Annotated in this window: 51 protein-coding genes and 1 other annotated feature; of the genes, 35 read left to right on the forward strand and 16 right to left on the reverse strand. The window is 40.5% G+C overall.

All coding sequences use genetic code 11. The annotated features are described in order from the left end of the window. The first annotated feature begins 344 nt into the window (after positions 1-344). Positions 345-527 carry a sporulation protein Cse60 gene (locus HRJ06_RS04070; protein WP_174729344.1) on the forward strand — a complete coding sequence of 61 codons (183 nt, stop codon included), beginning with the start codon at positions 345-347 and terminating at the stop codon, positions 525-527. A 307-nt stretch (positions 528-834) separates the two neighbouring features. On the opposite strand, the gene HRJ06_RS04075 is transcribed toward HRJ06_RS04070, so the two are convergent. Further along, entirely contained in the window at positions 835-2,109 is a 1,275-nt protein-coding gene (locus tag HRJ06_RS04075) for a BaiN/RdsA family NAD(P)/FAD-dependent oxidoreductase (RefSeq protein WP_174729347.1), read from the reverse strand. A gap of 352 nt (positions 2,110-2,461) precedes the next feature. Between HRJ06_RS04075 and HRJ06_RS04080 the strand changes: the two genes are divergently transcribed. Beyond that, complete coding sequence (locus tag HRJ06_RS04080) at positions 2,462-4,129, forward strand: putative polysaccharide biosynthesis protein (RefSeq protein ID WP_174729349.1); 1,668 nt, start codon at positions 2,462-2,464, stop codon at positions 4,127-4,129. Between the two features lie 36 nt (positions 4,130-4,165). Here HRJ06_RS04080 and HRJ06_RS04085 read toward each other — a convergent pair whose 3' ends face one another. After that, positions 4,166-4,462, reverse strand: a complete 297-nt coding sequence (locus HRJ06_RS04085; RefSeq protein ID WP_174729352.1) for a hypothetical protein — start codon at positions 4,460-4,462, stop codon at positions 4,166-4,168. A 174-nt stretch (positions 4,463-4,636) separates the two neighbouring features. On the opposite strand from HRJ06_RS04085, the gene HRJ06_RS04090 reads away from it, so the two are divergent. Then, on the forward strand, positions 4,637-5,368 hold the full coding sequence (locus HRJ06_RS04090; RefSeq protein WP_174729355.1) for a pseudouridine synthase: 732 nt from the start codon (positions 4,637-4,639) through the stop codon (positions 5,366-5,368). 96 nt (positions 5,369-5,464) lie between these two features. Here HRJ06_RS04090 and HRJ06_RS04095 read toward each other — a convergent pair whose 3' ends face one another. Next, positions 5,465-5,686, reverse strand: a complete 222-nt coding sequence (locus tag HRJ06_RS04095) for a DeoR family transcriptional regulator (protein ID WP_174729358.1) — start codon at positions 5,684-5,686, stop codon at positions 5,465-5,467. A gap of 564 nt (positions 5,687-6,250) precedes the next feature. Between HRJ06_RS04095 and pepV the strand changes: the two genes are divergently transcribed. Together pepV and dat are read left to right on the forward strand one after the other, a co-directional pair. Further along, positions 6,251-7,666: a dipeptidase PepV gene (pepV, locus tag HRJ06_RS04100; protein ID WP_174729361.1), complete on the forward strand. Its 1,416-nt coding sequence runs from the start codon at positions 6,251-6,253 to the stop codon at positions 7,664-7,666. A 15-nt stretch (positions 7,667-7,681) separates the two neighbouring features. Then, positions 7,682-8,536 (forward strand): D-amino-acid transaminase, encoded by an 855-nt coding sequence (gene dat, locus HRJ06_RS04105; RefSeq protein ID WP_174729364.1) that lies wholly within the window; start codon positions 7,682-7,684, stop codon positions 8,534-8,536. A gap of 84 nt (positions 8,537-8,620) precedes the next feature. On the opposite strand, the gene cysK is transcribed toward dat, so the two are convergent. Beyond that, positions 8,621-9,553, reverse strand: a complete 933-nt coding sequence (cysK, locus tag HRJ06_RS04110; RefSeq protein WP_174729367.1) for a cysteine synthase A — start codon at positions 9,551-9,553, stop codon at positions 8,621-8,623. A 217-nt stretch (positions 9,554-9,770) separates the two neighbouring features. On the opposite strand from cysK, the gene thpR reads away from it, so the two are divergent. The 4 genes from thpR to HRJ06_RS04130 all read left to right on the forward strand — a co-directional run bounded on the left by thpR (position 9,771) and on the right by HRJ06_RS04130 (position 14,799). Further along, on the forward strand, positions 9,771-10,343 hold the full coding sequence (thpR, locus tag HRJ06_RS04115) for an RNA 2',3'-cyclic phosphodiesterase (RefSeq protein WP_174729370.1): 573 nt from the start codon (positions 9,771-9,773) through the stop codon (positions 10,341-10,343). Positions 10,344-10,368: 25 nt separating this feature from the next. Further along, a complete protein-coding gene (locus tag HRJ06_RS04120; protein ID WP_174729373.1) occupies positions 10,369-11,343 on the forward strand; it encodes a nuclease-related domain-containing protein in 975 nt (324 codons plus the stop codon). Between the two features lie 215 nt (positions 11,344-11,558). Further along, a complete protein-coding gene (pulA, locus tag HRJ06_RS04125) occupies positions 11,559-13,709 on the forward strand; it encodes a type I pullulanase (RefSeq protein ID WP_174729376.1) in 2,151 nt (716 codons plus the stop codon). 316 nt (positions 13,710-14,025) lie between these two features. After that, entirely contained in the window at positions 14,026-14,799 is a 774-nt protein-coding gene (locus HRJ06_RS04130; protein ID WP_174729379.1) for a phosphotransferase family protein, read from the forward strand. Positions 14,800-14,802: 3 nt separating this feature from the next. Here the strand turns inward: HRJ06_RS04130 and HRJ06_RS04135 are convergent, their stop codons facing one another. Continuing rightward, the gene (locus tag HRJ06_RS04135; protein ID WP_174729382.1) at positions 14,803-15,081 is read right to left on the reverse strand and encodes a YtzH-like family protein; all 279 of its coding nucleotides are present in this window, start codon (positions 15,079-15,081) and stop codon (positions 14,803-14,805) included. Positions 15,082-15,251: 170 nt separating this feature from the next. On the opposite strand from HRJ06_RS04135, the gene trmB reads away from it, so the two are divergent. Both trmB and HRJ06_RS04145 read left to right on the forward strand, forming a co-directional pair. Next, the gene (trmB, locus tag HRJ06_RS04140; RefSeq protein WP_174729384.1) at positions 15,252-15,899 is read left to right on the forward strand and encodes a tRNA (guanosine(46)-N7)-methyltransferase TrmB; all 648 of its coding nucleotides are present in this window, start codon (positions 15,252-15,254) and stop codon (positions 15,897-15,899) included. Positions 15,900-16,061: 162 nt separating this feature from the next. Beyond that, the gene (locus HRJ06_RS04145; protein WP_174729387.1) at positions 16,062-16,904 is read left to right on the forward strand and encodes a YtnP family quorum-quenching lactonase; all 843 of its coding nucleotides are present in this window, start codon (positions 16,062-16,064) and stop codon (positions 16,902-16,904) included. A 105-nt stretch (positions 16,905-17,009) separates the two neighbouring features. On the opposite strand, the gene HRJ06_RS04150 is transcribed toward HRJ06_RS04145, so the two are convergent. Next, on the reverse strand, positions 17,010-17,321 hold the full coding sequence (locus HRJ06_RS04150; protein WP_174729390.1) for a PepSY domain-containing protein: 312 nt from the start codon (positions 17,319-17,321) through the stop codon (positions 17,010-17,012). A gap of 252 nt (positions 17,322-17,573) precedes the next feature. Between HRJ06_RS04150 and HRJ06_RS04155 the strand changes: the two genes are divergently transcribed. Then, entirely contained in the window at positions 17,574-18,647 is a 1,074-nt protein-coding gene (locus tag HRJ06_RS04155) for a M42 family metallopeptidase (RefSeq protein WP_174729393.1), read from the forward strand. 193 nt (positions 18,648-18,840) lie between these two features. Continuing rightward, positions 18,841-19,368: a DUF84 family protein gene (locus tag HRJ06_RS04160; protein WP_174729395.1), complete on the forward strand. Its 528-nt coding sequence runs from the start codon at positions 18,841-18,843 to the stop codon at positions 19,366-19,368. A 600-nt stretch (positions 19,369-19,968) separates the two neighbouring features. On the opposite strand, the gene HRJ06_RS04165 is transcribed toward HRJ06_RS04160, so the two are convergent. Next, a complete protein-coding gene (locus tag HRJ06_RS04165; RefSeq protein WP_174729398.1) occupies positions 19,969-20,415 on the reverse strand; it encodes a YtoQ family protein in 447 nt (148 codons plus the stop codon). A 154-nt stretch (positions 20,416-20,569) separates the two neighbouring features. Here HRJ06_RS04165 and HRJ06_RS04170 point away from each other — a divergent pair, with 154 nt between their 5' ends. From HRJ06_RS04170 to murC, 7 genes are all read left to right on the forward strand, one after another. Then, the gene (locus tag HRJ06_RS04170) at positions 20,570-21,088 is read left to right on the forward strand and encodes a hypothetical protein (RefSeq protein WP_174729401.1); all 519 of its coding nucleotides are present in this window, start codon (positions 20,570-20,572) and stop codon (positions 21,086-21,088) included. A gap of 196 nt (positions 21,089-21,284) precedes the next feature. Beyond that, positions 21,285-22,307: a PTS sugar transporter subunit IIC gene (locus HRJ06_RS04175; RefSeq protein ID WP_174729403.1), complete on the forward strand. Its 1,023-nt coding sequence runs from the start codon at positions 21,285-21,287 to the stop codon at positions 22,305-22,307. Further along, positions 22,304-22,615, forward strand: coding sequence for a thioredoxin domain-containing protein (locus tag HRJ06_RS04180; RefSeq protein WP_174729406.1), 312 nt, complete (start codon positions 22,304-22,306; stop codon positions 22,613-22,615). Before HRJ06_RS04175 ends, HRJ06_RS04180 begins: the two co-directional genes overlap by 4 nt. A gap of 92 nt (positions 22,616-22,707) precedes the next feature. Then, positions 22,708-23,505 carry a DUF1444 domain-containing protein gene (locus HRJ06_RS04185; protein WP_174729409.1) on the forward strand — a complete coding sequence of 266 codons (798 nt, stop codon included), beginning with the start codon at positions 22,708-22,710 and terminating at the stop codon, positions 23,503-23,505. 215 nt (positions 23,506-23,720) lie between these two features. Then, entirely contained in the window at positions 23,721-26,330 is a 2,610-nt protein-coding gene (locus HRJ06_RS04190; protein ID WP_242035138.1) for a DNA translocase FtsK, read from the forward strand. A 109-nt stretch (positions 26,331-26,439) separates the two neighbouring features. Further along, a complete protein-coding gene (locus HRJ06_RS04195; protein ID WP_174729412.1) occupies positions 26,440-27,111 on the forward strand; it encodes a hypothetical protein in 672 nt (223 codons plus the stop codon). 157 nt (positions 27,112-27,268) lie between these two features. After that, a complete protein-coding gene (gene murC, locus HRJ06_RS04200) occupies positions 27,269-28,570 on the forward strand; it encodes a UDP-N-acetylmuramate--L-alanine ligase (RefSeq protein WP_174729415.1) in 1,302 nt (433 codons plus the stop codon). 66 nt (positions 28,571-28,636) lie between these two features. Here the strand turns inward: murC and HRJ06_RS04205 are convergent, their stop codons facing one another. Beyond that, positions 28,637-29,752, reverse strand: a complete 1,116-nt coding sequence (locus HRJ06_RS04205) for an aminopeptidase (RefSeq protein ID WP_174729419.1) — start codon at positions 29,750-29,752, stop codon at positions 28,637-28,639. A 221-nt stretch (positions 29,753-29,973) separates the two neighbouring features. Between HRJ06_RS04205 and HRJ06_RS04210 the strand changes: the two genes are divergently transcribed. From HRJ06_RS04210 to ccpA, 5 genes are all read left to right on the forward strand, one after another. Beyond that, positions 29,974-30,462, forward strand: a complete 489-nt coding sequence (locus tag HRJ06_RS04210) for a DUF948 domain-containing protein (protein WP_174729421.1) — start codon at positions 29,974-29,976, stop codon at positions 30,460-30,462. Further along, entirely contained in the window at positions 30,463-30,951 is a 489-nt protein-coding gene (locus tag HRJ06_RS04215; protein ID WP_174729422.1) for a YtxH domain-containing protein, read from the forward strand. 86 nt (positions 30,952-31,037) lie between these two features. Then, positions 31,038-31,376 carry a bacillithiol system redox-active protein YtxJ gene (gene ytxJ, locus HRJ06_RS04220; RefSeq protein WP_338421050.1) on the forward strand — a complete coding sequence of 113 codons (339 nt, stop codon included), beginning with the start codon at positions 31,038-31,040 and terminating at the stop codon, positions 31,374-31,376. A gap of 359 nt (positions 31,377-31,735) precedes the next feature. Beyond that, on the forward strand, positions 31,736-32,812 hold the full coding sequence (locus HRJ06_RS04225; RefSeq protein ID WP_174729426.1) for a bifunctional 3-deoxy-7-phosphoheptulonate synthase/chorismate mutase: 1,077 nt from the start codon (positions 31,736-31,738) through the stop codon (positions 32,810-32,812). 505 nt (positions 32,813-33,317) lie between these two features. Next, the gene (gene ccpA, locus HRJ06_RS04230) at positions 33,318-34,322 is read left to right on the forward strand and encodes a catabolite control protein A (protein WP_174729428.1); all 1,005 of its coding nucleotides are present in this window, start codon (positions 33,318-33,320) and stop codon (positions 34,320-34,322) included. A 214-nt stretch (positions 34,323-34,536) separates the two neighbouring features. Here the strand turns inward: ccpA and HRJ06_RS04235 are convergent, their stop codons facing one another. The 3 genes from HRJ06_RS04235 to HRJ06_RS04245 form a co-directional block, all read right to left on the reverse strand. Next, positions 34,537-35,709 carry an acetoin utilization protein AcuC gene (locus tag HRJ06_RS04235; RefSeq protein WP_174729430.1) on the reverse strand — a complete coding sequence of 391 codons (1,173 nt, stop codon included), beginning with the start codon at positions 35,707-35,709 and terminating at the stop codon, positions 34,537-34,539. After that, positions 35,702-36,352, reverse strand: coding sequence for an acetoin utilization AcuB family protein (locus HRJ06_RS04240; protein ID WP_174729432.1), 651 nt, complete (start codon positions 36,350-36,352; stop codon positions 35,702-35,704). Before HRJ06_RS04240 ends, HRJ06_RS04235 begins: the two co-directional genes overlap by 8 nt. Before the next feature lie 81 nt (positions 36,353-36,433). Continuing rightward, positions 36,434-37,066 carry a GNAT family N-acetyltransferase gene (locus tag HRJ06_RS04245; protein ID WP_174729434.1) on the reverse strand — a complete coding sequence of 211 codons (633 nt, stop codon included), beginning with the start codon at positions 37,064-37,066 and terminating at the stop codon, positions 36,434-36,436. A 223-nt stretch (positions 37,067-37,289) separates the two neighbouring features. On the opposite strand from HRJ06_RS04245, the gene acsA reads away from it, so the two are divergent. Beyond that, positions 37,290-39,008, forward strand: a complete 1,719-nt coding sequence (gene acsA / locus HRJ06_RS04250; protein ID WP_174729436.1) for an acetate--CoA ligase — start codon at positions 37,290-37,292, stop codon at positions 39,006-39,008. Positions 39,009-39,321: 313 nt separating this feature from the next. Here acsA and HRJ06_RS04255 read toward each other — a convergent pair whose 3' ends face one another. After that, entirely contained in the window at positions 39,322-42,234 is a 2,913-nt protein-coding gene (locus tag HRJ06_RS04255; protein ID WP_174729439.1) for a transglycosylase domain-containing protein, read from the reverse strand. Positions 42,235-42,375: 141 nt separating this feature from the next. Continuing rightward, positions 42,376-42,588: a binding site (T-box leader), on the forward strand. Between the two features lie 48 nt (positions 42,589-42,636). Here HRJ06_RS04255 and tyrS point away from each other — a divergent pair. Both tyrS and HRJ06_RS04265 read left to right on the forward strand, forming a co-directional pair. Further along, the gene (tyrS, locus tag HRJ06_RS04260) at positions 42,637-43,896 is read left to right on the forward strand and encodes a tyrosine--tRNA ligase (protein WP_174729441.1); all 1,260 of its coding nucleotides are present in this window, start codon (positions 42,637-42,639) and stop codon (positions 43,894-43,896) included. A gap of 147 nt (positions 43,897-44,043) precedes the next feature. Then, positions 44,044-44,232, forward strand: a complete 189-nt coding sequence (locus HRJ06_RS04265) for a DUF6954 family protein (protein ID WP_174729442.1) — start codon at positions 44,044-44,046, stop codon at positions 44,230-44,232. 59 nt (positions 44,233-44,291) lie between these two features. On the opposite strand, the gene rpsD is transcribed toward HRJ06_RS04265, so the two are convergent. Next, a complete protein-coding gene (gene rpsD, locus HRJ06_RS04270) occupies positions 44,292-44,894 on the reverse strand; it encodes a 30S ribosomal protein S4 (protein WP_174729444.1) in 603 nt (200 codons plus the stop codon). 490 nt (positions 44,895-45,384) lie between these two features. On the opposite strand from rpsD, the gene HRJ06_RS04275 reads away from it, so the two are divergent. Together HRJ06_RS04275 and megL are read left to right on the forward strand one after the other, a co-directional pair. Beyond that, positions 45,385-47,283, forward strand: a complete 1,899-nt coding sequence (locus HRJ06_RS04275; RefSeq protein WP_174729446.1) for a diguanylate cyclase — start codon at positions 45,385-45,387, stop codon at positions 47,281-47,283. A 266-nt stretch (positions 47,284-47,549) separates the two neighbouring features. Next, positions 47,550-48,734: a methionine gamma-lyase gene (gene megL / locus HRJ06_RS04280; protein WP_174729448.1), complete on the forward strand. Its 1,185-nt coding sequence runs from the start codon at positions 47,550-47,552 to the stop codon at positions 48,732-48,734. Positions 48,735-48,818: 84 nt separating this feature from the next. Here the strand turns inward: megL and HRJ06_RS04285 are convergent, their stop codons facing one another. Continuing rightward, the gene (locus tag HRJ06_RS04285) at positions 48,819-49,304 is read right to left on the reverse strand and encodes a GAF domain-containing protein (RefSeq protein WP_174729450.1); all 486 of its coding nucleotides are present in this window, start codon (positions 49,302-49,304) and stop codon (positions 48,819-48,821) included. Positions 49,305-49,459: 155 nt separating this feature from the next. Here HRJ06_RS04285 and refZ point away from each other — a divergent pair, with 155 nt between their 5' ends. Next, a complete protein-coding gene (gene refZ / locus HRJ06_RS04290) occupies positions 49,460-50,107 on the forward strand; it encodes a forespore capture DNA-binding protein RefZ (RefSeq protein WP_174729453.1) in 648 nt (215 codons plus the stop codon). Between the two features lie 298 nt (positions 50,108-50,405). Here refZ and hisJ read toward each other — a convergent pair whose 3' ends face one another. Then, entirely contained in the window at positions 50,406-51,200 is a 795-nt protein-coding gene (hisJ, locus tag HRJ06_RS04295; protein WP_174729455.1) for a histidinol-phosphatase HisJ, read from the reverse strand. Positions 51,201-51,412: 212 nt separating this feature from the next. Here hisJ and ezrA point away from each other — a divergent pair, with 212 nt between their 5' ends. After that, positions 51,413-53,104 carry a septation ring formation regulator EzrA gene (gene ezrA, locus HRJ06_RS04300; protein WP_174729459.1) on the forward strand — a complete coding sequence of 564 codons (1,692 nt, stop codon included), beginning with the start codon at positions 51,413-51,415 and terminating at the stop codon, positions 53,102-53,104. Between the two features lie 263 nt (positions 53,105-53,367). Here the strand turns inward: ezrA and brnQ are convergent, their stop codons facing one another. After that, positions 53,368-54,684 (reverse strand): branched-chain amino acid transport system II carrier protein, encoded by a 1,317-nt coding sequence (gene brnQ / locus HRJ06_RS04305; RefSeq protein ID WP_174729461.1) that lies wholly within the window; start codon positions 54,682-54,684, stop codon positions 53,368-53,370. 242 nt (positions 54,685-54,926) lie between these two features. On the opposite strand from brnQ, the gene HRJ06_RS04310 reads away from it, so the two are divergent. The 3 genes from HRJ06_RS04310 (at position 54,927) to HRJ06_RS04320 (ending at position 57,573) form a co-directional block, all read left to right on the forward strand. Further along, positions 54,927-56,069 (forward strand): cysteine desulfurase family protein, encoded by a 1,143-nt coding sequence (locus HRJ06_RS04310; protein WP_174729462.1) that lies wholly within the window; start codon positions 54,927-54,929, stop codon positions 56,067-56,069. Further along, positions 56,070-57,278 (forward strand): tRNA uracil 4-sulfurtransferase ThiI, encoded by a 1,209-nt coding sequence (thiI, locus tag HRJ06_RS04315; RefSeq protein WP_174729465.1) that lies wholly within the window; start codon positions 56,070-56,072, stop codon positions 57,276-57,278. It begins immediately after the preceding gene. Between the two features lie 85 nt (positions 57,279-57,363). After that, complete coding sequence (locus tag HRJ06_RS04320) at positions 57,364-57,573, forward strand: alpha/beta-type small acid-soluble spore protein (protein ID WP_174729468.1); 210 nt, start codon at positions 57,364-57,366, stop codon at positions 57,571-57,573. The last annotated feature ends 98 nt before the right edge of the window (positions 57,574-57,671 follow it).

The following is a 57,671-nucleotide window of genomic DNA, read 5'->3' on the forward strand; positions in this document are numbered from 1 at the left end:
CTTCTACCACTAACTTGGATACATATTCTTTGTACTCTTGTGAAAAGTGCTTCCCCATCTTGAACACGTCCTTTTAAATGATATTTATATTATAAATAAAATCTCATTTTCACGTGTCCACTTTTTAGACTAACTTTAAATCTCCGCTTATTTTATAGATCATTGGTAACTGAGCATTACAATTAGCGTTTGAATTCTCATGTTTAATTCCTTATTAAAGAAGCTCCAGTCCTTGTTTAGATGCAAGGCTTTTGTACCGATTTCGCTGGCTTTATAATTTTAAATAATTATAATTTTCAGCAACTTTGTCAATGATGATATAAAAAGGCAAAGGGAGAGCGAATATGATTCAAGTAAGGGTTTTTGACCATGAGCATGAAAAGGATTTGGAAATGGAGATGAACCGTTTCTTAGAGAAGCTGGATGAAAATAAACTGCTTGATATTAAATACAATGTAGCCGCTATCCATGAGGAAGAGGAAGAACAAATTTACTGCTTCTCCGCTATGGTTGTTTATCGGTCGTAAAACTATTCCCAAAAAAGAAGCTGACTTAATAACCTAACAAGCTCGAGTTCAGATTAAAAAATGCACCCGAAGTTAGAGTAAGCTAACTTTTTGGGTGCATTTTTATGAATTAGGAAAAAACAGGCGCGATATTTTTATCTAGCCCGGGCTCCGCTCCAGCTGATGAAGTCAAAAACGGATCAGGCTCTGATCGTACTACTCAAGCCGCCGTTTCACTTTTGTGCTTACTTATTTATTGTAACTTTGTTTGTGTAAGAAAGGTTCTGCTCGGCACCCGAAAAACAAATAATAACCTGCTTCTATTTGTTCAATTTTCCTTCTTTAATGCATATTCACCGGCATTCAGTCCAGCAAGGCGGCCAGTGACAAATGCAGAGGTTATATTATATCCGCCTGTATAGCCGTGAACATCGAGTATCTCGCCACAGAAAAAGAGCCCCTTCATTTGTCTCGAAGCCATCGTTTGAGGTTCTACTTCTTTTACAGAAACACCTCCGCCAGTCACAAACGCTTTATCGATCGAGAGTGTCCCGTTCACTTCAATTTCGAAGCGTTTGCAATCCTTAACAAAATCCCTGATTTTCTCGTGCGCCAGCTGTCCACCCTGAGTAGCCGGATTAATTCCATTTCGTTCAAGTAAAAATAACAGGTATCTTTCAGGAAGCACACCTTTTAATAAATTTTTCACGGATTTTTTTGGATCACTTTTAAAGCTGCTGCTGATTTCCTGGAATAAGGCTTCCTCTTTTATGTCAGGGAGTGCATCAAGGCTCATTACAACCTTACGGAGATTCCATTTCTTCATTGCCTTTACAACAAACTGGCTGCATCTGAGCACGGCAGGTCCGCTTAAACCGAAATGCGTAAAAATCATATCCATTTTATGAGTGATAAGTGGCTTGCCTTTAGGGTTTAACACACTTAAAGCAACATCTCTCAATGAGAGGCCTTGTAATGTCTTATCTTTTATAAAAGGCTCTGATGATGTTACGGGCACTTCAGTAGGAAACAAATCAGTAATTGTATGGCCTGCCTTTTCAGCCCAAGCATAGCCATCTCCAGTTGAACCAGTATGGGGAACGGATTTTCCGCCAACCGCAATAATAATACTTTTTGAGTGATACAACTGGTTGTTTTCAAGTTCAACGGATTCAGCTTGTCCATCAGCATAGTGAACTGTTCGGACAGGGCTGTTTGTTTTAATGTCGACATTAAGCGCACTTAGCCTGTTTAGCAGAGCGTCCACAACGGATTGAGCCTTGTCGGTAACAGGAAACATCCGGCCATGGTCTTCCTCCTTAAGCTGAATGCCAAGCTTTTCAAAAAACTGAATTATATCCTCATTGCTGAAAATCGACATACCACTGAATAAAAACCGTCCATTTCCGGGTATATGCTTAATGATTTCTTCTACTGGGAGGCGGTTTGTAACATTGCACCTTCCGCCACCCGAAATGGCAAGCTTTCTTCCAAGCTTGCTGCCTTTATCAATCAAAAGGACCTTAGCACCTTGCTCACCAGCAGCAATTGCTGCCATTAAGCCGGAAGGTCCTCCGCCAATCACAATAACATCGTATTGCATAAATTCACCAACTTTATTTTCTGAAAAACATTGTTATTTTTCGATTGTATTATTTTACTTCAATAAAAACGATTGAATACTCTATTATAAAACATTTCCATTCCGGTGTTAATTAAAACAGCGGGAATTGGCAATTAGTCCGAAAGAAAGGTAAACTACAAATAATCCAAAATTATTTACATTAAGTATAAATATAAAGGGTATATACTCTTTATGATAAAATACATTTTCGTAGAAGAAAATAAATTCATAGAAGTGTAATTGTTCAATAAAGACTTGGTGTGCCGTAGATATAGTACATAAGTAAGTCAATGACGGTGCGGTTATACTTTTTAGTGTGGGAAGGATTTTTATGTCATCTAAGCTCTTAAGAGGGACGTTCATTTTAACGCTCGGAACGTTTATTTCGAAGTTTCTCGGCCTTTTTTATGTTATTCCGTTTTACGCGATTGTTAAAGACCATGGAACAGCACTTTATAACTTTTCCTACGTGCCATACACGATTTTTATTAGTATAGCCACCGCTGGAGTACCGCTGGCAGTCTCAAAGTTTATTTCAAAATATAATGCCCTTGGCGAATATAAAATAGGGAGGAAGCTGTTTAAATCTGGCCTCGCCGTTATGCTTGCGAGCGGTATCCTGTCATTTCTGGTCCTATACTTTTCTGCGCCGCTGCTTGCAGATATCATGATCGATGACCAGCAAGTAGCCAAGGTCGAAAGTGGCGAAAACGTAAAAGCTACGCCAGAGGGGGAGGAAGTGACTGAAGCTGATGTCACAACTGTCATAAGGGCAGTCAGCTTTGCCTTGATTATTGTGCCCTTCATGAGTTTGATTCGAGGTTTTTTTCAAGGGCACCAGTCAATGGGTCCCTCAGCCGTCTCGCAGGTGGTTGAACAAGTTGTTCGGATTGTATTCCTCCTTGCGGGTGCGTATATTGTTTACAATATCCTTGGAGGCAGTCTAGTAGCAGCTGTAAGCGTAGCAACGTTTGCGGCCTTTGTAGGCGCACTAGGGAGCCTTGCAGTATTAATATGGTATTGGTATAAGCGAAAGCCGCATCTAGACAAGCTGCTGGAGCAGGATAAAGGGACAATGGATATTTCTTTGCGGGAAATGTATAAGGAGATCATAATTTATGCTGCTCCATTTATCTTTGTAGGGATAGCCAATCCTCTGTTCCAGTTTATTGATCAGCTGACATTTACGAATGCAATGATGTCTATTGGTCATTTAAAAGAGGAAGCAGTAGCCGCATTCTCTGTATTAAATTTCCAAACTCACAAGCTTGTCATTATCCCAGTTTCACTTGCAACTGCTTTTTCGTTAACACTTGTGCCTAGCATAACGAAGGCATTTGTTGAAAACGACAGAAAAAGCCTAAATCGGCAGCTGGACCAGACTTTTCAGGTGCTTTTGTACTTAACGGTTCCAGCTGTCGTAGGACTCTCACTGTTGGCCGAACCGATCTTCACCGTGTTTTATGAAAATAAGCCGCTAGGTACGGAGGTACTCCAGACGTATGCTCCGGTTGCTATTTTATTTTCCTTATTTGCCGTAACAGCGGCGATCTTACAGGGAATTAATGAACAGCGGTTTACAATTTTAAGCTTGCTCGTAGGCCTTTTAGTAAAATTAACCCTTAACATTCCGCTCATTAAGCTTTACGAAACGCAGGGGGCTGTACTGGCAACGGCACTTGGCTACACGGCAGCGATTTTAATAAATATGTATGTGATAAGAAAGTATGCAAAATATCCGATGCGATTTGTGATAAGAAGAATTTTTCTGATTGGCTTATTTTCAGCTGCTATGTTTATAGGGACATATATTGTGTACCAAGGCGTGCTGCTTATTCTTTCTCCGGAAGCAAAACTGCAGGCACTCGTAATTACCGCAATTTGTGCAGTGGCCGGGGCAGCCATCTATTTCTACTTAGGCTATCGCTCAAACCTGATCAACTTATTATTTGGAGAGAGGGTTAATCGCCTTCTCAGAAAACTTCGATTACCATTTTAAAAAGGCCTCCGCTTTAAATAAGCGGAGACCTTTTTCTTAATAATAAGGTGTATCTTCCGTTCTGAAACCGAGTCTGCGCTCAATACGGTCTACACGGCGCTCTAACTGCTGGAATTGCCGGTTTAATCTCTCGAGCTGTCGTTCTACTCGGTCTAGACGCCGGTCAACTCCTCCACCAGGGAAGCCCCCACCAGGGAAGCCGCCACCAGGGAAGCCGTCACCAGGGAAGCCGTCACCAGGAAACCCGCCACCAGGGAAGCCCCCGCCAGGGAACCCGAAGCCTTGGCCTTGTTGACCTTGTTGACCTTGTTGACCTTGTTGACGATAATGCATAATATCATCTCCTTACTTAAGCATGATATTAGTCTATGCGCCAAGGGGATTACTGGGTGGGCACCAGCCCAGGGAAGAAAAATTTATAAGAAGGCATCAAAATAAAGTCATTGATTACTGTCCAGGTCCGGTACCTAGCCAGTTTTCTCCAAGAGCTAAGGGAGGAAATATTTCATGCGTATTGATAAAATGCTGGCCAATCTTGGTTTTGGCAGCAGAAAAGAAGTTAAAAAGCTCTTAAAAGATGGGGCTGTTATTGTTAATAGCAAAGTAATTAAAGATTCTAAATATCAAATTAACCCTGAAACAGATACTGTGCTCTTACATGGTGAAGAAGTTGAATACAGGGATAAAATTTATTTTATGATGAATAAGCCGCCGGGTGTCATCTCGGCAACCGAGGATGTTAGGGAAAAAACCGTAATTGACCTGCTTGAGGTGGAGGATGCTGTACTTGAACCCTTTCCTGTAGGCAGGCTGGATAAGGACACTGAAGGACTGCTATTGATTACAAATGACGGTCAGCTTGCCCATAAGCTTTTATCTCCCAAAAAACATGTGCCAAAAACATATTTTGCTGTTATTGAGGGACAAGTAACCGATGAGGATGTAAGAGTATTTGAAAAAGGGGTGACACTTGATGATGGATATGAGACGAAGCCTGGCAAACTTACTATTTTAAGTTCCGGAAAGCGGTCCGAGATTGAGCTTACGATTACAGAGGGGAAATTTCATCAAGTGAAAAGGATGTTTCAGGCAGTCAGCAAACAGGTTGTGTTTCTTAAGCGGCTTACTATGGGACCATTGAGGCTAGATGACACGCTTGAGCTTGGTGAATATCGAGAGCTCGCAGATGACGAAGTGGAGCAGTTGAGAAGCTATGAGGTCAAGGAGGATCAGAATTAGAAAAACGGCCAGACCCTGGCCGCTTTTGGTTCATTATTAAACAATAACTTTATCGCATTAGAATCGTCAGTTACCGTGGCATCCGCTAACCATCTATTACGAAGTCAACTTGACCTTTTTATGCGTAGTTGTCCATTTACCGCGGCTGGGACTTTTAACTAAGTCGTTATAAGCCAAGACATTTAAATCTCTCTGGATGGTGCGAGGAGTTATACCAAATTCCTCTACAAGATCTTGTGTAGTTACAGTACCATTCTTTCGAATGTACATGTAGATGGATTTGATTCGGTTTATCATCCGGTTAGTTGAAGGCTTCACGAAAACCACTCCCTATCCTTTTTTAAAACCTTTGGCATTCCAGCGACCGACAGCCGATTGAAGATAAACTCTTCAATTATGTAAATTTTCTTCTTTCCAGACAACCCCTTTGTAAATTTATACCCCTAATTTACTGCTTTAAAAAGTAGGGGAGAGCGCTTTTGAATAAAAGTCTTTGAATTGTCTTACATTTTACCGTTATTTTAAAAAAATTTCTACTTAATTAATTAAATTTACTAAAAATTCTCAGGTTTGTTCCTAAAACCACCTCATTAATTTTCTTTTTTATACAATATGGCAAATGATAAGGTAATTATGACAATTAGATTGAATATTTTAAAGATTAACATAATTTATCGGGTTATTGAGGTCCATTTTTGGATAAAAGTTAGAAGCTTAGCAGTATAACTTCAAAAAAGTTTGACATACACTAATAAACTGTTGTGAAAAGCTTTATTATTAGGGTAGATAACAATAAATGTCCTAAATTATTTTTAGGATAAAATAATTTAATAGAGATAGGTTTGAGTCATTACATATTTTAGATTTTATGGAGGATCTATTATGACATCAGTTAATTGGACAGAGGAAGTATCAAAGCGCAAATCTCATTTGATCAGTGATACCCAAAGACTTCTGCAAATTAAAAGTGTTTTAGAGGAGGATACTGCAACAAAGGATGCACCGCTTGGACAGGGAATTAAAGAAGCATTGGATTTCATGCTGACCATGGGCGAACAGGATGGTTTTCAGCCCAAAAATACTGGTAATCTTGCTGGGCATCTGGAATTTGGATCGGGAGACGAAATTGTCGGGGTTTTATGCCATATTGATGTTGTTCCTGAAGGGGATGGCTGGTCAAGTGATCCCTATGGAGCTGAAATTCGGGATGGCAAGATCTTTGCCAGGGGAGCAATCGACGATAAAGGTCCAACAATGGCTGCCTACTATGCAATGAAAATCGTCAAAGAGCTGAAGCTTCCTCTTAAAAAGAGAGTCAGAATGATTATTGGGACAGATGAAGAAAGCAACTGGCGTTGTGTGGACCATTACTTTAAAACTGAAGAAATGCCGTCTATGGGTTTTGCCCCAGATGCTGATTTTCCAATTATTAATGCTGAAAAAGGAATTGCTGACTACGACCTAGTCCAAACTCCTAAGGGATATGAGAATAAAGAGACTCTTATAGAAGTAAACGAGTTTACATCAGGCAGAAGATACAATATGGTTCCTGACTTTGCGCGAGTATCACTTGTAGTCAATCAAGAGCAAAATGAAGTTTTACAGCGTTTTATCCTTTATAAAAAAAAGCATGAGCTTGAGGCAAAATACCATGTTGAAAATGGAGAATTGATCATTGAAGTTGAAGGTGTTTCTGCCCATGGAATGGAACCCGACAACGGCAAAAATGCAGGACTTCTGCTGGCAGGTTTTATAGCAGAACTGGGATTAGATGCTCAAGCTCGCCAATTTTTTGAGTTTGTCACACGATACTTTGGAAAAGAATCACGAGGTGCGGAGTTAGGGATCGTTTACTCAGACGAAATTACCGGGGAACTGACCATTAATGTCGGAAAGCTGGCTTATTCAAAACCCCAAGGCGGCCGTTTAGGATTAAATATGCGCTATCCGGTGACGACCAATCTAAACAGAACGATGGAAACTCTAAAAGAGAAAGTGGAGTCAGAAGGATTTGCAATTGATCAGTTTGATGATTCTCCACCTCATCATGTTGATGAAAAGGACTTCTTGATTCAAACGCTGAAAAAGGTTTATGAGGAACAAACAGGAACGCAAGCGAAGCTATTAGCGATTGGCGGGGGAACTTACGCCCGTTCCCTGAAATCCGGGGTCGCGTTTGGCTCGCTATTTCCTGGAAGACCTGATGTCGCTCATCAAAAAGATGAGTATATATTCCTTGAGGATCTCTTCAGAGCTACTGCAATATATGCACAGGCAATATATGAATTGGCAAAATAAATAAGGGGGAGCATGATGGACTTTATAATAATTAATGGGGAAATAGCCAAGAGGTCATCTGCAAGAATTGATATTGAAGATAGGGGCTATCAATTTGGTGACGGTGTATATGAGGTAGTGCGGGTTTATAATGGGAAAATGTATACAGCGGATGAGCATTTGCAGCGTCTTCATCAAAGTGCTGAAAAAATAGGCATGAAAATTGACCTGTCAGCGGCCAGTCTGAAGGAGATGATGGGAGAATTAATAGAAAAAAACACTTTACAGACTGGGATCGTTTACATCCAATTTACCAGAGGAACAGCTCCCCGCAATCATAATTTTCCTGCCTCAAATGTGCCGCTGACTTTTGTTGCATATACAAAGGAATTAGCACGGCCGGCGGAAAACATGAGCAGAGGTGTTGAGGCGATTACGGAAGAGGATATTAGATGGCTCCGCTGTGATATCAAAAGTTTAAATCTGCTTGGGAACTTGCTTGCAAAACAGAAAGCAGCAGAAGCTGGGTGCTTTGAAGCAATTCTGCACAGGGGAGAAACGGTGACGGAAGGCAGTCATACAAATGTAGCCATTGTGAAAAACGGTATAATTTATACGCACCCTGCTACTAATCTGATTTTGAACGGCATAACAAGGCAAAAGGCGCTTGAGCTATGCTCGTTTAACGGGATGCAGGCCGAAGAAGAAGCCTTTTCATTAACTGATTTAGCAGAAGCGGATGAAGTGTTTATGATGGGAACGACCACGGAAATCATGCCAATTGTAAAAATTAACGGTCAGCCCGTTGCAGACGGACTGCCAGGCATTGTAACGCTAAAACTTCAGAAGCTCTTAGGGGATGCGATTATTAAAAAATGTGGTGTAATATAAAAAAACTGGCCCTGCAGCTTTAGTATGCTGGGCCAGTTTTTTTAGTTGTTAAGGAAACTGCCAAAGTTCCAGATTGCGGATCAGTTATTCAAACTGGAAAAGATCGCTTGATAAATAACGTTCCCCTGTGTCACATGCAATACAGATGACAATTTCATCAGGTTTCAGACGCTTTGCAACCTGGATGGCTGCATAGCAGGCTGCACCAGAAGAAGGCCCTACTAAAATGCCTTCCTCCCTTGCAAGACGCCGGGTGATATCATAAGCTTCTTCATCCTTAATTTGATGAATTTCTCCATAAACATTTTGATTCAAAATCTCAGGGATGAACCCAGGACTTGTGCCAACAAGTTTGTGCTTGCCTGGTTTTCCACCGGACAATACTGGCGATCCAGCCGGTTCAACCACATGAATTTCGATATCAGGGTATGTCTCTTTTAAAACTTCACCAGTACCTGTAATTGTTCCGCCTGTTCCGGAAGTGGCAACAAAGGCGCCTAAGGGCTTGTTAAGCTCCTTTACAGCTTCAATAATCTCTAGTGCTGTCGTTTTCCTGTGTGCATCAGGGTTCGCATCATTTTCAAACTGCATGGGAATAAAGCTATTAGGAATTTCTGCAGCAAGCTCCTTCGCTTTTTTGATAGCTCCGGGCATTTTCTCATCGCCAGGTGTTAAAACGACCTCGGCACCGTAGGCTTTTAAAAGATTTATTCTTTCAGCTGTCATCGTGTCAGGCATGACCAAGATAGCCCGGTATCCTCGTGCTGCAGCATTCATGGCCAAACCAATGCCTGTATTGCCGCTAGTAGGCTCAATGATGGTGGAATCACTTGTTATTTTCCCTGATTGCTCTGCCATTTCAATCATATTGAAAGCAGCCCGGTCCTTAACGCTTCTGCTTGGATTGAAGAATTCAAGTTTAAGATAAACAGAAGCCCCGCCTTCAGGTGCAAGCCGGTTAAGCTTAACGATCGGAGTTTCTCCAATCAATGCGGCGATGTTATTTACAGTTTTCATTCGTATCTTCCTTTCTTGCCACTTTGTCAGTATAGGATAAAGCAGGATATGCCTTGTTTAAACTTTATAAGTTGTTGGTCTTATAATACATAATCCACCATCGGCAATCAAACTATAAGAAATGGACCAAAGATAATAAATAATGTGAATAAAATGGTAAACAGTCCCTTGAGTTTTGATACAATAAAGACGTGGGCATAACAGGAGATGAAACAGAGTGCACCATAAAAATCACTATTTCATTGCATTAGCTATTCCCTTTCCTATGAAAACTGAGATTATGGAGAAGATTCACCCATTAAAAGAAGAATTCAGATTCCAACGATGGGTTCATCCACAGGATTTGCATATTACCTTGGCGTTTTTAGGAGATGCTTCTGAACAAAAACTTAAGCTTGTAAGCGAAAATACGATAGATGAAATAGACGAGTTTTCTTCGTTTTCAGTGAGTATAGATCATCTTGGTGTTTTCGGAAATAGCTCATCTCCAAGAATTTTCTGGGCAGGTATGCTGAAAAGTATAGCTCTTTATGAATTAAGGGAACGTGTTTATACTGCTGCTTCTAAAGCTAATTTTGAACTGGAATCAAGACCGTTTAATCCCCATGTGACTCTTGCGAGAAAGTGGGAAAAGAGCAGAATGTTCGATTCGTCTTTGCTTGAGGATAATAACCCATTTAATAAAGAACCACTAACATTTGTGGCAAGAGAAGTAGTTTTATACAAGACTCATTTGGGGAAAGAGCCAAAATATGAAGCCATTGCATCAATCCCTTTAATGGATAAATGAATGAATAGATAAGGCAGGGATATAAATGGGACAGTTAATTAAGCTGCAGGATTATGTATCCCGCTATGAACAAGATATTTATGCCTATCCCACCAGGTTTGTCAGGTTAAAAAAGGATCAATGGGAAGGGATGAAGGACCATTGGTCACAAGGACCGGTCTCCAAGGTTTCAGATGAAGACAACAACATAAATAGACGTTCAGAAAAGGTACCACTGTTTGAGAAGTTAAAGGAACTAATTTCCTTTAAGACAAAAGGAAGAGAGGATTCCAAGACAGAAGATATACCTCCGTCGGCTTCCAGCCTAGATCCAATTATTCCTGCTAGTATCGACTCGATAGAAAAGTTAAAGAAATACTTTCTCGACCAGCTGCTGCCCTTTCAGCTAAAATGGGCAAGTTCAACGCTGACTGAAAAATCTTTTCTCGATAGGTCCTATTTAAATGATGAGCGGCTGAAGTTTTTGCTTCAGCGCTTACCTGATACGTTTCTTATTTTATATAAGCCTATTTTTTTATTGAAAAATGCTTCTGTTGAAACAGACGTAATTCTTATTACGCCTACTGGAATTTGGTCCCTGGCATTCTTAGAGACAGAGCAAGATACAGTCTTTATCGGATCAAAAGAGCGATTCTGGGTAAAAAGGACAGGAGAGATTGAGGGAAAACTATTAAACCCGCTGATTGGCTTAAACAGGACTGACCAAATTGTCCGTAAGCTTTTTCAAGTCGCGGAAATAGATTTGCCTGTTCACAAAGCTTTAATTACTATGGATGGTTATATCGACTTTCCGTCCCGTCCGTATGATACTAATTTCGTTGAAAAGCGTGATTTTGATGAGTGGTTTAAATCTTTACGGTCGCTTAAATCTCCTCTTAAACATATGCAGTTGAAAGCAGCACTAGCTTTATTGCAGCATTGCCGGACACAAAGTGTAAGAAGGCCTGAATGGGAGATTCATAATGAGTCAGAAAGATGGAGTCAAGTAGAGGATAAATAAAATAAGGGGTTATGCTCTATTTGTTAATTCAAAAACAAGGATGAGTGGCGAGACGAGTTTTTTAATAAAAGGCTGTGTCAAAGAACCGTGTTAATAGTTGCTACTCTGTAAAGTGTAGCGGAAGTCAAGCCCCAGTCTAACAGAGCTTAAAAATAAAGCGCACACTAGAGTCCCTCTAAAGAAAGATGGAACTTCAAGTTGAGGAGGTGGTTTAAATGGCTGAAATGAATCGGCAATTTGAAGCCTATTTGGATGAAATGAAAATAATTGTCGTGCTTATTCCATACTCCTATCATCAGGGATCTTCCACGTTTTTTTATTTGGAAGAAGATCAAAAAAAGGTCCCCTTAACCATTAAACATTCAATTCAAATTGATCATTATGTAAAATATGTTTGTGAGTTAGAACAAGAGTTTAATATCGGGCAATTAGGGTGGATCATTGATGAGCACGGCGGCAAAACAGATCTTCAAATAGGCTCTGTGATCCGGACTCCTGAATTTGATGAGCGTTTCTTTTATGAAGGGAATGACCTCGGACTGCTCTATACTCAAAAAAAATCCTTTTTGGCCTTATGGGCACCAACAGCAACAGAGGTGAAACTGAAAATTGCTTTCCCTGGCAGCAGGATTTTCAAAGAAGTCCCAATGCACCGATTCGATAAGGGCGTTTGGAGACTTGAGATAGACAAAGACCTTGAATACTGCCGTTATGCTTATAAAATATGCATTAATCAGGAATGGAGAATAGCTGTCGATCCTTATGCAAGGTCTGTATCGGTAAATGGAGAATATGGTGTGGTGATCGATCTTAAGAAGACCCAGATAGAGAAACCGGATTTGCCTCCGTTTTCCCATCCGGTGGATGCCATTATATATGAGACTCATATCAGGGATTTTACGATCCATCCTGATAGTGGAGTTACACAAAAGGGCACTTATACTGGTACTGGAGAAACAGGTACTGTAAGCAGAGGCGGCCATCCAACCGGCCTTGCCTATGTAAAGGATCTCGGGATCACCCATTTGGAATTGCTGCCCTTCAACGATTTTGCTGGAGTGGATGAGACCGCTCCATCAGGGGAATATAACTGGGGATATAACCCGCTTCATTTTAATGCACCTGAAGGCAGCTACTCCTCTGATCCTACTGATCCTTACGCTAGAATTATTGAATTAAAGGCAATGATTAGATCCATTCACACACAAGGGATTCGAGTCATCATGGATGCAGTCTATAATCATGTTTATATCAGGGAAGATTCTTCTTTTGAAAAAATAGTTCCTGGCTACTTTTTTAGACATAACGAACATGGACTTCCTTCTAATGGAACGGGAGTAGGCAATGATTTCGCTTCTGAACGCAGGATGGCAAGGAAATTTATTGTTGACTCCGTTACGTACTGGATCAGTCAATACCATATCGATGGCATCCGGTTTGATTTAATGGGTATCTTAGATGTTGAGACAATGAATCAAATTAGGCAAACAGCCGACCATATTAATCCATCGATCCTTATATTTGGGGAAGGCTGGGATTTGAATACACCGCTTCCGGCAAACGAGAAAGCGACAATTGGTAATCAAGATAAGCTTCCTCGGATCGGCCAGTTTAATGACTGGTTCAGGGATACGATAAAAGGCAGTACCTTTAATTTGTATGATCGTGGCTATGCTTTAGGCAATGAAAGATATCTAGAAGCTGCAAAACAAGTCTTGGCTGGGAGTATCGGGATAGGGAAAAGGAAAAATGGGCTTTTTTCAAAACCCGGACAGTCTGTAAATTATGTTGAATCCCATGATAATCATACATTATGGGATAAGTTGAAGGTCTGCAACGAAGATTACGAGGAAGATACCAGGAGAATGCAGCAGAGGCTTTCGACAGGGATGGTCTTGCTCGCTCAGGGGGTCCCATTTCTGCACAGCGGCCAAGAATTTTTCAGAACAAAAAGTGGGGTTGGAAACAGTTATCGTTCCCCTGATAAAGTAAATTGGCTCGACTGGAATAGAAGGGATGCCAATATCGATGAAGTAGATTATATAAAAGGTTTAATAGCTATAAGAAAATCTCATGGTGCATTCAGGCTGCGTGAAAAACACTTAATTCAGCATCATATGAAATTTTTAGATTTGCCATTTCCATTGATCGGGTATGTTTTTTCCGACGTAATACATCTTGGGAAATGGGATCAGTTAGCCGTATACTTTAACCCATCGGGTACAAAACACAAAGCCAGGCTCCCAGGAAAAGAGCCATGGAATATATTGGCCAATTATATAAAAGCTTCTGATAAGCCTTTCGGAACCATTCTGGAACAAGATATAACATTGGAGCCCATGAGTATTTCTATAGTTGTAAAATAATCTTCAAACCGGTAGGCTTTGAACTTATACCTCCTTTTAAGATACAGCGATAAGCTAGAATCATTTCTGATAGACTTGACGGGGAAAGCTATTAGGAGATAAAATTCAAGTAGATAGCTATTGTAGGATTATACTTTTCAATAGCTATCTTTTTTTATTATGGATACATTACTTAGAATATAGATGAGGAAATGTTAGCTTAAACAGCTTGAGTGTACTTGGCCACAGGAATAAGCAAGAAGTTCTGTACTGCTTGTAGGATTACAGAACCAATTTCAGCTGTGATAAATAGCGAACACATTGAAGGTGAGCAACTTTGGAAGACTTATTTGGACAAGAATGGGAAATAGTTCCTGCAGGTGGTGCAACAGGCGCTGCCTTTTTTGCTCAGTATAAAGAAGAGCGTTTGTTTTTAAAACGCAACTCATCCCCTTTTCTTGCTGTTTTATCAGCAGAAGGAATTGTCCCTAAGCTTGTTTGGACAAAAAGACTTGAAACTGGTGATGTGATAACAGCGCAACAGTGGTTAAACGGCAGAGAACTGAAGCCGCCAGAAATGAACGATGACCGGGTGGCATTACTTTTAAAGAAAATTCACTGTTCTAAACCTTTGCTCGGTATGCTGAAAAGACTTGGGAAACATCCACTTCACCCAGAGGATTTGCTTGCCATTATAAAAGGGGATTTAGACAAGGAGCTTCTTTTACAGGAACCGGTGAAAGCAGCAATGAAATTTTTATCAGAAGAGGTTGCAAATGTAGACAGCAATGAAAAAGTCGTTTGTCACAGCGATGTTAACCATAATAACTGGCTGTTAACTGAAAACAGCCAGCTTTACCTAATTGATTGGGATGGAGCGGTTATTGCGGATCCTGCCATTGATCTTGGACTGCTTCTTCATTGGTACATTCCCAGAGAGTCGTGGGAAAGCTGGCTCGATCGGTACGGGATAGCCTTAACGGATAATCTTCTGCTTAGAATGAAATGGTATGTCTATGCACAGACCATTTCAATGATTCAATGGTACCGAACGCAAAATAGGTTTACTGAAATGGACCGATGGATACAATTCATCGATGATGTTGCCTAGGCTCTATGAAAATTGATCAATGCCTGATACCCATGAGGACAGCTGTTCCTGATTGGATAGAATGTGCTGATCCAAGTTAGTTGACCGAATGCCATCTTGGCTGTAATCATAAACCTCCTGAAGAATTGTTTTCACATTATTATCAACGCTGGCATTGACCATTAACGATTTAACAAGTCTCTCCAGCTGTTCACATTCGGCAACAGAGCCACAGCAATCAGTTTGTTGATTAGTCAGGATATCTTTTAACAGATTAACCTGGTCATTAGAGTGTAACGGCATAAGGATCATCCTTTCATCAGTAGCGAAATGAAGCAAAAAAAGAATTCACATCTAGGTTGTGAATTCTTTTTTTATTTATACATTTTAGCGTGGTGATTTTTTGATACTCTTGAAAATGTTTTAACGTCATGATATGGTTTACGATATGAAAAATTTGTAGAGGTGTCAGCATGAGATTAAGAAATAAGCCTTGGGCAAAAGATAAATTAGAACAAAATCCACAGTATGTGATTCAAGACCCTGCAGCATGCCGTGGGAAATGGAGCGAAGTATTTGATAATCAGCAGCCGCTCCATATTGAAATTGGCACAGGTAAAGGGCAGTTTATTACCGGTATGGCCAAAGCAAATCCCAACATAAATTATATTGGAATTGAAATGCAGGAAAGTGTTATTGTGTCTGCTCTTGATCTTCTGATTGAGGAGCAGCTTCCTAATTGTAAGCTTTTAAATAGTGATGCTGCAGACCTTCGTGAATTCTTTTCTAATGGAGAAGTAGGACGTGTTTATTTAAATTTCTCAGATCCTTGGCCGAAAACCCGCCATGAAAAAAGAAGGTTGACCTTTAAAAGCTTTCTTGATGTATATGCTGAAGTATTGCCAGAAGATGGCGAAATACATTTTAAGACGGATAACCAAGGTTTGTTTGAGTACTCGCTTGTCAGCTTCTCCGAATATGGACTAACATTAAAGTATGTTAGTTTGGATTTGCACAAAAGTGAATTCGAAGGAAATATAATGACTGAATATGAAGAGAAATTTTCATCCAAGGGCAATCGGATTTATCGCTGCGAAGTCGGGTATCCAGCAAGAAAATAGAATAGTGATTCTGAAACCTGTCTTTCTTGGAGGCAGGTTTTTTTATGAAGGGACCAACTCCTTTTTTAGGTAGAGAGAATGATCAAAAAATTTAAAATATTAAAGCGTGGGTGGTAGAATAGAAAGGGTAGAATGGTAATGGAGACTTAGGAGGTATTCTATTTGGAGACTTTAGTGCTGGAAAACGTGAAGATGACATGGCTTAATGGTGGAGTAACCCATCTTGACGGGGGGGCTATGTTTGGAGTAGTACCTAAGCCGCTGTGGTCAAGAAAGTATCCGGTAAATGAACAGAATCAGATTGAACTAAGGACTGATCCAATCCTGTTACAATCTGGAGGAAAAAACTTTTTAATTGAAACTGGAATTGGCAAAGGTAAAATGAACGATAAGCTAAAAAGAAATTTTGGAGTTCTTGAGGAATCAAAGCTGGACGAGTCTCTAGAAAAGTTAAATTTAAGAGCAGAAGACATTGATTTTATTTTAATGACACACCTCCATTTCGATCATGCATGCGGTTTAACCAACCCAGTTGGAGAGGGCTATGTTTCTGCTTTTCCCAATGCTAGAATTATTACATCAAACGTAGAATGGAATGAAATGAAAAATCCAAACATCCGGTCAAAAAATACATATTGGAAGGAAAATTGGGAACCAATAGAAAGTCAGGTTGAGCCATTTGAAAATGAGTGGAATTTTGGCCCGATCAAAATGGTTCATACGGGAGGCCACAGTAACGGGCACTCAATCATCGTTATTGATGGCGGTGAGGATCAAATTATTCATATGGCCGACCTAATGGGTACACATGCTCACCAAAATCCCCTTTGGGTTATGGCCTACGATGATTACCCAATGGACTCGATTGCAGCAAAGCAGAAATGGACAGAGCATGGTCTGAAAGCGAACGCATGGTTTACGTTTTACCATGATGCCTATTACCGGGCTATCCGATTTGACGAGAATGGAAAAATAGCAGAATCAGTTAAAAGGATTAGACCGTAAAGACGAATTATTAGTTTTGTGTAAATAAACATCTAAAGAAACGAAAAAGACCTTCCTCACGGGCAGGTCTTTTTCAAAAGAATTAGGCTTTAGAATTTAGAGCAGTTAGATGGTATAAACGTCAAGTATAGTCCCGGTCTCTGCATCTGCTATGAACTCAAAATGTTCCGTGCGCCCTCCAATATTCCGGGTGATTCCGCCTTTATAGACTTTATATTCTAGCGGAGACTTTGTATAGGCTTCTGGATTCATATTAATCCATGAGCCGCTAATGGGTCCTTCTTTCTTAAAGGCTGCTTTAGTATTATCAAGTACTTTTTCAGCGGATACCAGGTTTTTCTGTGAGAGGAGTTCTTTGGCGGCAAATCCGCTTACTGCTCCAATTCCGACTCCGTAAATAAATGATTTCCAATTCATATGGCGACCTCCAACCTTCAATTATTACCAATTTAATACTCTTATCATAGCATGACTTTACTTGTATTCAAATCATTTGGCAGGGAGCAGAACGGTTTGAAAACTTCCTTCAATATCAAATCGTTGGAAAGGCGAGTGAAAGTTCTGTAAAATATGGAATGTACATAATATGTTCAATAGCAGTCGAAACGTATTCAGTCTTCTGCATTATGAGTAGCTTAAATCTTTTTCATATAAAGGAGCAAATTTTTGATGAATGAGCAAACTTCAAAGCTTTTTCAGACGTTAACCGAACTTCCTGGAGTTGCAGGGAATGAGCACAAAGTCCGTCAATTTATGAAAGAGCAATTAACAAAATATGCAGATGAAGTGGTCCAGGATAAACTGGGTGGAATATTTGGCATTAAAAAAAGTGAAATTGATGGTCCTACTGTAATGGTTGCAGGGCATATGGACGAGGTAGGATTTATGGTTACTTCGATCACCGAAAATGGTATGCTGCGCTTTCAGACAATAGGTGGTTGGTGGAGCCAGGTCCTGCTGGCACAGCGGGTAGAAATTATTACGGATCACGGTCCGGTTATCGGGGTAATCGGATCAATTCCGCCGCATTTATTGGATGAAGCTAAGCGAAGCAAACCGATGGAAATTAAAAACATGTTAATTGACATCGGCGCGGATGACAGAGCGGATGCAAAAAGAATAGGCATTAAACCAGGCCAGCAAATTGTTCCTGTCTGCCCGTATACTCCTATGTCCAACAGCAAGAAAGTACTTGCTAAGGCTTGGGATAACCGTTATGGCTGCGGATTGGCAATTGAACTGCTGCAGGAGCTTGAAGATGAGAAACTTCCTAACCTGTTATATTCAGGTGCTACAGTTCAAGAAGAGGTTGGGCTAAGAGGGGCTCAAACGGCAGCAAATCTTATTAAGCCGGATATTTTCTATGCACTTGATGCCAGTCCAGCAAATGATATGTCAGGCGATAAAAAAGAGTTTGGCCAGTTAGGCAAAGGAGCGCTTTTAAGAATTTTTGACCGTTCCATGGTTACACACCGCGGTATGAGGGAGTTTATTCTTGATACGGCTGAGACGCACAATATCCCCTATCAGTACTTTGTATCCCAGGGAGGGACGGATGCTGGAAAAGTCCATATCTCGAATGAGGGTGTGCCAAGTGCTGTCGTAGGTATCTGCTCTCGCTATATCCACACTGCTGCATCGATCATACATGTGGATGATTATGCAGCAGCTAAAGAACTGTTAATCAAGCTAGTTAAAGCTAGTGATAAAAGCACAGTTGATACCATTAAACAGAATAGCTGATTTGGGGGCAGGATAAGCGAGGCAGTCTATGCTGCCTTGTTTTTTTATAAAAGATAATAATGACTAGCACGCCTTCAAGAAAATCAAGGTCGCTTGCTCCAGCTGATTAAAAGCTAAGTACGACTTGAGCTTCTAGCACGAAGCGTTTGTGAGGCTGGTTTAAGAGGCTTGAGCACCTCAGGGAGGAATATAATTGAAGATTGTGATTGGAACAGTAAACCCCTCGAAAATCGCAGCAGTTGAACTTGCGTTTCCCGCTGCCAATAATTCTTTTTTTTCAGTGAACATCCCGTCTGGTGTTAGTGAGCAGCCTGCAACTGATGAAGAGACCATCCGTGGAGCTGTCAATCGCGCAACAGCGGCAGCCCAGGAAGGTGATATCGGAATCGGGCTGGAAGGAGGCGTCCAGGAAATTTCCTTGGGGCTTTGTCTGTGTAATTGGGGGGCACTAGTTGAAAAAGATAAACCGCCAATTATTGCAGGAGGGGCAAGATTCCTGCTGCCAGAAAAAATAGCTGAGAGAATAAGAGCCGGTGAAGAGCTAGGTCCGGTTATGGATGATTTTTTCAATAAACAGGATGTCCGGAAGCATGAAGGAGCAGTCGGAATCTTCACAAACGGGTTAGTGGACCGTGCTGATATGTTTTTACATGTGACAAAGCTTCTTGTTGGTCAATACCAATACCGGAAAACAATGATTAAGGAAAATCCGTTCGGTTAGTGACACTATCAGCCTTTCCGAAATAGGCTTCCTAAAATCAAAATAGCCCCTCCTCCCAAACAGCTTGGAAGGAGGGGCTATTTTTATTTGCACAAGGCGTTTCCGCTTTTGTTTCATCCAGCTTCAGCGCCTAACCCCTCGAGTCGCTTCGGTCCTGCCGCTGAAGTCAAAGGACGACTTCAACTTCAGGCCCTCCAGCGCTTGTCGGGGTTGGTCAAGGCGCTTCCGCTTTTGTTTCATCCAGCTTCGACTCCTAGAAACTCGGAAAACTTCAGCTCCTCCAACAGAAGCAAAGAACGCTTCTTAGTCGGAGCCTCCAGTTTTCGCGTTTCTAACCAGTCGTCTCCGCTTTTGTTTCATCCAGCTTCAGCGCCTAACCCCTCGAGTCGCTTCGGTCCTGCCGCTGAAGTCAAAGGACGACTTCAACTTCAGGCCCTCCAGCGCTTATCGGGGTTGGTCAAGGCGCTTCAGCCTTTGTTTCATCCAGCTTCGACTCCTAGAAACTCGGAAAACTTCAGCTCCTCCGACAGAAGCAAGGAACGCTTCTTAGTCGGAGCCTCCAGTTTTCGCGTTTCTAACCAGTCGTCTCCGCTTTTGTTTTCACTTTTCTTCAAAGATGTAGGATAGGACTTTAATTGTTTGGTTCACTGTTTCAACTGTAACGCTTGCCTTGCTTGACAGCTCTTTTAATGGATGATGAAGTTCTTTTGGTCTGATAAGGATAAGTGGTTTTCCAAGGTTGATCGCTGCGCTTGCATCCATTGCTGTATTCCACTGTTTGTACTTCTCGCCAAATAAGGCAATTACCATGTCCGACTTTTTCATTAATATTTCTGTCCGCAAATTGTTAATGCTTGAGGCTGCAGCATCACGAAAAACAGGGTCAGGCTGCTCTCCCAATATTTCTTCTCCAATTAAATCAGAACGGTCATGATTTTCCATTGGCCCAACAAAATGAATAGGAAGCTTTAGCGATTTAGCCTTTTCTTTTATCTCCTCTCTCCAATTACTATGTATTTCTCCTGCTAAATAAACTGTTAATTCCATCTAACATCCTCCTCTGCCTAGTTAACTAACATATTACCACTTTTCGACAATTTTTTTTAACGAAAGGGAAAATGCAATATTAGGGTTGTCAGGGTGTTTACTTGAAAGGTATGATAGAAAAGGATTAGATTGTAATTATCCTGGAGGGGAAAGTATGACAAAAAGACTAGTTACCGCCCTTGTAAGTATTGCAGCTGCCTTAATGCTCGGAGCTTGTTCGGAATCCGTTCAGGATCAGAAAGAGTCAGTAAATCTGGCTGTTAAAGAAGCTTTCAACAGTAAACCTGAAGTCGTAAATACTAGTTCAAAAGATATAGATTTCCATTTACCTGCTGGCCTAAAAGTTGACAATGAGTCACCTAATAATATTCTTCTTAAAAACGGTTCCAAAACTTATATTCTGTTCTATAATCAGCATGAAGGATTAGAGAGTGAGGTTGTTTACAATTCCACTTTAAACCAGAATCCTGAACCCGATATGAACGAAACTTATACAAAAGACGAAAAGTTTGGATATATGTTATTGGACAGTACTGAAGACGAGTTATATGAATTAATCGTTGGAATCGGCGGGATAAAAGTAACAACTGAAACAAAGGCAAAGGACTTTGAAGAAGATGCAGTAGTAATGATGGAGTTAGCGAATTCTGTTAAATTTAAGAGTGCTGAATAATAGTAAGTTATACGAGGGAACCAGCATAAATGTTGGTTCTTTTTTTATTTTTATATAGATTTCCCTTAGTAAAAATAAAAGTTGGGTAAAATAATAGAATCTTTTTATTCCTTTTTAATCGGTAGAAGAGTAAAATAAACACATCAACTGTCTTGACACCTGTTTATACATATAGGGATGAAGGAGGAGTTATTTTATGAAAGAATTTTTAGAAAGAAAAGGGGTACGCCTCTCAGCGAAGGTTTATTTTATAGATGCCTTAAGCAGTATGGCGCTTGGATTATTTGCTTCGTTAATTATCGGATTAATCCTTAAGACAATTGGAGATCAGCTCGGTGCTCAATACTTAACTGATATGGGTGCGACCGCAATGGGTCTAATGGGCCCGGCAATCGGGGCTGCAGTTGCCTACGGACTGGGAGCTCCGCCGCTCGTGTTATTTTCAGCAATTGTCAGTGGTGCTGCAGGAGCTGCATTAGGCGGGCCAGCTGGAAGCTTTGTTGCTTCTCTTTTGTCAGTAGAAATTGGCAAGCTTGTGAGCAAAGAAACAAGAATAGATATTATTGTCACACCACTCGTCACGATTATTACAGGATTTACAGCTGCTTCCTTTATTGGACCAGGAATTAGGTATCTTATGGAAGGTTTAGGCAGTATGATTATGTGGGGGACAGAACAGCGGCCGATTATTATGGGGATTGTAGTTGCTGTGTTGATGGGCCTCGCCCTCACAGCACCAATTTCCAGTGCAGCAATCGCCCTCATGCTGGATCTGCATGGGCTTGCTGCAGGAGCTGCAACTATTGGCTGCAGTGCGCAGATGATTGGATTTGCAGTATCAAGCTATAGAGAGAATCGCTTTGGCGGGTTTATTGCTCAAGGGCTTGGTACTTCTATGCTTCAAGTCCCTAATGTTATTCGGAATCCCTTAACAATCATTCCTCCTACCATAGCAGGAGCTATACTTGCACCAATCGGAACGACCGTTTGGCTGCTTGAGAATAATGCTGCAGGAGCCGGCATGGGTACAAGCGGTTTAGTAGGACAAATCATGACATTTACGACCATGGGCTTTGGTGGAGATATTTGGATGAAAGTGATTTTATTGCATTTTATTGGACCTGCAGTCATTACACTGATAATATCTGAATATATGAGGAGTAAAGGCTGGATTAAAGCAGGGGACCTGCTGATCCACACTGGAGGAAATCAAAAGTGAAAAACCTTGAATCAATACAACAGTTTGAAGAACTAAAAAATAATGGCAAACATATTTTTCTCTTTTCAGCGGACTGGTGTCCTGATTGCCGGATTATTGAGCCAGACCTTCCTGAAATAGAAAAGAATTTCAATCAATTTTCTTTTTTCTATATAGACAGGGATGAATTTCTAGATCTATGCATTGAATTAAACGTGTATGGGATTCCTAGTTTTCTCGCCTATGAAGATGGAAATGAGTTAGGCAGATTTGTGAGCAAGGACCGCAAAACGAAGGAAGAAATTGAACGGTTTATCGAGAATCTATAAAAAAGGCCCTCCATCTGTTTTGTGGTGGAGGGTTATTTATTATAAGCTAGTAGAGAGTATAAATATCTCCTGGCTGAATAGGAGGCCCTGGTATGGATAGCAAACATATACGAAAAGAGTTAGAAAATAGACTGAACAGTCCTGACCGGAAAGTTTCATATGACCGGGAAAAAGATCAGCTTAGAATTGAATGGGCTGAAACAGGAAAGGGGATTACAGTATCTCTTCCTGGAATAGCAGCTAAATGGCAGGAGCAAAAGGAAAAAGCAATTGACGAAGTTGTTTATTACGTAAACGAAGGCCTTCAGGCAATGGTTTCGAAGGTTCAGTTGAAAGGTAAAGAGAAAAATATTTTCCCAGTCATCCGTTCTACGTCCTTTCCGGAGGAGGCAGAGGAAGGAGTGCCGTTTTTATACGATGAGCATACGGCTGAAACTAGAATTTATTACGCATTAGACATGGGTAAGACATACAGGCTGATTGACAGGAAAATTCTCGACAAGGAAAATTGGACTGCAGCTCAGGTAAAGGAGACTGCTTTGTTTAATGTCCGTTCACTTCCGATTATGACGAGGGAAGATACTGTAGCTGGGAATATATTCTACTTCTTAAATACAAATGATGGCTATGATGCAAGCAGAATTTTGAATGAATCGTTTCTTAGCCAAATGAAGCAAAAAACGAAGGGGGAAATGGCCTTGGCTGTCCCTCACCAGGATGTATTAATCATCGCTGATATCCAAAATAATACAGGCTATGATATTCTTGCCCAAATGACGATGAGCTTCTTCGCAAGCGGCCGCGTTCCGATAACGGCCCTTTCATTTCTATATGAAGAAGGGGAGCTAGAGCCCATTTTCATTTTGGGGAAAAATAAAAAGCGGACATAGTACTTTTCTTAAAGTAAGCCTGGCAATTGCCGGGCTTACTGCCGTTTAATGGATAAGAGCTCCGACTTTTGTGCTACTAATTTAGCAGATTTAGACTATACAGCAAGAGAACCATCGTAAATTCAACCTATTCTTTGAATTTAACTCGAATTTTAAAGAATTACTGTTAAAATAAAACAAGACATGAAAGAGAAAGAGTGATTTAGTTGAGCTGGATGAAAAAGATTTTAAAGATGATTAAAAATAAACCCATTCAAGAACTAGACAATAGAGAAGAAAATATTTCTGCTAAAAATCGGGAAAACAGAAACCGCGCTGATGCTTCAAAAGAGCTAGATGCCAAAGTGCTCTATCAGTATCCAAAAGGCCAATTTCAGTTTCCAGTAATTCCTGACAGCGATAGCGAGGCAAAACCTCCTAGACAGCGGCACAGACAGGCTAGGCAGGCACAACAGCCACAAGCAAAGGTCACACCTTTTAAAAAAGATAAAGCAGAAGCTGAACCAACGAGAGTAAAAAAGTCTGAGAGAAGGAAAAAGGAAGAACCGGTTGTGAGCAGCAAGCCAAAGGAAATCAAGTACCGCAAACCATTTAAGCCGACAGAAATCCCTTCGCCCATCTATGCTTTCAACCGGCCTAAAAAAAGCGAAATAGAATATGAGTTAACCGAATTCACTTACCAGGGACTCTCGTATGGTCAAGGAAGATCACTTAATCTCAGTGAGGCTGTCCTCCCAGAAGAATCTATTGAACCTGAAATCCTTGAGTCAGTACAAGACCACATTGAAGCTTTACCTCCAAGCATAATGGACAATGAAATTGATAAGATCAATGGGACAGCTCTACAAGCTGAAACAAATAGCCCATCCCATCCAGTACAGGATGAAACGGCGGCGGCATTAAATGTTGCTGCAACTGAAAAATATCTTGATAGTATGCAGATAGAAAATACAACAATTGAAAATGATAGTTCAGACGAGGCTAAGCAGGAAGTAATACAAGCACCAGAGCAGGAAGCCGCAGAATCTACACCAACAGACAGCGTTTCGGAGGAAGAAATATCTGGCGGACAAAACAATAACATGGAAAGAACTAAACGGAATATCCCCTTCAATGTTATCATGCTAAAACAAGATAAGTTGAAATGGGAGGCTAGCCAACAGAGAGCCGCAACCCCCTCTCCTGTACATAAAGATAAGCCCGCCGAGCGTGAGGGTGAACAGCTAGAAGCTGAAAAAGAAGAAGACTTGAGTACTAGGGCAGATAACCTAGAACCGTCCCTAACTGCCGTTCAGCCTGAGTCTGACCAATTTAATACGGTCGATACCGAACCAGCAAATCAGGACTTTGCTGTTTTCCAGGCAGGTCCATCAACTGATAGTGTTCAGTCTGTTTCTGAAAATAATAGTTATCAATTTCCTCCGCTTCACTTACTAAACCCGCCGGTGGAACAGCAGCCTCATCCAGAATGGCTGGGCAGGCAGGAACAGCTGTTGAATTTGGCTCTTAAAAACTTTAATGTAAATGCAAGTGTTGTGAATGTTACTCAAGGGCCGTCGGTTACTAGATTTGAAGTTCAGCCGGAACCGGGGGTCAAAGTAAATAAGATTACCAACTTATCAGATGATATCAAATTAAGCTTGGCAGCTAGAGATATAAGGATTGAAGCTCCTATACCTGGTAAGCACACGATAGGAATTGAAGTGCCGAATAAAACAAGCAGGCCTGTGTTATTAAGTGAAATATTAATGTCAAAAGCTTTCTCGGAGGAGGATTCCCCCTTAGCGGCAGCCATGGGCCTTGATATTTCTGGAGATCCAATTGTAACTGACCTAAAGAAAATGCCGCACGGTTTGATTGCAGGAGCGACAGGTTCGGGGAAAAGTGTGTGTATAAATACATTTCTGGTCAGTCTTCTTTATAAAGCTCATCCAGATGATGTAAAGCTGCTTCTGATTGATCCTAAAATGGTAGAATTAGCCCCTTATAACCACATTCCTCATCTTGTAAGTCCGGTTATAACAGATGTGAAGGCTGCTACGGCCTCTTTGAAATGGGCTGTTGAAGAAATGGAAAGGCGCTATGAACTATTTGCCCATAGCGGTGTCCGAGATATAGGAAGGTTTAATGAGCTGGCACTTGAGCACAAGCATTACACAGAGAAACTGCCCTATATTGTAATAGTGATTGATGAGCTTGCAGACCTAATGATGATGTCGCCAGCGGATGTCGAGGAGGCGATTTGCAGAATTGCGCAAAAAGCGAGAGCATGTGGAATTCATTTGATTATCGCCACCCAGAGGCCATCCGTAGATGTCATTACTGGCCTGATTAAGGCAAATGTTCCCACAAGAATAGCCTTTTCGGTTTCATCGCAGGTTGATTCGCGAACAATAATAGATATAAGCGGAGCTGAAAAACTGCTAGGACGCGGAGATATGCTTTTCCTCGAAAACGGTTCATCAAAACCAGTCAGACTTCAGGGGACTTTTGTTACTGACAGGGAAATAGACAGCATTGTTGCGTTTGTTCGATCTCAACAAAAACCGAAATATTTATTTGAACAGAATGAATTGTTAAAAAAAGCCCAAATTAATGAAGACGAAGATGAACTGTTTTATGAGGCTTGCGAATTTATTGTTGATCAGGGGAGTGCATCTACCTCAAGCGTGCAGAGGCGCTTTAAAATAGGTTATAATCGTGCAGCGCGGCTGATTGATATGATGGAGGACCATGGCTTCATATCTGAAGGGCGCGGCAGCAAGCCAAGAGATGTTCTGATAGGTTCTGCAGAATTAGAAGGCTTTCAAGAAACTAGCAGATAATAAGATATAAATGGTATTATCAAATTTGATTAACTGCTAATAGGTGCGCTGAAAAATGAAAAGGCCCATTAACCGGCCTTTCGACGTTCAGCAAACAAGGGGAATTTAAATGGATGATAATGAAACTATATTAAATTTTGAGGCATATCGAAACCAGAAGCAGCTCCAAGGAGAGGATAGCGCGAGGCAACTTTATAAGCGCGCTATGGATTTTACAGATAGAAACGCCAATATACGGGAAAAGGTGCGTGGGAAACACTTATTCAGGCGAATGACAGGCCTTAGTGGGGAAACGCCATTAACCCCTCCTTTGGAAGAAGTGTTTTCTGAATGGTTTCTGTTTGACTACAAAACCATACAAGGATTTACTATGTTTTCTTTGTTTATAAAAAAAAGTTCCCATCAGCTTACAGAACCTGAATTGATCCTAGGAGCCCTTTTTTTGAGTACTGTTTTAGAGCCAGTAGTTGTGGCTGGTACTGATGACCATAAGGAACAGCTTACTGTTAAATCGAGGCTCTTGGATCAGCAGGTCATCATCTCTTCTCAAACAGTCGATGTTTTAAATCTCAAAAAAGGGGAATTAGTCTTCTTACGCAGACTTCCTCTAGTTGCTAAAGATATATTGCTTGGGAATATCTATCCTGTCAGTCATTTAAATGCGATTTCGGATATGGACCAGGACTTTAACGAGCAGATTGAATTAACCTGGAGAGCCTTTCTAAAAAGGTATGCATACTCCTACTTAGTACAAGCTTCCCATTTATTGCGGCCAGAATGACACAAGGCCCTCGTAGTTTTTAAAGTTAAAAGGTGTTATAATGTCTAAATACGATTAGACAGCATTTGAACATGTATAGGCAGATGCCCATTGTGAGCATTTAGAAATATCTGTCATATACTGTGTTACATACAGACGTTGGTTGGAGGTTCTTTATATGACTGTTTACCATTTTGTAGGTATTAAGGGAGCTGGGATGAGTGCATTGGCACAGGTTCTTCATGACATGGACTATCAAGTTCAGGGCTCCGACGTCGAGAAGCACTTTTTTACTCAACTTGCCCTTGAAAAATTAGGGATAAAAGTTCTTCCCTTTGATAAGGACAATATACAGCCAGGAATGACCATCATTGCCGGAAACGCCTTTCCGGATACACATGAAGAAATCCAGGAAGCGATGGAACTTGGGCTTCCTATTGTTCGTTATCATCGTTTCTTAGGTGATTTTATGCAAAATTTCACAAGTGTAGCAATTACTGGCGCACATGGAAAGACCTCGACAACAGGTCTCCTGGCCCATGTTATTAAAGGCGCTAAGCCTACTTCCTTTTTAATTGGAGACGGTACAGGCAAAGGCGAAAAGGATGCAGAGTATTTTGTTTTTGAAGCGTGTGAATACCGGCGCCATTTCTTATCCTACTTTCCGGATTATGCGATCATGACAAATATCGACTTCGATCATCCGGATTACTTTGCCAATGTTGATGATGTGTTCTCAGCTTTTCAGGAAATGTCTTGGCAGGTAAAAAAGGGAATCTTTGCGTGCGGAGATGATGAACAGCTCCAAAAGATTCAGGCGAAGGTTCCTGTTGTGTTTTATGGCTTTGAAGAAGAGAATGACTTCAGAGCATCAAATGTAGTGAAATCGACAGAAGGTACAACCTTTGATGTTTTTGTGCGAAATACTTATTATGAGACTTTTTCTATTCCAGCTTATGGGGATCATAATGTTCTAAATTCTTTGGCTGTCATAGCTATTTGCCATTATGAGAATATTGAAGCGAAAACTATTCAAGATCAGCTCCATACCTTTGAAGGAGTGAAGCGAAGGTTTTCAGAAAAGGAAGCAGGCGAACAAATCATCATTGATGATTACGCCCACCATCCTACAGAAATCAAGGCAACCATTGATGCCGCACGGCAAAAGTATCCGGAACGTGAAATTGTAGCAGTATTTCAGCCTCATACATTTACAAGAACTCAAACTTTCCTTAACGAATTTGCGGAAAGCTTAAATCTTGCTGACAAGGTCTATCTGTGTGAAATATTTGGGTCTGCCCGTGAAATTCATGGGAAACTTACGATACAAGATCTTCAGGATAAAATTGATGATTCCAGCATCATCTGTGAGGAAGATACAACCTCATTGAAGCAGCATGAGACTGGCGTGATTATTTTCATGGGTGCAGGGGATATCCAAAAATTCCAGGAATCTTATGAAAAATTGCTAGAGGTATAAAAAAAGGATGCGGCATATGCTGCATCCTTTTTCGTTAGCTGTTATTTAACAACTCATACTGTATTGTTACTTTAAATTCTCTGGATTTAGAGATTCAAGTTCAGCTATCACAAAGCGGCCATCTTTACGGATTAGTCTGCCATCAAAGTAAATTTCTCCGCCGCCGTAATCAGGACGCTGAATGTTAACCATATCCCAGTGGATATTTGAATGGTTGCCGTTAAAGGCATCATCATAGCATTGTCCTGGTGTAAAATGGAAGCTGCCATCAATCTTCTCATCAAACAAAATATCCTGCATGGGATGCAGTATATATGGGTTTACCCCTATCGCAAATTCGCCTACATAGCGGGCACCTTCATCTGTATCGAAAATCTTGTTAATTCGATTTGTGTCATTGGCTAATGCTTCTATAATTTTGCCATCCTTAAAGCTAAGCTTTACGTTTTCGAAGGTAAAGCCATGATAAGGTGATGGGGTATTGTATGTAATAGTTCCATTAACTGAATCTCGAACAGGAGCAGAATAAACCTCTCCATCTGGAATATTAAGCTGACCTGCACATTTTACAGCAGGAATATCTTTAATTGAGAAAGTTAAATCAGTCCCTGGCCCAGTAATTCGGACTTTATCCGTGTTATCCATTAATTCCACAAGACTATCCATTGCTTTATCCATTTTGCTGTAATCAAGGTTACATACATCAAAATAAAAATCCTCAAATGCCTCTGTGCTCATCTTAGCAAGCTGTGCCATAGATGATGTAGGATACCTTAATACAACCCATTTCGTCTTAGGAACACGGATAGCACGATGAACCTTTTTCCCAATTGTCTTCCCGTGAATCTTCATTTTATCATCCGGAACATCCGCTTGTTCGCTAATGTTGTCTCCTGAACGCAAACCAATGTAAGCATCCATTTGGCTCATAACATTTGCTTCGAAATCTGCCAGCATGTTATATTGCTCTTCCTGTGCACCCAGCAATAACGCACGGTCTACCTGATGATCTTTAAGTAAAACAAATGGGTATCCTCCGGCTGCATAAGCTTCTTTGACAAGAGCTGTGACAAGTTCCCGCTGCAGCCCGAAATTTTCAATTAAGACCTTTTCTCCTTCCTGCAACCGTATGGAATAGTTAATAAGGTTTTTAGCAAGTGTATCAATTCGAGGATCCTTCAAGAAAAATCCCTCCTATCGAGTAATTAAAAACTTATTATATTGTACCCTCGATAACGATAAGTTGGCAAAAGATCTACTGTTTATTATGGTTTTTTGAAAATGAGTGTATAATTAAGGCAGGAAACCGAGACCATTATAGTGAACTACTTTAAGTAGAAAGGGTTTAAACCCAGTTGTTGCGGGTAAAAAATACACATGAAGAAAAATGGAGGTGCATAGTGATGGAAATTATTTTATATTTGAGCGTAGCTGTTATTGCGATCGCTTTTTTAGTTCTAGTTATTTTTCTGTCAAGGACGTTAAAATCAGTCCAAACTACTCTTGATAGCGTGTCGAGAACATTGGTAGGTCTTGAACAGCAATTGGATGGTGTAACCAGAGAAACTACGGACCTGTTACATAAGACCAACACACTAGCTGATGATATTCAAAAGAAATCGGAGAGTCTGAATGGAATAGTAAGTGCTGTTAAAGATGTTGGGACTTCTGTACAACGTTTTAATCATTCAATTCAGAGCGTAACAACTGCTGTTGATCAACAACTTCAAAGGAATAAAGATAAAATCTCTCAGGTTGTCCAATGGAGCAATGTAGTATTGGAATTAAAAGAAAAATGGCAGTCAAGAAACCAACCAGAGCTGAAGGTAGAAGTTCAGCAGGCAGCAGCGAGAGAGCCTGAAAAAGGAATAGAGACTAAAGGAGGAAACTAAATGGGAAACAGAGATCGCGACTTGGAAAAGCAAGACGAGAACATTAATTCAAAAGACTTTATGATAGGAGCCCTGATCGGAGGGCTTGTGGGAGGCCTGGCTGCCCTGCTTCTCGCTCCAAAATCAGGAAGAGAGATGCGCAGCACCTTAAACGAGCAGACATCCAGCTTGATGGATAAAACTGAGAAATTAAAGGATACGGCAGTTTCAAAAGGAACAGAGCTGGCTTCGGCAGCAAAGGATAAGGCATCTTCCTTTAGCCAGACTGTTACAGAACAATCTTCTGGACTTCTTAATAAAGTAAAAGGATCAGGGGAAAATACAGACCCTAATTCCGGACCTGAAGGAAATTTACAAGAAGTTCCTACTTCAATGGCTGAAACGAGCACGATGGAACAGACACATATAGCCACAGGTGAAGAAGTGCAAAAGAAGCTTGAAGAAACGCAAAAGGCTTTCGATGATACAGAAGGTAAACTAAATGAATAATAAAATGACATTTTGATTTGTCTATGAAACGGTGAAGTGATAAAATTACTTCACCGTTTCATTTTAATTACATATGGAGAACAGGAGTGAGTGTTTTGGAACAAATTCAATCTGTGGAGCAATTTGATACGCTATTGCAGAAAAAAGAACAATTCTTTCTCTTGAAACATAGTAATACATGTCCAATCAGCCAAGCTGGTTATGATGAATTCAACGAATTTGCTAATGCCCGGCCGGAAATCGATTGTTATTACTTGGTCGTGCAAGAGGCGCGTCCCGTGTCCAATCACATTGCTGAGACGTTTCATGTCAAACATGAATCTCCCCAGACAATCCTTTTTGTTAAACAAGGAGTTGCATGGCACGCATCACATTGGAAAATCACTAATAATAATATGGCTGATGCATTAGCTGAAAACCAATAAGAGAGACATTCATACCGTGGATGTCTTTTTGTAAACCAGAGTTTAGCATAGTTTTGCTTGTTTATTTCTTTCACACAGGTTAATCTTACAGGATTAGGGCTTGACCCAGATGGCATCATTTTGTACGGTTATTTCTGAAGTAAGCACCATATCTTATGTTTTTACATAAAATGCTTTAATACTTAAAAGCGTTTAATTAATAAAGAAAAATTACGTGACAAGATAGTATAATTCATATATAATAACCCTAATAAAAAATAATTTCGTCGTTAACGAAAATTCGCAATTTAGGATATTTTAAAATTATTCTTTTTGGAAAGTATGTTGCGGCATAAACGAATGAAGGGCGGGACAGAAAAATGAGCAATAATGAATTAGACCAGTTACGATCACGAGTTGATGAATTGAACTTAGAGTTACTTTCCCTTATTAATGAAAGAGCTCAGCTCGTCCAGGAGATTGGCAGGGTTAAAGAAACACAGGGAGTATATAGATACGATCCTGTTCGTGAACGCCATATGCTTGATTTAATCAAAGAACACAATGATGGGCCGTTTCAACAATCGACCATCCAGCACATTTTCAAAGAAATTTTCAAAGCAGGTCTAGAGCTTCAAAAGGATGATCACCGCAAAGCTTTACTTGTTTCACGTAAAAAACATCCAGAGGATACGATCGTGGATGTGAAAGGCGTAAAAATCGGTGATGGGAACACTCATTTTGTTTTCGGTCCATGTGCAGTAGAATCATATGAACAGGTTGCAACTGTAGCAGCAGCTGTTAAAGAAAAAGGGTTTAAGCTGCTTCGCGGCGGAGCATTTAAGCCTAGGACTTCACCATATGATTTCCAGGGTCTTGGTCTTGAAGGGCTGAAGATTTTAAAGCGAGTAGCTGATGAGTACGATATGGCTGTAATCAGTGAAATCGTTAGTGCCAATGACATCGAACAAGCTGTTGAGTACCTTGATGTCATTCAGATAGGTGCACGTAATATGCAAAACTTTGAGCTTCTTAAAGCTGCTGGGGCAGTAAACAAGCCTGTACTTCTTAAAAGAGGGCTCTCTGCAACAATAGAAGAATTTATTAATGCTGCCGAGTACATTGCTGCACAAGGCAATGGACAAATAATCTTATGCGAGCGCGGAATTAGGACATATGAAAAAGCAACACGGAATACGCTTGATATCTCGGCCGTTCCAATTCTTAAGCAGGAAACACATCTTCCAGTCATGGTGGATGTTACTCATTCAACAGGCAGAAGAGATCTTTTGCTTCCTACTGCAAAGGCTGCGATAGCTATTGGAGCTGACGGAGTAATGGCTGAAGTGCATCCTGATCCTGCAGTAGCTCTTTCAGATTCAGCTCAGCAAATGGATTTAAACCAATTTGACGATTTTGTAAATCAGTTAAAGGCAGCTTCATTTGTAAGAGCATAAGATTTACACATACAAGAAACCCCTTCTGTCCAAATAGCAGAAGGGGTTTTTTATAAGATAGAAAACATAAAATTTGAACATAGACTACCATCTAGCTTCGGTCGTTTGTACTTTTGTTCAAAGATAGAATATATAGAATTTTTGACATTGACTACTGTCTAGCTCCAGCGCCTAGCCGTTTTCCCCAAAGAGTTGGCTTCCCTGTGTATCTTGCGAGGAGCCAATAAGCTTTGCAGCTCGAGGTCACATCGGTTCCGATGATGAATTCTTAGAACTGCTTCACCCTCTGCCCCTCCAAAATAAGACAGTTTTATGTGTTTTTTTTCCTATTTAGCTTTTTTTAAGTTAATTTGATCCCTTTACATTGCGGGTTTACCTACTATATCGTATGATTACATAAAAAGCTTGTACAAATAATCACAAACATTCATAAAAATGGTTAACAACTGAACTGATGTTGTACACTATAAAAAAAGAGAACGAAGCTACTAAAGGAGTGAACATGATGAATGTAACAATATATGATGTTGCAAGAGAAGCAAACGTATCAATGGCTACTGTTTCCAGAGTAGTGAACGGCAACCCCAATGTTAAGCCTGCAACAAGAAAGAAAGTAGTAGAGGTAATTGAGCGTCTTGGTTATCGCCCAAATGCTGTTGCCAGAGGGCTTGCCAGTAAAAAAACTACAACAGTTGGTGTGATTATTCCTGATATAGCCAGCACATTTTTTGCTGAACTGGCAAGGGGAATTGAAGATATCGCGACAATGTACAAATACAATATTATTCTGAGCAACTCCGATCAGAATAAAGATAAGGAACTTCATTTACTCAATACAATGCTTGGCAAGCAGGTAGATGGTCTTGTTTTCATGGGAGGAAACATAACAGCTGAGCATGTGGAAGAGTTCAAAAAGTCACCGGTTCCCATTGTACTTGCGGGTTCAATAGAAGAGTCTAGTTCTATTCCAACAGTAAACATTAATTATGAACAAGCCTCTTATGATGCTGTTCAAGCGTTTATTGGTGAAGGACATAAAGAAATTGCCTTTGTAGTTGGTCCATTAATTGAACCGATTAACAAAGATAAGAAGCTTGTTGGGTACAAACGTGCACTAGCAGACGCGGGAATAGAGTATCAAGAAAACCTTATTTTTGAAGGTGATTACACATATGATTCTGGAATTGAAGCTTTTGAAAAACTTCATGAGGACGGGAGAAAACCAACAGCGGTTTTAGTTGGGTCTGATGAAATGGCACTTGGAGTCATACATGGTGCCCAGGATAAAGGCTTAAAGGTTCCCGGGGATATTGAAGTTATCAGTTCAGATAATACAAAATTAACATTAATGGTTCGGCCTCAGCTAACAACAATTGTTCAGCCTTTATATGATATTGGAGCAGTCGCAATGCGGCTTTTGACCAAATTAATGAACAAAGAGTCAGTGGATGAAAATAATGTTGTATTGCCCCATAGAATTGAGAGCCGTGATTCAACAAAGAGTATATAGACTATTTTAAATAGCCTTGAAGAAAGCTTTTGACTTTCAGGTCTTCAGGTACTGCTTACCCGTTTGGCAGATGAACATTAACGGTAAGCGAGCGATGCAGGAGCCTCATTTACTAATAAGCTTTTACCAGCACAAAAAGAACCGTCCTCTTTGAGGCGGTTCTTTCGGCTGCTAGGATAGAAAACCAGGACGTAAGCGATTACACTTTAACGTATTACATCGATTCAGTTTTTTTGTGGCTGCGGATAGGATAAAGTGCTTTCGCAACGGTTTGAGCATTTTTTTCAGTGATTTCTGTTTTTCTTGGAATAGGAGGATATAAGTTATCTGGGTCATCCCATAATAGCGGGAGATCCACTGGCGCCTGTTTACTCCAGGCCTGCCTCCACTCCTCAGGCAAGCTGCCAAAACTATTCGAGTTTTCAGTCATCTCCAGCCAGATTAACGCCCAAGCTCTTGGCACAACTCTCCAGATATCATAGCCGCCTCCTCCAACAGCTATCCACTTTCCGTTACAGTATTTATGAGCTACATCATGGGCTAGTCGCGGTATTTCGCGGTATAGTTTCATTGTTGCTGACAAGTGTGTAAGCGGATCCAAATAGTGAGAGTCTGCTCCATTCTGAGTTAAGATTACATCCGGCTTGAAAAATTCTGCTACCTCATAAAGTGCGCTTGTGTAGGCGCTTAAAAATGAATCATCTTCGGTAAAAGCATCTACAGGAATGTTAAATGAAAATCCATAGCCCTTTCCTTGTCCACGTTCGTTCACATTACCGGTCCCTGGGAACAAATATCGTCCCGTTTCATGGATGGATAGAGTGCAAACATTCGGATCATCATAAAAAGACCATTGAACTCCATCCCCATGATGAGCATCCGTATCGACATATAGTACTCTCGCATTATATTTTTCTTGTAAATATTTAATCGCAACTGAGCTATCGTTGTAGATGCAAAATCCAGAGGCCTTACCTCGGAAACCATGATGCAGTCCTCCGCCCAAATTTAGGGCGTGGAGGGCGTTTCCAGACATAACCTGGTCAACAGCAGTTAAGGTGCCTCCAACGAGAAGTGCGCTAGCCTCATGCATGTTAGGAAATATAGGTGTATCCTCGGTGCCAAGACCGTACCCCTCTGCTGCATCTTCGGAAAGCAGCCCACGTCCAGCCTGTCGTACAGCATTTATATAATTTGGATCATGTACTAAACTAAGCTCCTCATCCGTTGCCATTCTCGGTGGGATTATATCACTTTCTTTGATCGCATTTGTTTTTTTCAATAAGTCAAGTGTTAGTTTTAAACGAAGTTGGTTGAAAGGATGCTCGCTGTTAAACTTATAATTTAACAGTTCTTCAGAAAAGATAAAAACAGACTTATCATTCATGGGAAACCCCCGGGAGATTAGGCCATAAAACTTGAAGGCCTGCCTGCTTTAAATCATCAATTATTCTAGACGGGTTCATAGTCTGCACCCTAAGTACTAATATTTTAAAGCGATCATCCTCATGATCCGGATAAACGAGCACACTTTGAATGTTTACTTTTCTATCCCGCATCACTGTTGCTACCTCGAAAAGCATTCCTGCTCTGTTATGGACACGGACTTCAATTTGTGAACCTGGCTGGTGAGCACCTGTCAGTTTAACCAATGTATGAAGCAAGTCTGTCTCAGTGATAATTCCAACAAGCTTATTTTCGTTAACAATAGGAAGGCAGCCTATATGATGTTCGTAAAAAACAGCAGAAACTTCCTCAACAAAATCAAGCGGGTGGCCTGTAACAATGTCTCTAACCATAAATTGGCTTAGCGGTTTTTCAAGTACATCAAGATGCTCGCCAATATGAAAAATGGAGGGAGTTGCATCCCTTACATCCCGATCTGTTATCAGCCCGATCAGCAAATGATCGGCGTCGATTATAGGAATATGCCGGATTTTTTGTTCTTCCATTAGTCTGATTGCTTCTGCAATTGTATTGGTTTCTTTTAATGTTATAACTTCTTTATTCATAATTTCTTCCACAATCATTTCCTAGCCCCCTTGAGTGCGGATGTGAAAAAATAACTTCGAGTTGTTTAACTAGACCTGATAGAACCCTCTAAATATCTGTTAATACATAAAGCGATTCATGAAACGGAGACGGTCAAACTGTTGGACAGAATCAGGTCCGATTCTTTTTCCAATCCTGGCCATTAGACAATTAGCAGGATGAGAGCTGATCTCCGGGTCATCGGTTGCATACCAGACAAGCCCGCCAGCGTTCATCATTTTCTCCATGATTTTTCGATATTCCCATACATTTAAACCAGTGTTCTTTAAATCCCAGTGCCAATAATATTCCGTGGTAATAATGATATAATCTTCCATGGCATCATCCATCATGCTGACCCTTAAAAGATTTTTGCCAACGGAATAACCTCGAAATTCAGGAATAACTTCTATAGCACCAAGTTCAATTAAATCTTCCATTTTGCCTTCGGACCATCTTTCAAGCGGATCAGGATATAAATAAGTTACATATCCCACAACCATATGGCGATGTCTTGCTATAATAATTCTGCCATCAGGAAGGCCGGCTATTTCTACCAAGGCTTTATGCTGCTGGGCAGGAGGACGGAAGGCGACAAGGTCTTTATGAAATTCATATTCTGCCAACTTTTCAGGAGAGACTGGTCCTTCAATAATAATACTGCCTTGTGGCGTTTTTAGCTCTTTCGCATTGTACGTTTTCTTATGTTCCATTAGTTCACCACCCCGGGAAACATCTAATATACTTTCTATTATACATAAAATCTAACAGATAAAAGCGCTTTCAAGCTAATTTTCTGTTTTAAAAATAGATAAATTCGGGAAAAGAATCAAAAAAAGAAGGAGGTTGAAAATGACTCTAGAATATTTTAAAAATTGAGATAAGGCACTTTTTATACTATAATAATTACATACAGAGTCTAAGGGGGATTGTAAGATGAAAGTGGAAGCGCTACCAGTAACAAAGGGAGACTATAATCTAAAAGATTACAATGAACAATATGGACAATTTGACTGGAAGGACATAGAGAAACAGTTTTCTTGGAATGAAACCGGCCGAGTTAATATGGCTTATGAAGCAATTGACAGGCATGCGGAGAGCTTTCGGAAAAATAAAATTGCTCTTTATTATCAAGACGGGACAAGAAAAGAAAAGTACACTTTCAAAGAAATGAAAGAACACTCCAACCAGGCTGCCAATGTGTTAAAAACTCACGGAGATGTAGAGAAAGGCGATCGCGTCTTTATCTTTATGCCGCGCTCTCCTGAACTATATTTCGCTTTGTTAGGTGCAGTAAAGGTAGGAGCAATTGTTGGTCCTTTATTTGAAGCATTCATGGAGGGAGCAGTCAGGGATCGTCTTGAAGACAGTGGAGCAAAGGTTCTGGTCACGACACCAGAGCTGCTTGAACGTGTCCCAGTAAATGAATTACCGGAACTTAAAACTATTTTTCTAGTAGGAAATGATATTGAAGAACATGGAACTCATATTGATTTTAATAAAAAACTGGCAGAAGCCAGCAAAAACTTACAGATTGAATGGGTGGACCGCAATGATGGTCTAATCCTTCACTATACTTCTGGTTCAACTGGAAAGCCAAAAGGTGTTCTGCATGTTCACAATGCGATGATTCAGCATTATCAGACTGCTAAGTGGGTTCTCGATTTGAAGGAAGAAGATACATACTGGTGCACTGCGGATCCAGGATGGGTAACAGGCACATCTTATGGTATTTTTGGACCTTGGTTAACTGGTACAACCAATGTTATTATTGGCGGCCGCTTTAGTCCAGATGCCTGGTATAAAATGATTGAGGAATATGGAATTTCTGTATGGTACAGTGCTCCTACCGCCTTCCGGATGCTGATGGGTGCTGGAGACGAAATTGTTAAAAAGTATGACCTGGGAAGCCTGCGCCATGTAGTAAGTGTTGGTGAACCTTTGAATCCTGAAGTAGTCCGCTGGGGTATGAAGGTATTCCATCTTCGTATCCATGATACGTGGTGGATGACTGAAACTGGGGGACAACTAATCTGTAATTATCCTTGTATGGAGATTAAGCCAGGCTCGATGGGAAAACCTGTCCCTGGGGTGAAGGCAGCCATTGTTGATGACCAGGGAAATGAACTTCCGCCATATCGAATGGGGAATTTAGCGATTAAAAAAGGATGGCCATCTATGATGAATACGATCTGGAATAACCAGCAGAAGTATGAATCTTATTTCATGCCAGGAGATTGGTATGTATCGGGAGACTCGGCTTATATGGATGAAGATGGGTACTTCTGGTTCCAAGGCCGTATAGATGATGTGATTATGACGTCCGGTGAGCGGGTAGGGCCATTTGAAGTGGAAAGCAAACTCGTCGAACATCCAGCTGTTGCTGAAGCAGGAGTTATTGGGAAGCCGGATCCGGTAAGAGGCGAAATTATTAAAGCATTCATTGCTTTGCGTGATGGATTTGAACAAACAGATGAATTAAAGGAAGAAATTAGGCAGTTTGTCAAAAAAGGTCTTGCTGCCCATGCTGCACCAAGGGAAATTGAGTTCCGCGATAAGCTTCCTAAAACACGGAGCGGAAAAATCATGCGCCGTGTCCTTAAAGCTTGGGAGCTTGACTTACCTGCAGGTGACCTTTCTACAATGGAGGATTAATTTCTCAACAATAAAACCGCATCCTAGCAGATGCGGTTTTTTGATTTATAGATAAACTTTTTGAGTTGAGGCTCAGGAGCAGTCAGTCTTTATTAAATAGTAGAAAACTAATAAAACAACAAAAGGAACTGGGCATGTTACGTTCCCAATTCCTTTTGTTGTTTGACACTGATTACTGTATAGCTCCAGCTCCTAGCCCTTCGAGGTCGCTTCGGTCCAATGATGAAGTCATCTGGACCTCCCTTTTCTTAACAAGTTTAGACTGCCAAGGGGCTATTTTTTCTAAGAGATAAAAAGATATAAGGGGCTGTTCTTATTGCCCATCATCATCATCTTCTGAGCCACCACCTTCGTCTGTAGGAGGCGCTGGCGGTTCACTTGGTTCAGCAGGTGGATCGGCCGGTGGTTCAGCAGGTTCTCCATCTGCTGGTTTATCTTCTTTTTCTGGTTTAGGTTTTTCCTTCGGTTTTTCTTCTTTAGGTTTTTCAGCTACAGGTTTCTGTCCTAACTCAATAATATTAGAAGGGGCAGATTCCTTGCCAGCAATATCAACAGCTGTTACATAAAAGGAGCCGTCGCCTGCCTTATAGGTTAAGGCTGCATCCCCTTTGATGCTGGCTACCTTTTTATCACCGTTGTAAACCCGGTAGCCTACAATATCTTTTTCTGAATGGGCAGACCATGTGATTGTGCCTTTAGATTCTTTTATATTTAGAACAGCAGGTTTTTTACCGTTTTCTTCTAACTTTGAATCTGCAACAAGTATTTTCGCCCATGATTCTGATTTTGGCAGCAGCTGTTCAGGATTTCGAATCTTATGTCCCAGCAGGCTTTCCATATATTCAGGATTTAAAATTACCCCAGATTCAGCGAATTCTGATGGAGTGGAGTCAAGCGCCAAGTATCTTTTTTCCCCAACCCATACAAACTTGCTTTCAACAAGGCTGTCATCCACCTTTGTAGGAACATGCTTAGCATTAAATAGATCGGTTCTTACGAGACCAGCTTCATTACATGCCTTTGATGGCAGTAAGCCGGAGACGGCGCAATATGACCTTTTCACGATCCCGCCTGGCATTTTAAAACGTTCTTCAGGGTCGACCAGTTCTGGAGCAACATCATACGCTGCGTTCATGAGTGCCGCCCACAGATTGATGTTTCGGGTTGAGTTGCCATCATCCAAAGGCTTAGGAGTATCATATCCCATCCAGGTACCAAACGAGACATTTGGATTTGTTGCAACGAACCATACATCCTGGAAGTTGTGTCCGGTACCAGTTTTACCAGCCCAATCCGAACCAAACTTTAACCGGTTCCGTAGAGAGGAGGCAGTTCCGCTATTAATGACATCTCTCATCATATCAATGGATAAATAAGCTGTTTGCGGACTGAATACCTCAACAGGCTCGCTTTTATGTTCAAAAACAACATTTCCGTCTTTGTCGACAATCTTATCAATCATATAAGCATCAACAAATTTTCCATCGTTTGCAAAGGTACCAAACGCGTTGACATTTTCTTCGACCGTGACTCCTTTTTCTAATGAACCAATAGAAGTGGAACGATTAGTATAGTCAGGGCTTAACAAAGTTGAAAAGCCCATCTTTTCAAGATATTGAGCAGGAGTCTGGTCGAGAATATTTTTATAGGCGATAACCGCAGGAACGTTATGCGACTTTTCCAGAGCATTCCGCACTGAAGTTAGACCTGTATAGTTTCTTGAGTAATTATGAGGCCATACGTCATTACTACCAGGTTTTAGCCTTGCTTCTACATCAGGTAAAACTGTACCAGGGGAAAGACGTCCAAGTTCCATGGCAGGAGCATACACCAATAAAGGTTTCATGGTCGACCCATTAGGGCGAGGTGCACCGGTTGCGTGATTGACCTGTTCTTTATCGAAATCTCTTCCGCCAAGGAAACTGATGATCTTTCCAGTTTTGTTCTCAATTAAAATGGCACCAGCTTCAACCTGCTCCATTTTAGTTTTCTCTTCTCCAGTCTCAGGGTCAATATACTTTTGGGGCTTATCCCGCCCATAGTCTTTATACTCATCTTCGACCTTTTGGAAAATATCGTAAATCTTCTTGTTAATGGTCGTATGAATTTTATAGCCATTCTGACGCAGATTCCGATTTGCCAGAGTCAAATATTCAGCTCTAAGGTTTTCATCTGTGGCTAAATCGTCTTCTTCATAACCGTCATTTTTAGCTAGAATCTTTGCTAGAATATCAACGGACCGCTTCTCTATTTCAACAGTTAAGTACGGATATTCTTCAAAAGTGTCATCATTATTTTTTTCAGTAAAGTCCTTCGTAATATCATAGGCTAGCGCCTCTTTATATTCATGTTCCTCAATAAAGCCGCCAGTGTACATCCGGTTAAGGACTGTTTTCATACGATCTAGTCCTGGGCGGAGGCCTTCTTCAGTTTTCCTTTCCCCTGTTTGAGTAAATGGGGTATATCCGAATGGGCTTTGAGGAAGCCCTGCGATATAGGCAGCCTGAGGCAGAGTAAGATCCTTTGCGTCAACACCGAAAATCCCATTGGCGGCTGTCTCGACACCTGCAATGTTTCTTCCTGCTGAATTTCTGCCGAAAGTCGATACGTTTAAGTAAGCTTCAAGTATTTCTTTTTTATCAAAAAATTTCTCAAGGCGCAGGGCAAGCAGTATTTCTTTTGCTTTTCTTTCAAAAGAAATTTCATTCGTTAGTATTTGGTTCTTAATGAGCTGCTGAGTTAGCGTGCTTCCGCCTGTTTGGGTCGCGGAGTTTGTTACTTCTTGTAAGACTGCACGCATTATTGCTTTCGGGACAACACCATCATGCTGATAGAAGTATTCATCCTCTGTAGCAATTAGTGCATTAATCACATGTTCTGATACGTCCTCAAGCTTTACCTCTTCACGGTATAAGTCAGTTCTAAGTTTCCCTAGGTAAACTTCATCAGAAAAATAGACTTCAGATGTAGCTTCATAGTTGTATATATCTTTTTGCATACTTTCATATGTGCGAATTGGTTCCTCTTTTACTAGTGAAGCAAAATAACCGGCACCTACACCCCCGGCAAATGCGGCTCCAAGGACAGTAATAATCACAAATAATAATAGCAAATTCCAAACAACCGAGTAAGTTACCCTGGCACCTTTTACTGTTCGCTTATTTGTAAAAAGGGCAGACCAGGATTTAAGGCGGTCCTTCCATGCATTTCGTTTATTCTGATTCATTCTATCAATCCCCCTAAAACACATTAATTATAGCATAAACCAGATTTATAATAGGGAATGGATACACAAATTTCTTGTATTTACCTATTTGATTTGACATTATTCCTGTTTTTGTGGTAAAAAAACTATAGTTAACTTAATACATAAGCATTGACGGGAATTCAGTAGTGCTTCTATCCCTGTATCCAGAAAGCCGGCGGCTGCTGTGAGCCGGTACAAATAGAAGGACGAATTACCTCCCTGAGCTGCCACTGTGAAATTCAATTTGCACTGGCCGGTAAAACCGTTAAAATTTCGAGTGGAAGACATTTATGTTTTCAAGCTGGGTGGTAACGCGCGATAAGCGCCCCTGCATATAATGCGGGGGCGTTTTTTTAATTTTAAAAAACAGGAGGAATAGGGATGGAATTATTAAATGAGCTTCAATGGCGAGGGGTCGTCTATCAGCAGACAGATGAAGAGGGAATTCAGGAAACCCTGAAAAAGGAAAGTATCGGTATTTATTGTGGGGTAGACCCAACAGCAGACAGTATGCATATTGGCCATCTGCTGCCTTTTCTTACGCTGCGCCGATTCCAAAACGAGGGGCATCGTCCTATTGTCCTTGTGGGCGGAGCAACGGGACTTATTGGCGATCCTAGCGGCAAGAAAGAAGAGCGAAAACTGCAAACTCTTGAATCCATCCAACATAATGTAAGGAGTATTCAAGGACAGTTAGAGTCCATCTTTGATTTTGAAGGAGACAATGGGGCTGTTTTAGTCAATAACTATGATTGGGCAGGCAGTATGGATCTTGTGACGTTTCTTAGGGACTATGGGAAACATATCGGGGTTAATTATATGCTGGCAAAGGATACGATTGCTTCCAGGCTTGATACCGGCATTTCTTTTACGGAATTCACCTACACGATTATCCAGGCAATGGACTTCAATCATTTGTACGCACATTATAACTGCAAGATGCAGATTGGCGGCAGCGACCAGTGGGGGAATATTACGACAGGGCTTGAGCTGATAAGAAAAATGCAGCCTGAGGGAGCCAAGGCGTTCGGATTAACGATTCCACTTGTTACTAAAGCAGATGGTACAAAGTTTGGCAAAACAGAAAGTGGTGCTATCTGGCTTGACCCGGAAAAGACATCTCCATATGAGTTTTACCAGTTTTGGATTAATACAGCGGATGCAGATGTCATTAAATATTTGAAATTTTTCACCTTCCTTTCAAAAGAAGAAATTGAAGATCTTGAAGAGTCAGTTGAGAAAGAACCACATTTACGAAAGGCGCAAAAAGCACTAGGTGAGGAGTTAACGCGGATGATCCATGGTCAGAAGGCTCTTGACCAGGCTGTCAGAATATCTTCAGCGCTATTTAGCGGTGATGTAAAAGAGTTGACCGCAACTGAAATCAAGCAAGGATTCAAAGATGTGCCGACCTTCGAATTTCCGGCCGATCAGGAATTAAACCTTGTTGAGCTGCTGGTCGATTCAAAAATCAGTCCTTCCAAACGCCAGGCCCGGGAAGACATCGGAAATGGTGCAATCTACATAAATGGAGACCGTGTTACTGATGCGAATTATGTACTTTTAGAAAAAGATCGGATAGAAGGACAGTTTACAATAATCCGCCGTGGAAAGAAAAAATATTACTTAATAAAGTATTAACAAAAGCAAAAGCGCCTCGTCAGCTGCGGCTACCTCAAGCCTGACTGAATGAAGGCGCTTTTTACTTGCGTGGAAATAGGCTGAACTGCTGAAACTTGTATAGCCTGATTTCGTCTAATAGGGAAAAAGGCAATGGGGGAGTATTTAGTGAGAACAGCTGCTCATGTTATGTTTATTTTACTTTTTCTGCTGGTCGGATTTTTTGGACTTGGCCCCGTGTTGTTGGCAGATGGTATCAGAGAGGAAAGACTTTTTACAGCGTTTGTTGTTATGGTTTTGTATATGTTTTTATTATTTTTATATTGGCTCATCCTTAAAAGATTAGGACCTAAATAACTATTTATACACAAAAACCCCCTATCCGTAAAAGTGGATAGGGGGTTTTTGAACTAATATTAACGAGAGTAGAACTCAACAATAAGTGCTTCGTTAATTTCAGCTGGAAGTTCAGCACGCTCAGGAAGGCGTGTGAAAGTTCCCTCAAGCTTGTCAGCATCAAAAGTTAAGAAATCAGGAACGAAGTTGCTTACTTCGATTGATTCTTTAACGATGTCAAGGTTGCGAGATTTTTCACGAATTCCGATTGTTTGGCCAGGAAGAACGCGGAATGATGGGATGTCAACGCGAGCTCCATTAACTGTGATGTGGCCATGGTTAACTAACTGGCGAGCTTGACGACGAGTGCGTGCAAGTCCTAAACGGTAAACCACGTTGTCTAAACGAGATTCTAGAAGCGCCATGAAGTTTTCACCATGAACACCAGTGATTTTGCCTGCTTTATCAAATAAGTTGCGGAATTGACGCTCAGTCACTCCGTACATATGACGAAGCTTTTGCTTCTCCTGTAATTGCAATCCGTATTCAGAAAGCTTTTTGCGTTGGTTTGGACCATGTTGTCCAGGTGCATAAGGACGCTTTTCAAGTTCTTTTCCAGTTCCGCTAAGAGAAATTCCAAGGCGGCGGGAAAGTTTCCAGCTTGGGCCAGTATATCGAGCCATAATTGACTCCTCCTTGTGTTTTTATTTTGGTAAAATAAAAACAGTAGTGAAACAACAATCATGTCCATTTTGTTTTCATGTACCTTCGCCCTAGCAGCAGAGGGTTACACAGTACCCCATCATCAGAAGCAGAAGCCAGATAATTTCTCTAACTTCACGAAACTTAATCTAATTGAGGAACAAAATGGTGCATTAAGGTGCACACACAGGCTGCAATATTTTACACAAAGAATATTATATAATTTTATAGTGCATAAAGTCAATAGTATTTCTAAATGTATGCACGATAACGGCATTAATCCGTGAGGGGATCTTTATAATTGCCCCGTTACATTTGTGATAAATAGGCTTTAGAAAAAAAAGATCGGAAAATAATCATAATATTCGCCCGCTTTCAAAGTATTTTTAGTAAAATATATATATATGAAAAAACAGGCCTTTTTAAAGAGTGTAGCAGTGGAAATATGTATGTAAATTGGGTGAATTATTAATGGAAGAAACCAAGGAACGGCAAGTGATAACAGCACTGAAAAGCAGGCTATTAGATATTATCGAGCTTGACCCGGATCAAAAGGTTAGTTGCGGACAGCTTCTTCAGAACTTTCTTAGTTCCATTCAAGCAACATTAAATGCAAAGTCAGCCGACTTGTACGGATTCAGACCCTTAGAAGAAACGTGCTTCCTTGAAGCTACTTTAACAGCCTCTAAAGAAAATGAGGATTATTTCGTTTCGGGACTTTCAACTGAGTTACTTTATTGTGCAGAAAAGGAAAAGAAGGCTTTTCTTAAAACAGTCACTTTTCCTGAACATAAAAAGTATGACTTTGTCTTGTTTTTAAGGAATGGCGGGGAAAATCTTGGGGCTGTCGCGATACAATTATGTACCTCTATTGAAGTGATCCAATATAGTGACGCCTTTTTAGAAGAACTTGCAGAGGTATGCTCCAAATTTATCAGCCGAATGAGAAACCTTTACAGGGTTATCACGGAAGAGCAAAGATACAGACAGCTTTTCAGAGTGACCGAAAAATTCCACTCTTCCATGAATGTAGAAGATGTCCTGGAAGAGATTATCGATACACTTAAAGAGGTTTATCCGACTTTTGAGTATTATCTGCTGCTATCTCAAGACCGTAATGAAAATTGTAGTTTGCCTATAAAAGATCTGGATTATGACAGTGATAATACTGCAGCAGTAAAAGCATATGCCAGCGGAAGTCTTCAGTTTGAAGATTTTGATGAGACGAATTCTATTCTTTATGCCCCTTTAAAAGGGAAGCAAGGGATTTATGGTGTGCTTCAAGTTATTGCACCTGATAGGCTGCCTTTTCCAGAATACGAAACAGAATTTATCATGCTCTTGGCCAGCACAGGGGGATCGGCCCTGGAAAATGCTAGTCTTTATCAACAGGCACGCCGCTTAAATGCTGATCTGAAATTAATAAATGAAACATCACACCGCTTAAACTCAAATCTAAGGCTAAATGAAGCGATGTCCTATATGTGTGAACAGGTCATTACGTCACTCCGTGCTGAAGAGGTTGGGTTTGTTGTTCCAGGAGAAAACAACAGGTTTATAGTCCTTGAGGGCAGCCCTTTTTTCTTAACACCGGAAGCAGATCAATACATTCAGTTATTTGGAAGTCAAATTCAAAGTGCAAAAGAACCATTATTTATGAGCGATTTTTCGTTGAAGCCTGATTTCCCTGGAGTGTACCGCTCTGCAATGGGGGTCCCTATGATTCAAAATGATAGCTTATCAGCCTTTGCTCTAGTGTTGCATAAAAATCCCTACCACTTCACTTTTGAGACGTTTAAGCTAATGCAATCACTCATCCATCACTATACACTGGCATTTACAAACTCTATGCTTAGAGAAGAATTGGAACAAATGGTAATCACTGATCATTTAACTAAGCTATGTTCTAGAAACTATCTAGATGAAAAAATGAGCCTGTCTATGATTGAAGACCAATTTGGCTCATTTATACTTATTGATATTGACAATTTTAAGGCTGTGAATGATACATACGGCCATCAGGTTGGTGATGAAGTTCTTGTTCAGGTGGCAAATCTAATTAAGAACAACATTCGTGGGTCAGATATTGGATCCAGGTGGGGAGGAGAAGAAATGGCAATTTATTTGCCTGGTGCTCCACTTGATACAGGTATGAAAATTGCAAATCGGCTCGCTGAAAGAGTGGAACGATGGACTAAACCTTCCGTTACGATCTCATGCGGGGTTTCGTGGTGGCATAAGGAAGATACGGATAATCTTTTGAGCTTATTCAGAAGGGCTGATCAAGCCTTATATTTAGCCAAAGAATCGGGGAAGAACAAAGTCATTATACAAAGCGGAGAACATAAAGGGTTTTTTAGCACTCAATGATGAGACTTAAGACTGAAGACACACTCAATGTCTCAGTCTTTTTTGTTGGGGTTTTCTCACATTTAGCAGGCATAAAAATTATTTTATACTTGAATTATCGAGAAACAAGTATGACGAGGAGTTGCGTGCAAATGATTGTATCATAAGTTTACGTTCATCTTTTCTTATTACTCAAAAGAATCCAAATGGTTATAGATTACATATCCTTTTACTAAACAGGGTAAATAGGATAAAATGTAAGCGGTTGCAAAATAGGAGGGTTAAGAATGAAAAATAAAAGGTTTGAAACTGATGTAATACACCATGGCTATAGTTCTGAGGAGCATAAAGGAAGTTTAGCTCCCCCGTTATTTCAGACTTCTACCTTTACTTTTGAGTCTGCTGAACAAGGTGAGGCGAGGTTTGCCGGTACAGCAGATGGGTATATTTATTCACGCTTAGGAAATCCAACTGTCCGAGTTCTCGAAGAGAGAATAGCGGTTCTGGAAAAAGGAGAAAAAGGATTAGCTTTTGGTTCAGGAATGGCGGCTGTTTCATCCGTTCTTTTTGCTTTAACGAAGTCGGGTGACCACATTCTTTGTTCGCAGGGTGTTTATGGCTGTACATTTGGTCTTCTTCAAATGATGGAGGAAAAATTCGGAATTTCACATGATTTTATACAAATGACTAGTAAAGAGGAAGTTTTGGATTCAATTCGTCCTGAAACAGCCTGTATTTATATAGAAACACCTATTAATCCAACGATGAGATTAGTAGATTTAAAGATGATAGCAGAGGCAGGAAAAGAAAAGGGGATCCCGGTTATTGTCGATAATACCTTTTGTTCTCCTTATTTGCAGAATCCGCTGGAATTCGGCTGCGATATTGTTGTCCATAGTGCGACAAAATATATTTGTGGGCATGGAGATGTCATTGCAGGCCTAGCAGTAGGGAAAAAAGAGGTAATGGATAAAGTTGCGAGCACAACCTTGAAAGACATCGGGGGAATTATTTCACCTTTTGATGCGTGGCTCCTGCTCAGGGGGCTGAAAACCCTTCCGGTCAGAATGGATCGTCATTGTGAAAATGCCGGGAAGCTTGCTGCCTATTTAAAAGAACATGAGCTGGTGGAGGAAGTATTTTATCCGGGGGATGAACAGTCGCCGGATTTTCAGATTGCCACAAAGCAAATGCGTAAGCCAGGCGGACTGATATCATTTACGATTAAAGGCACGAAACAAAAGTCTCAGCAATTTATGAATGGGTTGAAGTTAATAAAAATAGCTGTCAGTCTCGGTGATGCTGAAACACTTATTCAACATCCGGCTACAATGACACATGCAGTAGTGCCTGAAAAATCCAGATTAGAAATGGGGATTCCCGATAATTTGTTAAGGCTTTCGGTTGGACTAGAATCATGGGAAGATTTAAGAGATGATCTTGAAATGGCTTTCACCCGCATCAATACATGACTCAAGAGGGTGGGAATAAAAAAGAAATGAGGCAAATGAGTGGATATCTCATTTGCCTCATTTAAAAAAGATGACCTTTCAGTTCTAGCCTCTATACATGTCCATCAGTACTTGGACAAATTCTTCAAGGTATTTTTGATCTTCCTCATCAAAACGATTCTTTTCAGGAGAATCGATATCCAGCACGCCAATTAATTCTCCATCCTTAACCATAGGGATAACGATTTCAGATTGTGAAGCAGCGTCGCATGCAATATGTCCAGGAAATAAATGGACATCCTCAACTCGAACAGTTTCTCTTGTTGCTGCAGCAGTTCCACAAACGCCTTTGCCTAAAGGAATACGTACACAAGCGGGAAGACCTTGAAACGGTCCTAAAACAAGCTGATCTTCATCCATTAAATAAAATCCAACCCAGTTAGTCCGGTCTAAGAACTGGTTAAGCAGAGAGGAAGCATTGCTGAGGTTTGCAATTTCATTATTTTCACCATCAAGGAGTGCTTTTAGCTGCTGAAGAAGCAAACGGTAGTTTTCCTGACGGGTTCCGCTGTACATTTCGACGTTAAACATTCTATTTCCCCCTTTTATTTTTAAATTTATAATTCATTCTATCAAATTAACCCGGAAAAGAGGAGAATTTGTCGTTATTTTTATAGAGGAGTTAACAAGGTCTTTCGAGAATGAGTTAAAGAGTAAAAATAATGGACAGATAGGAGGGGACGCAGGTGGTAAAGGTACCAAGGGGCCCAACTAGAGATGTGATCGTTAAGGCGGCAATCTCTCTTTTTAACACTAAAGGATACGACGGGACCTCTATCCGCGATATAGCAGCCGAAGCTAAGGTTAATGCTGCTAATATTGCCTACTATTTTCGGAACAAGCAAGGGCTGTTGGAGTATTGCCTTACATCTTTCTACGAGATATACATAGAGGAACTGGAAAAAGGCTATTCTTTGCTGGACAAGGGTGCTGAGTTCTGTCTTAAGAATATAGTTGAACGGCTTTTAAGGTATCAGTGTGAACATCCCCAGCTTACCCGCCTGATATTGAGAGAAATGTCAATCGATTCTCAAATGGTCCGTGAAATTATGTCGACTTATCTAGTTAAAGAAAGATACTATTTCCGTAAAGTTCTTGAAAAAGGAATAGAAGCAAATGAGTTTCGTCGTCATTCAGTCCCATATTCAATTCTTCAAATTAAAGGTCTTCTATCCATGCCATTTTTAAATACTCAATATGTCTCTGAGGTCCTATATGTTTTTCCGCATGAAAAGTACTTTGCCGACAAATACACCAGTGAAATTCACCGCTGGATTAACGCTGTTCTTTGCAAAGAACATAATGGGAACAGAGAGCATTTAATGCTGCTATAACAATAGCAAAACCGGCAGAGGCCGGTTTTTTTGTGTGTACTCATAATAGTACTAGTGCTTGATTATTAATTAAGGTGAATTATAGCTATAGTATTCAGCCTTTTTTAAAGCTTTGTAAAAGGAAGTTATTGAACTATGATGATGGGAGAGGAAGGCATGTACTTTTTGAAATCTACGGTATTTCCTCGTGCAGCGCTAGTCGATGCTGCTTATTTATATCCTCTCGGGTAACAAGACCAAGGGAATCCCCCAGGTCCTTTAAAGTGAATCTAAGACCCATTAAGAAATAGGACTATGCCTATCCCATAAGGATTTGCTCTAAACCTTGTCCGATCTCCTTCGCCTGATGTGCATCGGATCCATAAATCAAAGGTATCTTTAGCTTGCGGACTTCCTTAACAACCCAATCTGGCGGATAGGGTTCTTTACACAAAGGTTTTGCCGTTCCCGCTCCGTTATAATCGAGTTCGTATCCTTGTTCTTTTATTGTGTGTAAAATGTTTAGTACTGTAGGGTTGAAAACTACTGATGGTGGAAATTTTTTTTGGAACTTATGCACAAGGGTTATATGTCCGATCCGTTTTGGTTTATATGGCCCAAGGTCTGAGTTGATTGAAAGTAAAAGCGTTTCGTAATATTTCGTGTAAACATTATTGACTGAGCCATATTTGCGAACCATTTCTCCGAAGACAGACGGACTGTAATCCATACAGTGGTAAAAATCTGCCGATTTCAGGAAATGGACAGAGAGGATTGAATCATCCAGTCTAGGCCCGATCTCATTCAAGAAATCTCGAGTTTTATCCTCATACCCCTCTATAAAATCTATTTCTAGTCCCGCATGAATCTTAATCTGACCTTGATATTGCAGCTTAACCCTCGAAATCTCTGAGAGATAGTGTTCAAGATTATCCCAGCTCATTGCGCTGTCACGTGCAGGTGTTGGGTCAGTAAATCCATCTGGCAGAGGAGCATGTTCCGCAAAAGTAATCTCCTTAAACCCTTTTTTTATCGCCTGTTCTATGTATTGTTCAAAAGTATCTTTTGTGCCGTGAGGGCAAAAAGGAGAATGAATATGTCCATCTCTATCCAAATTTTCTCACTTCTTTCTAAGTTTTTTTTGCTCTAAAAATCAAATAGGAAGAAGAAATTCCCTATATTCCGTTAGTTTCCGATATTTTACTTAAAAAAAAAGAAAATAATAGTCAAAAAATGTCGTTTACATGGTATCATAAAAACATTGAAAATAACATTTTAAAAATAATAGAATCACTCCGAATTCTGTTCGAGACCTGGGGGATTATCATGGAATACATAATCGGTGCAATAGCATTGCTCTTAGGCCTGTTTTTAGCGGGCTATTTTTTGAAAAAAAGATATTTTAAAGATGTGGATCGTTTAGAGGCATGGAAAATCGATATTATGAATCGACCTGTTCTAGAGGAAATGTCAAAAGTGAAACAGCTGAATATGACGGGACAAACAGAGGAATTGTTTGATCGATGGCGTCAGGAATGGGACGAAATCGTTACAGTACAGGCTCCGGACGTAGAAGAGCTGTTGTTTGATGCAGAGGATTATATCGACAAATACCGTTTCAACAAAGGCAAGGAAGTTTTGGCAGCAATAGAAGAAAAACTTAATGAAATTGAAGATAATATAAAAAACATTCTTAATGAACTTAATGAGCTAGTCGGAAGCGAAGAAAAAAACCGAATCGAAATAGCCGAACTTAAGGAACTCTATCGAGAAAGCAAAAAAAACCTTTTGGCCCATCGCTTGAACTTTGGAACAGCGGAAAACACGCTTGAGGCACAATTGGACCTGGTAATGGAAAAGTTCAAGGCATTTGAATCTCATACAGAGAACGGAAACTACCTGGAAGCTCGGGAGGTTGTCTTAACAATACAGGCGGAGCTTGATTCAATTGCTTATAAAATGAACGTTATTCCTGAGCTCCTTTATGAATGCCATACAGGTATTCCTAACCAGCTTTCCATATTAAAAGATGGCTATAAGCAAATGATCGGTCAAAATTATGTGCTAAGCCATATCGAGCTTGAAATTGAAACAGAGCGAATTGAGGATTCATTGGCAGCTTATCTTGTCCAACTTGAAAACACAGAGGTTGATGATGTTAAGTTAGGCATCGAAGAAGTTAAGGAAAGCATAGATAACCTTTTAGATCTCCTTGAAAAAGAAGCTCATGCCATGCAATATGTTAAAAAACATAAAGATGGTGTAGAGGAGCTGCTGGAATCAGCAGCTGAAGAAAGCAGGCAGCTTAAGGAAGAAACGAAATTTGTTCAGCAGAGCTACCACCTTTCACAAAAAGAACTGACAGGCCTTGAGCAAGCAGAAAAGCGGCTTGATGAGTTATTAAGACAATATGATGTTTTAGCAGCGAAGATCTCAGAAAACGATACAGCCCAGAGCGTTCTTGAGGCAGAAGTTGCTATGATAAAAGATGAGTTAGATGCTGTGTTAATAGAACAAAAGAACTTCAAAGAAAAACTTAATGCTTTGCGAAAAGAGGAAATTGCAGCCCGGGAAAAAATTCATGAACTGACGAGAAAGGTTTCCGATTTAGGACGATTGGTTTCAAAAAATAATATTCCAGGATTATCACAAGAGTATCGGTACTTGATGAGCGACGCGCGGGAAAGTATGCAAAGCGTAGTGAACGAACTTGAACAAAAACCTCTTGATATCTCGGCGATTCAACAACATTTAGAGATTGCTGTAATGACGGTCGATAAGCTGACACGTTCCACAACAGATATCATTGAAAATGTAATGCTTGCTGAAAAAGTAATCCAATACGGCAACCGTTATCGGAGCCGATACCCTTCTGTAGCTAAAGGTCTATCACAAGCAGAGGATGCTTTTAGAAGTTATGACTACCGGGAAGCGCTTGAACAAGCTGCAACATCTATTGAAGAAGTAGAGCCTGGAGCGTTAAAAAAAATCGAAACTATGTTATCAGAACAACAATAAGTTATACACAAAGACAGGCCGTTGGCACGACGTATACGATTACCCATAATTTCCTAAACAAAAAGCCGTTGATTTCCATAGAAATCACGGCTTTTTTTCTATAACCATTGGTGTTTACTGCGAAAAGGCTATAGTACCTTTGATTTCCGCTGCCAATTGATATGTTAGTTACATCTTTAATAATATTATTTTTTTCTCTTTCTGAAATGAACCCGTTAAAATGTTTGCCTAGCTTTTTGATTTTTCTTAGATAATTGCTTTGCTTATCGGGAGTCTGTTTTCAACGATGCAAAGACATACCCGACTATAGCACCAGTGATGGCCGGAAATACCCAGCCAATTCCTTCTAGATAGAAGGGCAGGAAATGCATGGGACCGGTTATCATAGAAAACTCAATCCCTGCTGCCTTCAACCCGTCTAAAATACTAATGAATCCTGTTGGAATTAGAGCTCCTTTATAAACCCAAGAGCTGCCCTTAAACAGATCATGAAAAAAAGATAAACTAATGAGTACAATTGCCAGTGGGTATAAAGCAACTAATACAGGAACGGAAATAGAAATGAGTTTTGTCAGTCCAAAATTGGCGACGATCATGCTAAACACCGATAGAACGATGACGCTTGTTTTATAAGACAGTTTTGGAGACACTTTAGTTAAATACTTTGAAACGGACGAGATGAGCCCGACAGCAGTGGTCAAACAAGCAAATGAAATGGCAGCACCAAGTATAATAGTTCCGATTGGTCCAAAAAGATAGTTAGCTGAAGCCGATAAGATTGCCCCTCCGTTTGTCAGGGCGCCAACTGCCTTTATACTCGAAGCGCCAATATAGGCAAGGGATAAATATACGAGGCCTAATCCGACAGCAGCAATTACGCCAGCCATTAGACAAATCCTTGCTACAGCTTGGCGGTCGGTGACTCCCCGTTCGTTAATGGCCGATATAACAACAATACCAAATACAAGAGCTGCAAGTGTATCCATTGTTAGATAACCCTCAAGAAATCCAGCAAAAATAGGATTGTCTAAATAATTTCCCTTTGGATCCTGTGGCTCTCCCATCGGTGTGACGATTGCCTTTAAGATGAGCATGCCAATGATTGCAATTAAAATTGGAGTGAGGACTTTCCCTATTCGGTCAACAAGTTTGGCAGGATTCATTGATAGCCATGCAGTTAGGACGAAAAAGCCAATCGTAAAAATGATGAGTGAAAGCCTTTGGGTTCCATTTTCATCTAAAAATGGTGGTAGTCCCATTTCATAAGCTACAGTCCCCGTTCGTGGAATACCAAAGAACGGACCGATTGCCATATATAAAATCAAAGTAAAGACAGCTCCAAATATAGGAGAGACTCGTTTGGCTAAAGTCTGCAAATCACCAGCCCTGCCAATGGCAATAATGCCGAGCAACGGAAGACCTACCCCAGTCACTAAAAAGCCAAGGTATGCTTTCCAGACATTTGTTCCTGCTTCCTGGCCTAAATAGGGTGGAAAGATCATATTCCCTGCTCCGAAAAATAGGGCGAAAAGTGTTAAGCCAATCGTAGCTGTTTCTAAATTAGTTAGACTGCGTTTCATCTAAATCCCCCAATTAGAAATCTTCAAAAAGTACAAGATATAATAATAGCATATGTATTTATAAAATACCCGCTAGTTAAAAAAGTTGAAATTTTAAGATATCTCATGTAAGGAATACCTAACGAATTGATAAAAAAGCTACTGATTTTTTCATGGTAAAAAAAGTATAGGTTTTTCAAATTAACACTGTTATGGTAAGATTTACAGTTGGTAAACCGGTTTTTAAAAGAGGGAGAAAATCCATGATCTATTTTGATAATAGTGCTACTACCAAACCATATAGAGAAATATTAGATTCGTTTACAAAGGTTTCCTTAGATTACTTTGGAAACCCCTCTTCTCTGCACAACCTGGGGGTACAAGCGGAAAATTTATTAAGCAGGGCCAGAAACCAGACAGCAGAACTGCTAAATGTTAAGCCAGCTGAAATACTATTTACGTCCGGTGGAACAGAAAGCAATAATCTGGCCATTAAAGGAACTGCAATGAAATATAGAAGCAGAGGGAAACATATTATTACGACAAATATTGAGCATGCCTCCGTCTATGCTGCAATGGAGCAGTTGGCAGAACTAGGATTTGAGATCAGCTACGTTAAAGTGAATTCTAAAGGAATTATTGAACTTGAAAATCTGGAAAAGGCGATCAGACCTGATACCATTCTTGTTTCAGTCATCCATGTGAATAATGAAGTTGGCACGGTACAGCCGATTAAGGAAATAAGCAGGCTGCTGGAAGAACATCCCAAAGTAATGTTTCATGTAGATCATGTCCAAGGTGTGGCTAAGGTTCCTTTAGACCTTCACGATTGCAGGATTGATTTCTGCAGTTTTTCTGGCCATAAGTTCCATGGGTTAAAAGGTACCGGAGCCTTATACATGCGTGAGGGTGTATCAATCTCTCCACTGTTGTCTGGAGGGAGTCAAGAGCTCAGGGTCAGAAGCGGGACGGAAAATGTAGCCGGGATGGTAGCAATGTCCAAAGCTCTAAGATTTTCTTTAGAAAAGCATCAACAGCAGCTGCCTAACATGTTAAAAATACACGATTATTTGCGAAAAGAGCTTTCAAACATTACAGGGGTAACCATTCATACTCCCAACGAGCAAATCGCACCGCATATATTGAATTTCTCTGTAAAGGGATTTAAAGCAGAGGTCTTTGTTCATTTCTTGGAACAAAAAGGAATTTTTATTTCAACAACTAGTGCCTGTTCTTCTAAGAAAAAGGCAATAAGTAAAACGCTGCTCGCAATGGGTATACCAGACGAGGTAGCCGAAAGTGCGGTAAGGGTCAGTTTGTCTTATGAAAGTACGATGCAAGAAGCCGAAACTTTTATAGCTGCGGTTTCTATTGCAATAAAACAACTAGGAGAGGTAATGAAGTAAATGAATTATGATCGTATTTTAATTCGCTATGGAGAAATTTCTACCAAAGGAAGAAATAGAAGTAAATTTGTAGATAAACTTAGACTTAGCATTAAGCGGGTAATTGCTGATTTTCCTGCAGCTAAAATTGAGGCAGGCAGGGACAGAATGTATGTAATACTGAACGGTGAAAGTGCCGAAGATGTCATTGGCAGGCTGAGAAGCATTTTTGGTATTCAGTCCTTCAGTCCGGCAGTTAAGACAAAAAAGGATCTAGAAAGTATGAAAGCAGCAGCTCTTTCCCTTTTTAACAGACTTCATACCGAAGGCCAAACATTCAAGGTAACAGGGAAGAGAGCAGACAAGTCCTTTGAACTAGATACAAATGAAATTAATCATTTCTTTGGGGGATATTTATTGCAAAATGTTCCTAATTTAAAAGTTGATGTCAGAAATCCAGATATTAACTTGCAAATAGAAGTGAGAAAGGAAGCAGCCTATCTTTCAGCAGAGAATATTCGCGGTGCAGGAGGACTTCCGGTTGGTTCAAGCGGGAAAGCGATGCTCATGCTCTCCGGAGGAATTGACAGTCCTGTAGCTGGGTATCTGTCGATGAAAAGAGGGCTTGAGGTTGAGGCAGTCCATTTCCACAGCCCGCCTTTCACAAGCGAACGGGCAAAGCAAAAAGTAATCGATCTTTCCGAAAAGCTGGCATTTGTAGGTGGCTTTATGGCCTTGCATATTGTTCCCTTCACAGAGATACAACAAACGATTCATAAGCAGGTTCCTGAAAACTATACGATGACCACAACTAGGAGGATCATGCTGAGAATAACCGATGAGCTTAGGCGCAGACATGAAGGTCTGGCCATCATAACAGGCGAAAGCCTTGGCCAGGTTGCAAGCCAGACACTTGAAAGCATGTATACAATTAACGAAGTAACTAATACTCCGATTTTAAGGCCCTTAATTACGATGGATAAAACGGATATAATTGATCTAGCACTTCAGATTGAAACACATGAAATTTCAATTCGTCCTTATGAAGACTGCTGTACGGTGTTTGTGCCCGCATCTCCAAAAACCAAACCACGCCGTGAGAAAGTCCAGTATTATGAAAGCTTCACTGACTTTGAGCCATTGATTGAAAAAGCAGTCAATGAAACGGAGCTGCTTATTATAAAACCGGGAATGTCAAAAGAAAGCATTGAAGGAACTGATTTATTCTAACTTTTTTGTGAACAATTACCAACAATCCTTTTGTATGAAGCCATGTGATATTACACAATCTATACTCACAAGGAGGTGATATCACATGGCAAACAACAACAGCAACAACAGCAACCAGCTACTTGTTCAAGGAGCTCAACAAGCTATCGACCAAATGAAGTTCGAAATTGCTTCTGAGTTTGGTGTTAACCTTGGTGCAGATACTACTTCACGTGCTAACGGATCCGTTGGTGGTGAGATCACTAAGCGTTTAGTTTCTTTCGCTCAGCAGCAAATGAGCGGTCTACAAAGATAACAACAAAAACTAAAAAAGAATGGCTACTGGGAACGGGGGGTAACCTCCGTTCCTTTAATTTTTTGCTCACCTATAAATATTTTAATTTTCTGTCATGT

The sequence above is a fragment of the Mesobacillus harenae genome (assembly GCF_013343715.1).
Lineage (GTDB): Bacteria > Bacillota > Bacilli > Bacillales > Cytobacillaceae > Mesobacillus_A > Mesobacillus_A harenae.

What these genes read in the sequence shown, in the direction of transcription:
- HRJ06_RS04255 (WP_174729439.1), bottom strand. Translation starts at nt 42,234, where the DNA reads ATGAATCAGAATAAACGAAATGCATGGAAGGACCGCCTTAAATCCTGG.
- HRJ06_RS04225 (WP_174729426.1), top strand. Translation starts at nt 31,736, where the DNA reads ATGAGCAATAATGAATTAGACCAGTTACGATCACGAGTTGATGAATTG.
- tyrS (WP_174729441.1), top strand. Translation starts at nt 42,637, where the DNA reads ATGGAATTATTAAATGAGCTTCAATGGCGAGGGGTCGTCTATCAGCAG.
- HRJ06_RS04185 (WP_174729409.1), top strand. Translation starts at nt 22,708, where the DNA reads ATGGATAGCAAACATATACGAAAAGAGTTAGAAAATAGACTGAACAGT.
- trmB (WP_174729384.1), top strand. Translation starts at nt 15,252, where the DNA reads ATGAGATTAAGAAATAAGCCTTGGGCAAAAGATAAATTAGAACAAAAT.
- HRJ06_RS04155 (WP_174729393.1), top strand. Translation starts at nt 17,574, where the DNA reads ATGAATGAGCAAACTTCAAAGCTTTTTCAGACGTTAACCGAACTTCCT.
- murC (WP_174729415.1), top strand. Translation starts at nt 27,269, where the DNA reads ATGACTGTTTACCATTTTGTAGGTATTAAGGGAGCTGGGATGAGTGCA.
- HRJ06_RS04240 (WP_174729432.1), bottom strand. Translation starts at nt 36,352, where the DNA reads ATGATTGTGGAAGAAATTATGAATAAAGAAGTTATAACATTAAAAGAA.
- HRJ06_RS04275 (WP_174729446.1), top strand. Translation starts at nt 45,385, where the DNA reads ATGGAAGAAACCAAGGAACGGCAAGTGATAACAGCACTGAAAAGCAGG.
- acsA (WP_174729436.1), top strand. Translation starts at nt 37,290, where the DNA reads ATGAAAGTGGAAGCGCTACCAGTAACAAAGGGAGACTATAATCTAAAA.
- brnQ (WP_174729461.1), bottom strand. Translation starts at nt 54,684, where the DNA reads ATGAAACGCAGTCTAACTAATTTAGAAACAGCTACGATTGGCTTAACA.
- HRJ06_RS04080 (WP_174729349.1), top strand. Translation starts at nt 2,462, where the DNA reads ATGTCATCTAAGCTCTTAAGAGGGACGTTCATTTTAACGCTCGGAACG.
- ezrA (WP_174729459.1), top strand. Translation starts at nt 51,413, where the DNA reads ATGGAATACATAATCGGTGCAATAGCATTGCTCTTAGGCCTGTTTTTA.
- HRJ06_RS04090 (WP_174729355.1), top strand. Translation starts at nt 4,637, where the DNA reads ATGCGTATTGATAAAATGCTGGCCAATCTTGGTTTTGGCAGCAGAAAA.
- HRJ06_RS04085 (WP_174729352.1), bottom strand. Translation starts at nt 4,462, where the DNA reads ATGCATTATCGTCAACAAGGTCAACAAGGTCAACAAGGTCAACAAGGC.
- megL (WP_174729448.1), top strand. Translation starts at nt 47,550, where the DNA reads ATGAAAAATAAAAGGTTTGAAACTGATGTAATACACCATGGCTATAGT.
- HRJ06_RS04195 (WP_174729412.1), top strand. Translation starts at nt 26,440, where the DNA reads ATGGATGATAATGAAACTATATTAAATTTTGAGGCATATCGAAACCAG.
- HRJ06_RS04285 (WP_174729450.1), bottom strand. Translation starts at nt 49,304, where the DNA reads ATGTTTAACGTCGAAATGTACAGCGGAACCCGTCAGGAAAACTACCGT.
- HRJ06_RS04120 (WP_174729373.1), top strand. Translation starts at nt 10,369, where the DNA reads ATGGGACAGTTAATTAAGCTGCAGGATTATGTATCCCGCTATGAACAA.
- HRJ06_RS04215 (WP_174729422.1), top strand. Translation starts at nt 30,463, where the DNA reads ATGGGAAACAGAGATCGCGACTTGGAAAAGCAAGACGAGAACATTAAT.
- HRJ06_RS04075 (WP_174729347.1), bottom strand. Translation starts at nt 2,109, where the DNA reads ATGCAATACGATGTTATTGTGATTGGCGGAGGACCTTCCGGCTTAATG.
- thiI (WP_174729465.1), top strand. Translation starts at nt 56,070, where the DNA reads ATGAATTATGATCGTATTTTAATTCGCTATGGAGAAATTTCTACCAAA.
- HRJ06_RS04235 (WP_174729430.1), bottom strand. Translation starts at nt 35,709, where the DNA reads ATGAATGATAAGTCTGTTTTTATCTTTTCTGAAGAACTGTTAAATTAT.
- pepV (WP_174729361.1), top strand. Translation starts at nt 6,251, where the DNA reads ATGACATCAGTTAATTGGACAGAGGAAGTATCAAAGCGCAAATCTCAT.
- pulA (WP_174729376.1), top strand. Translation starts at nt 11,559, where the DNA reads ATGGCTGAAATGAATCGGCAATTTGAAGCCTATTTGGATGAAATGAAA.
- ccpA (WP_174729428.1), top strand. Translation starts at nt 33,318, where the DNA reads ATGAATGTAACAATATATGATGTTGCAAGAGAAGCAAACGTATCAATG.
- HRJ06_RS04210 (WP_174729421.1), top strand. Translation starts at nt 29,974, where the DNA reads ATGGAAATTATTTTATATTTGAGCGTAGCTGTTATTGCGATCGCTTTT.
- HRJ06_RS04070 (WP_174729344.1), top strand. Translation starts at nt 345, where the DNA reads ATGATTCAAGTAAGGGTTTTTGACCATGAGCATGAAAAGGATTTGGAA.
- HRJ06_RS04135 (WP_174729382.1), bottom strand. Translation starts at nt 15,081, where the DNA reads ATGCCGTTACACTCTAATGACCAGGTTAATCTGTTAAAAGATATCCTG.
- HRJ06_RS04190 (WP_242035138.1), top strand. Translation starts at nt 23,721, where the DNA reads ATGAAAAAGATTTTAAAGATGATTAAAAATAAACCCATTCAAGAACTA.
- HRJ06_RS04170 (WP_174729401.1), top strand. Translation starts at nt 20,570, where the DNA reads ATGACAAAAAGACTAGTTACCGCCCTTGTAAGTATTGCAGCTGCCTTA.
- HRJ06_RS04150 (WP_174729390.1), bottom strand. Translation starts at nt 17,321, where the DNA reads ATGAATTGGAAATCATTTATTTACGGAGTCGGAATTGGAGCAGTAAGC.
- dat (WP_174729364.1), top strand. Translation starts at nt 7,682, where the DNA reads ATGGACTTTATAATAATTAATGGGGAAATAGCCAAGAGGTCATCTGCA.
- HRJ06_RS04310 (WP_174729462.1), top strand. Translation starts at nt 54,927, where the DNA reads ATGATCTATTTTGATAATAGTGCTACTACCAAACCATATAGAGAAATA.
- rpsD (WP_174729444.1), bottom strand. Translation starts at nt 44,894, where the DNA reads ATGGCTCGATATACTGGCCCAAGCTGGAAACTTTCCCGCCGCCTTGGA.
- HRJ06_RS04320 (WP_174729468.1), top strand. Translation starts at nt 57,364, where the DNA reads ATGGCAAACAACAACAGCAACAACAGCAACCAGCTACTTGTTCAAGGA.
- HRJ06_RS04245 (WP_174729434.1), bottom strand. Translation starts at nt 37,066, where the DNA reads ATGGAACATAAGAAAACGTACAATGCGAAAGAGCTAAAAACGCCACAA.
- cysK (WP_174729367.1), bottom strand. Translation starts at nt 9,553, where the DNA reads ATGAAAACTGTAAATAACATCGCCGCATTGATTGGAGAAACTCCGATC.
- HRJ06_RS04165 (WP_174729398.1), bottom strand. Translation starts at nt 20,415, where the DNA reads ATGGAATTAACAGTTTATTTAGCAGGAGAAATACATAGTAATTGGAGA.
- HRJ06_RS04175 (WP_174729403.1), top strand. Translation starts at nt 21,285, where the DNA reads ATGAAAGAATTTTTAGAAAGAAAAGGGGTACGCCTCTCAGCGAAGGTT.